Source organism: Desulfatiglans sp. (assembly GCA_012513605.1).
In the GTDB taxonomy this organism is placed as follows: domain Bacteria; phylum Desulfobacterota; class DSM-4660; order Desulfatiglandales; family HGW-15; genus JAAZBV01.
In genome coordinates this window covers 1-57,671 of sequence record JAAZBV010000153.1, presented here as the reverse complement: position 1 = coordinate 57,671, position 57,671 = coordinate 1, and the positions used below count along the sequence as shown (strand labels likewise).

Below are 57,671 nucleotides of genomic sequence, written 5' to 3'. Positions count from 1 at the left end.
GGGGTTAAGGATATAATGACTATTGCGGGTTTCGGCCAGATGGGAGGCGGCGGGGGTAACAGCGGGATGGCCTTTTTACTGTTTGACCACTGGGATCAGCGCAAGACCCCTGAACTCCAGGTTGATGCCATTTTGGCACACATCAGCAGGATTGCAGCAACTATCCCGGGGGCGCAGATAAGGGCTTTTAATCAGCCACCAATAAGGGGGCTCGGTTCCTCAAGCGGGATGGACTTCATCCTGCAGGCGGCAATGGGACAATCCCCGGATGAACTCGCAAATGCCCTGACACTCCTGGTTGATGCTGCAAACAAGGACCCCCGCATCAGCAGGGCCTTCAGTACCTATCGCCCCAGTACTCCCCAGCTCTATCTCAATGTTGATCGTGAAAAGGCAGAAATGGTGGATGTACCCATCGGGAGGGTTTTTTCCACGCTCCAGGCAATCCTGGGTTCAAGCTATATTAATGATTTTAACCTCTTCAGCAAGATTTATCAGGTGAAGCTCCAGGCGGATTACCCTTATCGAAGCAAGCTGGAAGATATATTGAATGTATATGTCCAGAATAGAAAAGGGGAGATGGTGCCGTTAACCACCCTTGTAGACATAACTACCATTCTCTCGCCTCAATCTATATCACGCTACAATATGTATCCATCTGTCCAGGTTAATGCCGATGTTGCACCCGGGTTCAGCTCTACTGAAGGGATGGATGCCATGGGCGAGGTCATGGAAAGGGCAGCGCCTGCCGGTTTCCAGTACGAATGGACCGGGATGAGTTACCAGGAAAGGGAAAACGAGGGGCAGGTGATTATCCTCGTAATTATGGCCCTGATCTTCGGCTTCCTCTTTCTGGTCGGTCAGTATGAAAGCTGGACTATCCCCATTCCTGTTATGCTTTCCATAGCAGTAGCGGCCCTGGGCGCAATGATTGCACTCATTATCACTGATATATCACTAAGCATATATGCACAGCTTGGGCTGATCCTTCTGGTTGGCCTGGCAAGCAAGAATGCCATCCTGATTGTGGAGTTTGCCAAGACAGAGAGAGAGTTCGGACACTCAATTGAAGAGTCCGCCGGTGTGGCCTCAAGGATAAGGTACAGGGCGGTTCTGATGACAGCCCTCTCATTTATCCTGGGAGTACTGCCAATGGTCCTTGCCACAGGTGCTGGCGCTGTGGGGAGACGCCACATAGGGACAACGGTATTTGGCGGCATGGTTGCTGCCGCTATCTTCGGGGTGGTGCTTACCCCTTCATTATGGGCCGTTTTCCAGACTGCCCGTGAGAGAATAAAGAAATTTATGCACATACAGACAAAAACAGAAAATAAAAAGGAAGGTTCAGTTTTACCGGAAGATAATGAACAGTAATAATAAAAAAAACAGTAAGATAATGATTATTGCCCTGCTCCTTTGCGCCATGATGAGCGCATGCCAGGTGGGCCCGAACTACAGACCTGTCAGTATGGATGTGCCTGCAAAATGGCCTGGTGTTGAAAGGGAAGGGGAAAAAGCCTTACAGTCCGCTGAAGCAGAGAGGCTCGCAAATTGGTGGACAACCCTTAATGATCCGGCCCTGAGTGATCTGGTAAAAAGGGCGCTGGAAGGCAACAGGGATATTAAAATCGCCCTGACACGCATCAGGCAGGCAAGGGCAGTGCTGGGTGAAGCGGGCAAACAACTCCACCCATCTGTCCAAGGGTCGGCAACATATCGCAGGACACAGTCAGGGACACCAACCTCTGATGACCCCGATCCTTCAGCCTTCTCCACCGGGAGCGACTACTATAACGCAGGTTTTGATGCATCCTGGGAGATAGATCTTTTTGGAAAAAGGCACCGGAATATAGAGGCGGCAGCAGCAGAACTTGAGGCATCAGGGGAGGGATACCGCAGCGCTCTTGTCAGCATGGTTTCTGAGACCGTGAGCAGCTACGTGAGGCTCAGGACACTTCAGAAACAGCTTGAAATTGTCAGCCGTAATCTTGAAATTCAGGAAAAGGCGCTCTCTGTCCTTGAAGACAAGGCAGCCGCAGGGTTGATTGGCTCCCTTCAGGTTCAACAATCAAGGTATAATGTTGAAAATACCCGCGCACGCATACCCGGTTACAGGGGCAGCATTGAAGAAACTCTGAACTCGCTGGCCATCCTGCTTGGAGAGATGCCCGGAGAGCTCCATGATGAATTCTCTTCCCCCTCGCCCATACCTGTGCCGGAGGTTGAAATTGTAATAGGTATTCCTGCTGATATCCTGCGCCGCAGGCCTGATATCCGGAGGGCAGAAAGGGCGCTCGCTGCCCAGACCGCAAGGGTTGGTGCGGCCACGGCTGATCTTTACCCATCTTTAAGACTGACCGGGGCGCTGGGGCTTACTGCATCTTCCCTTGATAATTTTTTCTCCGATGAAAACGCTGCAGTGAACATTTCGCCATTTATAAGCATTCCTGTGTTTAACCGGAACAGGATCAGGGATCAGATCGAGATCCAGAACGCTATTCAGGAGCGCACTTTTATTGAATATGAAACCACTGTGCTCAATGCGATCAAAGAGGTGAGGGATGCTATCATGGCCTATGGCGAGGAGCAGAAAAGATACCGAATGCTTACAAAGGGCGCCACTGCCGCACAAATGGCCCTGGAGATAGCTGATGAACGGTTCAGTTCAGGGCTGGTTGATTTTCTGGATGTCCTTGATGCCCAGCGCGCCCTGCTCTCATTTGAAGAGTCCCGGGCCAGCAGCAGTGGGACAATAACACTCGGTCTCATAAGGCTCTATAAGGCCCTTGGAGGCGGCTGGGATCAGGAACATTAAAATGGCCACTGTTTTTGAAGGGTTTTATATCCATAAAAATTGCAGGGGTTAAAGATTAAATGCCCTTAAACAGGTAATTACCTGGTCATGCTGCCTTTACCCCTGGTGGTTTTTATTTATCTGCCCCCTGGTATTGCCTTTTCCATCTTTTCGTCAAAGATCAATGCACGGTCAAGGTCTTTCCAGTAAATTATAGAGAGCTCCCTTACCTTTTTAAAATATTCAGGCGTTGTCCCTCCATATCTGGAAACAAGTCTTCCTATATCATTTTTTATCTTTGCCCAGACCTCTTTTTTAAGGGTAAGGGTGAGTTTTAAATCCTTGAATAAAAACACCGCTGAAGGGGTATTTCCGGCATTGACCCTGATTGCCCCCCTCCCGAGACTTGCGCCGGTAGAGACCTGGAGCCCGTCATTCATGCAGCTTAAAGGCGGGTTATTTCCTGCATTTGAAATTACCTCCAGTGAGTCAAAGGGTGCCTCAAGTATCTCCCTCGCCCTCACACCCATCTTGGCGCCTGCTATGGAGTATATCCCCAGGTGCCTGTGAAATTCATTGGTAAGCAGGCATGCCTTCCACTCCTCAACACCATACATATTAATAAGCTGATTTACAGCAGGGCGGACATCCTCCTGGAACATGGAGGGGTCTCGCGGGATCCCTGTTAACACGACAGAATCTCTCGGATTCAGGTGAAAATCACCCGGAAGTCCAAGGGCCTTCAGGTATGCCGACTCAAGGCCCTTTCTGTTGATATCCTTTAAGACCATCGCATCCTTATTGTCAGGAGAGGGTGAAAAGGTAAACAGGGAAGGATCATTAAAATAGATCACCGTCATCTCATCCCATACATAAAAATGGCCCTCATCAAGCATCTTCTTAATGGTCTCGGTTTCATGTACCATTTCTATCAGGTTAGATGCCCTTGTCCCCTGTGTAATTGCCTTTTTATAGAGCCCATTATTAAATGGCAGCAGCTTTTTTTCAGGAAGAATGAGAGAGCAAATCTTTACCCCTGATGAAAATACCCTGCGCGCAGCCTCAGGGTCACGGAGGGTATTCCAGCCAGGCTCTTCAGAGTCAGGGTCACAGCCGTAATAGATTACAGTGGATATCTGCCTCACTATTGCCGGATCAATCGCCAGCGCTGCTGCAAGGTTTGTGAGGGGGCCAAGGCACAGATAGATTACAGGCTCATCCGCAGCCTTGAGCAGGCTGACTATCGCATCAGGGGCAGGACTTTCTGCAGCCAGGCCTGAGATTTTTTCACTGCCTGGCACATTTATGCTCTTTATGTACTGTCTTACCGGAGGGACTGTCAGGTCAAGCTCCTTTCCTTTTACAACCCTGATCTCGCCCCTTTCAAAATAGTTGAGCAGCGCCTTTAGATTTTTCATACCCTCTTCAGGAGCCCTTACGCCGTCTGAGACAATATAAAGGGGCACCTGGGCAACCTCACTGTTTAGAAGCATGGTGATTGCCCTGATATCATCAAGCGCCATATCCGTATCAACAATTACAGGCAGGGCAACATCATGCGCATAGACCTGCACCTGGAGAAAAAGAATTAACAATAATGTCCTGAGACTGAATCTGCACATAACCACCTCATATAGTTAATTGAATTCTGCGATAAAACCTATCATAAAACCTAAGTCCGGCATAGGATAACCTTTTTTCTGTTCATAGTCCGTATCTGTTATGTTTTCTGCTGCCAAAAACACCTGCCAGTCAGCATCACAGCCGGTTAACCTGAAATCATAGCTGATTTTTCCGTTTACAAGAAAATATGAATCCACCTCATCCGTATTAACAGTGTTCCTCATGCGCGCCCTTGAGGTGACATACTGGTCATCAACATATTGAGTATCCATGCTGATCTGGAAATTGTCAACAGGGCTGTAATTGAACCCTGCGCTGAATGTCCACTCCGGGGCATAGGGCAGGTCATCGGGCGCAGAGTCAAGATATGTAAAACCTCCAAAGAGTGACAGGCCTGATATTGGTATAGCCGTGATACTCCCTTCAATACCCCTGTTTTTATACTCCCCTATATTGGTAAGGATGGGGGGGAAGGGTGGAGGGGGAGATGTTACAATCCTGTCCTCTCCCCTGTCATAAAACCATGTTAAATCAACTATAAGTTTACTGCTGAACCTGTGCTCAACCCCTGCCTCAAAGTGATCAAGGTTTTCTGCTTCAAGCTCAGACCACCTGTTGTCTCCGGGCATCCACAGGTTATCCTGGACCTTTGCATAGATGCCCGGATAATTAATACCTTTGCCATATGAGGCATGAAGCCTTGTTTCCTTTATCCCCAGTATAATCCCTGCCTGCGGGGCTGTTTCACTATCAAATTCAGTGTGATTAAGGTGCCTTACCCCAATGGAGGGTATAAAATAAATATTATCCAAGCTTCCAAATGTATGACTCAGGGAGGCATATGGAGAAAAGATGCGGAATGTCTCTTCAGGGAATGCGCTGTTGCCATCTACAGGGTGAAGGAAACGGGCCTTTCCCCTTATGTAGTCAAGGTCAATACCCATCATTAACTCCCCTTTCTGCCACGGTGTTATGGTCTCACGCGCCCTTATTCCATAGTTCTTATAATCTGTCAGGGTATCATAGCCAGGTGTTCCCTCCTGGTTTACCCAGTCTATATCCCCCTTGTCGCTGTAGAATTTTACATAACCCTTTGCCCTCTCGTAGTTATTGGATATTGTGGCAACCATGAAAAAATCATCATTGTTGAATCGGCCATCTGAAGGATAAGAGAGGTCGATAGGGCCAGGGTCATCGGCCCAGTTATCTGTATATATCAGGGTCAGGTCCATGCCCCACTTTGCGGTAAAATCATACCCCATATGAAGGAAAAGGTCCTGGAGTTCCCCATCTGCATTGACCCTGTGACCATCTGAACTGCGGTATCCGCCTAGCAGGTAGTAATCAAATCTCTCTGTTTTGCCCCCGTGTTCCACTGAAGCCATATGTGTCTTGTTTGAGCCATAGCCTGACTTTATACCTGTATAAAAGCCGGTATCTTTCATACGTTTTGTCTGAACATCCACTGCCCCAAAGGCCATGTTTCCAAAAAGCACCGGCTGTGCCCCTTTATAGATATCTATTGTGTCAACGATATCCACATTGAGTGCATCCATTATGGGGTGTGTCCATACACTCACAAACTTCGGGATACCGTCTATAAGTGTCTGTATCTCCGCGCCCGGGCGAGAGCTGCCCTTTCCCCTGATAAATATGGCGCCTCCCTCTCCACCTCCAAAACTCCCCACCTGGTTATGTCTGGATATGACAACACCCGGTACCCTGCGCAGGGCTGAGGTGAGGTCCATTGCATTGAGGTCTTGAATCTGTTCCATTGTAACATGGGTGACCTGGCTTCCGAGCCTGTTCACCTCATTTCCGCTTATAATAGCAGGAGCAGTAACAACTATATCATCAAGTACATACACCTTTTTTTCTTCCCCTTTTTCTTCTCTCTTATCATCAGCAGGTGTGTAAGGGGTTGTGAAAAACAGGGTGATTAATGAAATGCCTAAAACCAACCCCTTCTTTATGTTCATCTCTTCCTCCTAAAAATAAAAAAGCCTGGAAGGTTAGTCCGGTATTCGTACCGGTCGGCCTTCTAGGCTTAAATGGTTATTAAGTTTTAAGATACACTGACAGGATGTTTTTTATTCACCCTGTCATATTTTTCTGGATCATTTATTAAAATGAATCCAGTTTGTCAAGGAATAATTATCTATTCGGTGCTAAGCCCCCACTGCTTGAACATATCCTTGTAGAACTGCGGCTGTTCAAAGTCAGGTTTCATATCCATATGCTGCTCCCTGTGGGAATACATCTTGCCTCCCGGCTTAAGGCTTGCCATAAAAGGCTGCATCTTTGCCTGCGGGACAGAGAGTATCATCTCATCCTCTGTTGCCAGCCCCCTCTGGTATTCACCCGGATCAGGCAGCACCACTATATATTTACCGGTTTTCATGGGGTCTACAACCGCATGACCGCATGAGGGGAGGAAAAGTTCTGTCTTTACCTGATCTGCCCCGCTGAAATTCATGGGGAGCAGGGCACCCCTGAGCTGTGCAGGATTCATGTAAATCATAACCACATCAGGCATGAATGTCGCGCTCTTAAGCGGTGCGGTGACAATCCCAATATATTTCCCTGTATCAAAACTCATGTATGCCTCACCAAAAAACCCTCCTTTTGCCTTTGGGACCATTCCGTAGGCCATAAGGGCTGTAGGGCACCAGTGGTCTTCCTTGAGCATGGCAACAGTCATTCCCTGACGCCGTGACATACCGAATGCCTGGCACTGGGCAATATGGATTCCACCGTCTCTCTTTGGCCGGTATGCCCCTTTGGGGATATCCTCCTCCTTTTCGATCATCTTCACTGCAATGGGGGATGTCCTTAAGACCAGGCCGTTTTCAAGCTCCTCACCATATTTATTGAATTCGCTTAAACCCGCTGCTGCACCTGTTCCGGCTTTTGAGGCGGGTGCCTCCTGAGCAGCGGCTTTTGTTGATATTGCTGACCCTGCCAGTGCAACTGCGGCAACCCCTATCCCTGCACTGATTATTTCTCTTCTGGTAAATTCTTTGTCCAAGGGTAATCCTCCTTACCTGATAAAATTTTATTTATTATAATCATCAGTTTATAAAAAGCCTGTAAAAAAGTGGTACTCAAAAACAAATTAATGTGATTCCGGTACACCAGGTGCATTTTCAGGTACAGCCAACGGCTGATCTGTAAGGTTAACACTTAATGTATGAATCCATTTGTACTTGCCCCTTACAAGCCTGAATGTATGCGAATCAGGCATGCCGTTTTTATATGCGCCGAACCTGCAGAAGACATTTACAGTTCCCATATCTTCATCAACCACAAATGTCCTGCCCACTATCGGCAATTCACCAAGGGGCCCCGGTATCCAGCAGGTATCCTTTTCTTCACCCCTGGGGTTTGTGTATGCCCCGCCCTCAAGCCTTGCGCACGGGACGTGTCCAAAGGGGGGTCTGATACCCTTATCCATAAATACATAATCAAAATACTGGTTCCCTGCATCTATCAGGTCCTGCCTGCTTATGCGATCATCAGGGGGAAGAATATCCCAGTCTTCTGAGCTTGAATATTTTAGGTAATCATCTGCATTAAAGAGCCAGTCCTTTTTACTGGTGACCAGGCTATCAATCTCTTTTACCCTTCCCTTATCAACTGCAAGGCGCGTCCCGATGACATATTTTTCATTCCCCTCGGTCACTATTACCTCTGTAAAGGTCTTACAGCGGACAGTGTCATAAATGCTCCTGTGGAATGCTATTTTCAGGGGGGTATTCCACATGCCCTTTTCCTTGGTAGTCTCTGCCATGTTTTCAAGGTATTTCACCTTGTCTGCAAGGGCCATTTTGGAGAGGTCACCTGCCTCCTGGGCAAGTATATAGCTGGCTGCCATCGCCTTGAGCATGTTACGGTCACATTCTGGATCCGGCTCAGGTTTGTATTCCGGGACCTCTACCGGTTTTTCATTCCTGTTAACGCTCAGGGTATGAATAAAGCGGTATTTACCATTTTCAAGCCTGAATGTATGTGAGTCGGGCATGCCTGCCCCATTGTCCTCAAAGAGGCAGTAGATATTTACTGCGCCCAGTTCTTCATCAACAAGGAACGTGCGGTTTGAAACAAACATCTCCCCAAGTGGGCCTGGTATCTGGCATGTGTCTTTGTCTTCATTATCGGGATTGGTGTATGCACCCCCTTCGAGCCTTGCACATGGAGAACCCCAGGGCGGCCTTATCCCCTTATCAAGGAAAATAAAATCAAAATAGTTGTTTGCTGCATTTATAAGTTCCTGCCGACTCACACGGTTATCAATGGGGAGAGTTGACCAGTCTTCTGCCTTGGAATACTTGAGATAATCATCTGCATTAAAAAGCCAGTCAGACTTATCTGTAACAAGACTGTCCACCTCGGTGATCTTGCCTTTATCAACAGTAAGCCGTGTCCCGATAACATATTTTTCAGCACCTCCTGTAACTATCACCTCTGTGAATGTTTTGCAGCGTGCCGTATCATACATGCTTCGGTGAAAGGCAACAGGCAAGGATGTATTTATAAGCACCTTGTCTTTTGCTATAGGATTCATATCCTGAAAAAATTTGGCATCCTTTGCCAGCGACATCTTCGAAGGGTTACCTGCCTTCTGGGCGGCAATATAACTCTCGGTTGCCTTGATAAGCATGGCCCTTGTACACTCTCGGGAAGGCGGTGTATAGGCAAACGGGTTGGGTTGCTCCTTGGCCTGCCCGGCTGGGAGCGCCTCTTGGGCTGAACAAACCGGATAGCCGGAAAGAACTGCAATCATTAGAAAACAGCAGGATAAAAGAAAAAATTTCCTCATTGCTCTGGTCATAAATCCTCCATAATTTATATTTTATATGAACTCCCTTTACCGGGGATGTTGAAATTAAAGAGATGCCTCACTAAAACCGTTGCATAGTATTTTGGCTATTGCGCTTTGTCAAGGTTTCTGAAGGGATCGCATGATCCAAGGAATTGACTTTTTCAGAAATCTGACTACTTTTAGGAAAAATTACATTTGGAGAATAACATGAAAAGGAAAATGCTGGTATTAGTTGTATTTTTGTTTGCTGGCACTCTTTATGCGTCAGGGTATGATGCGATCAAGGGCTCATTCAGTATGTATAATCCGACTGTTGAAAATGTTATCCTTGACAAGATACAGTCGCAGACAGATCCTGAGACAGGGCTGGTAAAGATAGGTGCCCTCGCATTAAAATTTGACTTCCTTGCCAATGCCCTTGAAGAGGTTGACGGGCTTGCAGTGGCTGCTGTTCACTTTTCAGATAATGAAGATCGGTATATCCTTGATTATCATGTGGATGAAAATAGTGTAGCAAAAATAGTGCTGGTAACAAAAAATAAAAAGATCATTAATAAAGTGCTGTACCCTGAATATGATGGTAGCGATAAGGAAAATAAGGGCAGCAAGTGATAAAATATGCCCTGTTATCTGCTCTTGTGTGGCTTGCAGTCACCCTTCTGAGCCATGGTTTTTTGGGGACAGGGGGTTTTTTTTATGACCTCCCGAACAGGGAAATGCCCTTCGGAAGGTTTTTTGTTCTGTACTCATCTGCATTTATAATTTACCTTGCAGTAATTCTTAAGGTTTCCAGAATACCATCAAACAATAAAAATATTTTTATCTTAATTTTCAGTGCCATTATGTTTCGCATGATTCTTTTACCCGGTGTGCCTGTGCATGAAAATGATATCTATCGTTATATCTGGGATGGGAAGGCTGCCATCACCGGGATCAACCCCTATCAATACCCCCCGATTCAGGCCAGCATAAAACCTACCTCTCAGTCTTTACAAGTTGATTTTGAAAGGCTGAAATCCTTGAGGGATGAAGACCCTGAATCATACAGGAGGATTAGCTTTAAGGATATCTCCACAATTTACCCACCCCTGGCGCAGGCAGCGTTCGCTTTTGCTGCCCTTATGGCTCCCGGCTCCATACTCTTTTTGAAAACCATGTTTGTGCTTTTTGATACAGGGGTGATATTGCTCCTGTTCCTTATGCTGAAAAGTATGAAACAGAATCCACTCTATACTGTCATCTATGCCTGGAATCCCCTTGTCTTAAAGGAGTTTGCAAATTCAGGCCACTATGATTCTCTTGCCCTTTTATGCGTTATTTGGGGGGCATATATGATGATAAGGGAGAAATGGACTTTTTCAGGGGCAGCGCTTGGGCTCGGGGTAATTGCCAAGTTTTACCCCCTGATTTTTATTCCCTTTTTTCTGATAAAAAGAGAGTACAGGGCCTTTTTTTTCTCTATTATTATAGTCTGCGCAGGGTACCTGCCTTTTTTTCTATGGGGGCAGGCTGATTATACATCTATCTTTTCCGGGCTTAAGACCTATGCGCAGGAGTGGGTTAATAACGGCTTTATTTACAGCCTCATTATTATGCCTGCCTCATTATTCAGCTTAAACCCTGCAATAATCGCTAAAATCATATGCCTCCTCTTATATGCTGCCATATGGATATTGATCTTCTTTGATACAATGCCTGTTCTCAAAAAGATGTTCTGCGCAGTGACCATGCTTTTTTTATTATCCCCAGTGGGTTTCCCCTGGTACTTCTGCTGGGTTATCCCTTTTCTGTGTATATACCGGAACAGGGGGCTTATCCTTCTTTCTTATCTGCTGATACTCTATTACTTTATTTTTACGAGGGATATTGGAGGCTTTACACTGTGGGGAGCTACAATGGGTTGGCTGATGCTGATGCAATACCTGCCATTTTATTTGTTTTTACTCTTTGAGCTGCTTAATAAATACAGGTTATCAAAGGCAACAAAAAGATTAATCCAGTAGCAGATTCAATATTGGTGCAACAGACCCGATTGCTCCCTTGGATTTAATGTTTACGGTTGTCGTACTTGCTGATGCCCCAACCGTTATCTGTCCATTTTCAGGGGAAAGGAGCGTGAGCTCTTTTGAACCCCAATACACATGGATAACTACTGTCGTGCCTGGCGCAACCCCGCCGGTCTGATCTATCGCATCATATATAGGGATATCAATGATATAAAAACCGGCTGCAGAGAGGCCATCAACATCCTCTGCCGCAGGTACAAGCGCTGTCCCGTTAAGTTTTGTGACCTTTATAACAAGCCTGTTATCTGATGATTGGTTCAGTAGCCTGTTATTTATGGTTACTGTACCGCCTATCCTTGCAGGCTGAGGAGGGACAGCATGGGATAAAGATGGTATTAATATTAGAAACATTAATAATAAAAATGATTGAGTTTTCTTATTCATTTTGCACCCCCATTTAAATTAGAAGTCTATTCCCGGGGGCATTGGCGGTGGCTCAAGCCCGTTAAAATAATTAGGATCAGGCGCTTCCGGTAAAGGAGGCATGGTGTTTTCATCAGGTTCACCCGGTGGTACCCCCGGTGTGTCGGCATTTGCCTCTTCACCTGTTACAGCCCCGGGATCATCAGTTGGACCCGGCGCAGCATCTTCGGCCCCATTAACCCTCCTCATTTGCCTGTTTATAACCGGAAAACCGGGGGCAGGCAAGTCGTTATCGTTTTCTGCATCTCTTCTTCTAATCATTTCCCTTGCCACCAGTGCCCGCCTTACCTCGATTTCCATCTCTTCATCAGCCATTACGCTATCCGTGTTATGGACTATTGGAGGCGCTTCATTGTTTCTCTCTATTTCTGGTTCCCTTAAAGGAGGAGGCGTGTCCGGGGTAAATCTTCTGCTTATTGCTTTGCTATCCTTTTCAAAGGTGTAAAGACCAATAGAGGCAAGTGTGCCTTTGCTATAATTCCATACCACCGCACAGTTTTCACCCCTCATGAGATCGTTTATTATCCTGTCAAGTGTCCGGTTGGTATAGGATCTGCCCTGGATAGTCTTATTGATATCACTTTTCAGTATTATTGTTACCCCGCTTTTTTGGGATATCTCTTTTAACGCCTCAGATATTGTACAGTTATCAAAACGGAAGGTGTATGTTTCAGCGGCCCTGCCGGCTGAGGCATATAATTGAAATGAAAAGGCACAGAAAATTAAAACTGTATATAGAGTAACAAAGGATATATATCGCTTGATTTTCATTGATTTCTAATTTAACCATTTACCCAGATAAATATTAATAAAACATTTTCCCGCGCAAACACTATCAATAAGGGATATAAATTATATGCCTGCTAAAAATATGTTTTATTATACCTTATAATAGTAATAGTTTGTCAATTTAGTAAATGCTTGCTAATAAAAAAATATGCATAATATACAAAATTTTGTCTTCAGTAAGGAGCCATTTTTCAGGTTTCTTATAAATCATTATTAATTTTCACTCCTCCTGCCTGCTGTATTAAATCTATTGCGCCCATATGCATGACTCTTTCATGTTTATCCAGTATCCTTCCCCTGGTTTTATCTCAGTGAGGGTGCTTGTACCTGTGTTTAACGGATCATAATACTTCCAGGCACCGTTCATAAATGACCATACAGAGTGATATTTGCCGGTAATTGTTGAAAAGGCCGCCCCCGGTGTACTGATTTTATCTGAATTATATCCAACCAGATTCCAGCCAGGTGAAAGGTCTATTGTGGCTGGCGGGGAATTTCCAGTTACATTCAGGTATGCAGAGCTGCTCATGTCAATCCAGTAACCCTTTCCGGGGAGCATCTCGTGAAGATCACTCAGCTCGGGTTTTAAGGGGTCAAAGTGCTGCCATGTGCCGTTAAATCCCCATACGCTTTTTATCTTACCTGATATGGCTGCTAAAACATATGTGATAGATGTATCCAGGGGGGTTTTATTCAGAGAGATAAGGTTACTGCCCTGTGAAAGAACAAGATCTCCCTCTGAAAAATCCTGAAATCCAATACCCAGGTCTGTTGCCAAATCAGAGACTGTATAGTCAAGGCTGCTTAATCTAACATTGATAATATAGCTGTTTTTGTCATCATGTTTATATGAGGAATAATTATATCTCAAAGAAGCATTTATCCGGTATATATTCGGGGTAAAACTATAGGTAAAGGTCTGTTCATAAGGTCCTGCCACAACTGTGACCCCGTTTTCACTCTCAACCCATGTAAAAAATGCCTGGTTTGCATATCCCCTTGTGCCTGAAATGGTGGTGGCCCCGGAGAGATAAATATAAAATTCATCCGTTTCATAGTTGCTGGCCCACTCCCCTGCAAGCTCTGTTTCTGCGCCCAGGTAGATCATGTTATTAAGGCTTAAGGTGTTGAATGTTTTTGTAGCGGTTCCGCCTGCGGATTGTGCCTGTACCTTTACCTCACAGAAGCTCTCTGTCTCAATTGGGGTGAGGGTCAGGAGGTTTGAATCGAGCACTGCCTCAATATCATCACAGCTTGATAAGACTGAAAGGGTTACATCATTGCCATTGGGGTCATAGGCCTCTATATAAATGGTCGTGCCATTGGCATCAATAATGGTGTCAGGGAGCGGGCTGTTTATTACCGGCGGCGCGCCTGTTGAAGTGGGTGTGTATGGTGAGCATTCACTTCCTGAACAGGGGCGCAGATTATAATAGATCATATGGTTCGGTTCAAAAGAGTATCCTCCTATAACATTTGTCTGGTCAAGAAAGTAATAATTATCATATGAACCGTCCCAGCCCAGGTTCAGATGTATTTTTTTCCCTGAACTATCAGATGCATATCCATCAGTAACAACCAGATGGCCGGGCATGCTTAACAAAACCGGTCTCATATTATCTATCTCATTTTTAATTGTGCTGAAAAAGGCAGCATTGCTGATTGACATTGTGGATATCGGGGCGTATCCGAATGCCCTGGCAAATTCCGTTGTCCTGAAACCTGTGCTGGTGCTTTCTAAACCGAAATTGGCCCGGTTTAATATCCCGATGTCGCGCATGAGGGCCGCGACCTCGTCCCTCTGATATCTGGGGACACTGCCGTTTGCTATGTCAGGCATGATATCCCAGTTAAAGGGGCGGTTTATGACTGTACTTAAGGTCTGACTGTTCCATGTGTAGGTAAACACCCCGCTCCCTTTCTGAGGGTGCTTATGGTACCTCATAAGCTGAGCGATGGCTGTCTGGACGCAACCTGTAAGGGTGTAATCCCCGTTTATCTGCGGATTCATGCTGTTGTAAGGATAAGCCTGTCCCCAGCTGGTAGTAAGCAGAAATGTATCAGGGGTATATGCCTGTATGGCTGCGTTTTTATCAGGATGGGCCTCTAGAAAGGCCCAGAAACTGCTGTTTGCAGTTTCTGCACCGGAGGAAGAATCGTTAATGGTTAATAAAGATGGGAGTTCAAGCTCCTGAAGCAGTATCTCCCTGTATCCTTTGGGGAGGTCAAGAAACCCTGATGAAAGTGAATACCCCTTGACAGGCACCCTTATGTCATCATAGGCAACAAGGATATAACCTGTGGGGTCAAGGTTTATTAACCAGGCGACCGGTCTATTGTTGTAGGTTATCTCCTTGATAGAATAAATGGTAAAGGGTGCATTGATGTGGTTCAAAAAACCCTTTGCAACTGTCTCTGCCCTATTAACTGATACCGGGGCGCTTAGGGCCGCCACAGGCAGCAAAACAAAAAGCAATGCCGCCATAAATAAATAATTGGTTAATCTCCTGATATGCATGACCATTTCCTTATGCCTCTCTTTAATAATGCCTTTTCCATTAGCCATCATATTTATATCGGTAAAAAACATGAGCTGCTGAAATGAAAGGATTTTTTTATTAATATTTTAAGCCCTATGGTGAGGAAATGGTGTGCTGAGAATAGTTATACGCTTTGCATTTGTTTAACCCGTAATGTATCTCTTTTGAATTAATCCCCCTGTATCTCCTGATTCAAAAGGTAATGTCCCAGTATCCATTCTATCTACAGGTTGTGTAAAGGAGCACATCTAAATACAAAATAATATACAATCAAAACAATTGTTATATTTTTGTTGCGTTATTGTAAATAAAAGTATACGCTATCTTAAAAAAAAAGATATTACCATCCGTAATTGTTATAAAGGGTATGATTTATTTAATCTATAACAGGTAAATGAGGGTATCAACATGGATGCAAAGACTTCTCATGGACTTCCTATCTCCTATTTCAGGGAAATATCAGCATGGATGCAATCCTCCATCCTTAAGCAGGACGAACTGCTTGAGCTTATCATTAACAGTGCCACCAGGATGATGGCGGCAAAGGCAAGCTCCCTGCTCCTGCTGGATGAAAAGAGTAAAAAACTCTTTTTCAAGGTGGCTACAGGTGAAAAGGGAAGCGAGGTCAGGCAGTTCCAGATCAGCCTCGGGGAGGGCATTGTAGGATATGTTGCGCAGACAGGCGAGCCACTGCTTATACCTGATGTAAACCTTGATACCAGGTGGGATAAAAGGATCAGCGAGCATACCGGTTTTAAGACAAGGTCTATTGCCTGCGTACCCATGAAGGTGGATGACAGGGTTATAGGTGTGGTTGAGCTGATCGACAAGGAAGATGGCACCTCCTTTACCCAGGATGATATCAAGATGCTCCTCTCTATTGCTGACCTTGCATCAAGGGCAATACACAATGCAAGGGAGATAGACCATTTTAAGAAGGAAAACAGGGACCTCAAGGAGGAGTTATCCAGCAAGTACAAGATCGTGGGTGATTCAAAGAGTATCAAGACCGTTATCTTTGATGCACTCAAGGTAGCCAATTCAAAGACCACTACCCTGATATTGGGCGAAAGCGGCACAGGAAAGGAGCTGCTGGCAAGGCTTATACACCAGTCCGGTCACAGAAAGACCATGCCGCTTATTGTCTTAAACTGTGCGGCCCTTCCTGAGACGCTGCTGGAGGACGAGCTTTTCGGACATGAAAAGGGGTCATTCACAGGCGCTGTCGGTAAAAAGGTGGGAAAATTTGAGCTTGCAGATGATGGCACCATTTTTCTTGATGAAATAGCAGAAATGTCTCCGGGCATGCAGGCCAAATTGCTGAGGGTACTGCAGGAAGGGGTCTTCTACAGGATCGGCGGCACAGAGCCTATTACCGTGGATGTCAGGATTATTGCTGCTACAAACCGCGACCTTCCAAAGGAGATTGCAAAGGAGAGATTCAGGGAGGACCTATTCTACAGGCTGAATGTTGTTCAGCTTCAGATGCCTCCCCTGCGTGACCGCAGGGATGACATACCTCTTCTTGCCAAATATTTCCTGGATATGTTCAGGGTAGAGACAGGGCTCCCTAACCTTGGCATATCAAAAGAGGCAATGGATAAATTAGTGAAATACAACTGGCCCGGCAATGTAAGGGAACTGAGAAACGCCATTGAAAGGGCAGTGGTCATGGGAAACAGGCATGAGATAATGCCTGAAGACCTGCCCATAGGCAGCCATGATATGGAGCAGCCCGGCCTTGAATTTGGTTTAACCCTCAAAGATGCCCTTGATAAATTCAAAAAGGAGTTTGTAAAGATAAATCTGGACCATACAGGTGGCAACAGAAGCAAGGCAGCCAAGGTCATGGATATACAGCGAACATATTTGTCAAGGCTGATATCTCAATATAATCTTTAGCCTGGAAACCAGAAATGAAAGATACCTTTATCTGCCCTGAATGCGGAAAGAGCCTGTTCAGGTATAAAAACCCCTTCCCCACTGTGGACATCATCATAAGGGTAAATGGGGGCATAGTCCTGATTGAAAGAAAAAATCCGCCCTATGGCTGGGCCATCCCTGGCGGTTTTGTCGATTATGGAGAGAGCCTTGAAACAGCAGCTGTGCGTGAGGCAAGGGAGGAGACCTCCCTTGATGTAAAGCTTATATCCCAGCTAGGCGCCTATTCTGACCCTGAAAGAGACCCGAGGCACCACACCATATCAGTGGTTTTTATTGCAGAGGCAGAGGGTATGCCGGTAGCAGCTGATGATGCGCTCTCTGCAAGGGTTTTTACAGCTGAGACCCTGCCTGAAACAATGGCCTTTGACCATAGAAGGATATGCATGGATTATTTCGCCTTCATGGGTCATCCTGAAAAACCCTGCATTACAAAGCAATCACAATGACCCCGGGCAGAAATATCCGTAAATATATTATTCTTTTCGGGCTGTTTCTGCTGGTACTCTTTTCCGGCCTTGTTTTTTTAAATCATCTTCTCAAGAGAGCTGATGTCCAGCACTACATTATAAAGGATGTCTGCAACAGGCTGGGCATGGATATTGAGGCAGAAAAGATGGGGTTTGATATCCTTGGCGTTACCGGTGTGAATTTACAGGATGTGAAGATGCAATTCAGGGGCACAGGCCGCAGCATAGAGGCAATGAGCCTGAATTTCCGGTTCAGTAAATTGCGGCTTCTGACAGGTGATTTTATGCCGGTCAGCGTTGATATAAGGCATCCTGTAATCAGGCTTGATGAAACATATCTGATGACTTTTATGAGGAAAAAGGGAAAAGGGAAATTTGATATGGCCGTCATTTTCAAGGGCGGGTTCAAGATACTGGAAATTCATGAGGGTGAACTGAATGTAGAAGGTCCGTCCGGGATAAACGTAAAGAACCTCTCTGTAAGGGTTGAGCAGGCATCAGGGACTTTAAATCACTTCAAAATATCAGGTAAAGGAGAGGCAGGTTACAGGGGTAAAAAGAGCGGCTTCAATTGGGATGGCGCTCTTGTGATTAATACTGACGATATCCGTGAAAGCACCCTGAAAGTAACCCTTAAAACAGAGTCCACACCCCTTGAATGGATACCCTGGCCAAAAAAATATGTAAAAATGAAAAAAGGGATCATGGACAGCACCCTTGATATTTCAGGCGGTATGGCAAAGGGCATCACCATAGAGGGTAGAACAGACACAAGGTCTGTTCTATTCACCCTTGTCAATAAAGAGAGGTCAAAAAATTTTGAGATCACCTCCCTAAACTGCACTGTAAATGCATCAATTAAGGATAAAACTATTGAGGTCAATTCCCTTAAAATAAAAAATAAAGAGCTCAATTTTGATCTTGGTTCGACCATAGACCTGGGAAATATGGAGAATCCCTTTTTCAGGCTCAGGGCAAAAGGCCCCTTTATGCCCATAGAGCTCTTCAGTCGCTACTTCCCATTCCAGATAACTTCGCCCTGGCTAAAGGATAAACTTTTTCCCCTGTTTGAACAGGGGCAGGTGAGAATGGATGAACTTTTGTTAAAGGGTACAGCCGACCAGTTCAGACATATTTCAGATGAAAAAAACAGCTCTGTTATCGGGTTGACACTCACATGTGAATCATTCACCCTGGCCAACATGGGCATACAGATGCCTGTTTCAGGGGTCTCTGCCACTGTTGATATAAGGGATGGAAATCTTGCTGTAAGGGGGCTTTCAGGAGTATTCGGCACCTCAAAGGTAAATAATGCCTCAGTTGAGGTGAAGGGCCTTACTGCCCCCATATTTGTTTTAACAATACCTGTTGAAGGTGATTTTGATATACAGGAGCTCTTAACCCACCGCTATCTTGAGGTTATACCTCAAACCGCCCGAGATAAGATTGATGAATACAGGGATGTTACCGGGAGGCTTTCTGCTAAAACTGTAATTGGTTACAGTGAAGATTGGAAAGGCCCCAGGATAATTACAGGGGATTTTACCTTCACAGAGACCCTTTACATGAAAAGGCCTTTAGACCTCCCGCTAAAATTCAGCCGGATCTCATTTCATTTCCCTTTGGAAAAGGAAGGCACTTTTGAGGGGAGCGGGCTTTTTGGGGATATGCCTTTTGATATTACCGGCTCAACCCTGATAGCGGGGGGCGATCTTCAGTTTACCCGTGCTGAAATAAACGGGCAGGCAGACATGAACAGGTTTGCAAAATCTGGGCTTACACCAGAGAATTTTCCATTTGTTTTCAGAAGAACCTTCCCTGTAAATATCACGGTTACAGAGGATAAAGGGGCATACAGGTACACTGGCGAGGTTGACACCAGAAACCTTGTCATGGAAACAGACATGGTACTTATCAATGCAGTTGGCAGGGGTAACCGCATAGCATTTAACCTTATCCAGCCTGATAAAGGAAGCCTTTTACTTGACATTATAGAGATGAGGATCGGGAAATCTTTTATTAGCCTGTCAGGAGAGTACAGTCTTAACAACAGAAAGTTTAATAGCCTCAGTATCAAGGGGGATGATTTGTCTCTTCAGGATATTGAGATAAGGATAGAAGGCAAGAAAAAAGACTTATCAGGCCTATTGGGCTGCGACCTTGGTCTCTCTTTTCCTGAAAAGGGGGTAAAGGGGATGCAGATTACCGGAAACATCATAGGAGAGGGCCTCTCCTTTGAAAAAGGGCTTTTTCCCCTTTCAATTGACGACCTCTCTTTCCACATGGATCTTGCCGGTGAAAAGGGGTTTATCAACTGGTGGGATATGAAGCTGGGCGGGAACCCGCTGAGCATGAAGGGCGTACTGCACGGGTGGGACAGGATAAGGAGCGAACTCCTGGTCACCTCTGAGTATCTGGATCTTACCGAAATAATTATGGGCAGCGGGGAGGTCGATTATTGGCAGGGCAGGTTTGACACTCCTGATATCCATCTTAAGATGAATGCGTCAGGAGGTGTCTGGCGCAAACTCACATTCAGGGATCTCAGTGCGGAAATCGACTTCTCCGATCATGATATCTCTGTTAAGCAGCTTTCTGCTGACCTTGATAATGGAAAGCTCTCTCTCAATGGTGTAATTGACAGGGCCGAGTCTGGCAATATTGATATAACCGGCAAAGTCATCCTTCTTAACCAGCCCATTGATAAACTCATTTCTGATGCTGGGTTTGATGATATGGGCATTAAAGGGACGCTGGTAATTGATACAACCTTAACTTTAAATGGCCCCAAAAAAAATCCTGTTGCAGGTAACCTATCCGGCAGGATTGATGACCTCACCATCACACAGGGGCTTTTAAAACACTCAATGATCTTTCCAAAGATCCTTGAATCCCTGAATTTTCCTGACAAGTTTATGGAGCGACCTATTGGCATGAAGGATGAAAAGGGTTTTTATTTCCACAGTCTACTGGGGACAGGCCTGATAGATAAAGGGGTACTTAAAACAGAGGAATTTGTCATGAAGAGCCCAGCCTTTAACGCAGTGGGTTCAGGTGAGGAGAACCTTAAACTAAAGACTCACAATATAAGGCTCCTTGTGCAGCCGCTGGGGAACCTGGATTTTATCCTGAGCCATATACCTATTGTAGGCCGGATACTGGTAGATGATAATGAGACATTATTCACAGTGGGCTATGATGTTACCGGCCCCTGGAGCAAGCCTAAGATGGATATTGTCCCGACAGAAAACTTGAAAGGTCTCCTGGGGGTATTCAAAAGGGCGATTCTTACCCCCATAAGGATTCTTGAAAACCTCGGTAATGCGGTAAAAAAGGGGGGGGGGGCAGCCCCGGAAAATATAGAAGATGGGGTGACAAAAGATGCTCCATTTCCTTAACGTGCTGATAAATATGAAGATATAGCCAGTTAATATAGACTTGATCCTGTTTGAAAAGCATGTTAAACCCTCTTTTTCATTCTGACTGTTTTTCAGACAGGGGATGTGGTATAAAGAACAGACTGTTCAGGCAGTGACCTTGTCACTGTTCTCATATTTAAAGTTTGAAAGGATATCTATATGGCAAAGATGGATCTTGTAGATATTTTTAAAAAGCGTACCAGGCATCCGATGCGTCCGAGGAGTTCGGAGTTTATTGAGAGGCTATTTCCAGGCTTTAAAAAGGTAGATACTGGCAATGGCTCTCTTGTTGCCGGCACCTGCTCCTTTATGGATAAGGATCTCTATGTAATAGGGCAGCAGAAACCAAAGATTATTGACCTCAAGAGTCAGGCTGACCTTAACAGGCTCAATTACGGTATGCTCACATCAGGGGATCACTCCATAATCTTGAATATACTTAAAAAGGTAAGGGACTCAGATCTTGAAAAGACATATATCTTCTGCATGGTAGACACCTATGGTGCAGATATTTCCATGGAATCGGCAAGGCATTTTCAGGCCTTTTTTATAGCGCATCTTATCAGGGAATTCATCACCATACCAGTAAGAACCATATCCCTTGTGATTGGTGAAGGGGGGAGCGGCGGCGCCCTTGCAATACAGTATACAGATATAAGGGGCCAGATGGATGATGCCCTTTATGCTACTGCCCCGCCTGAAAGCACGGCCTCCATACTTTTCAGGGATGCTGAAAGGATAAATGATGCGCTTACAATCCTCAAACCCGCTGCAAAGGAGCTAAAAAAGCTTGGAGTAATTGACCGTATTGTCCCTTCGGCACAGGATGTCACAAACGGGCAGGAGATGGCAGGCTATGTAAATGAGTTTCTTACAAAGGCCATTAAAGACCTTTCAAGACAGAAGATAAAAAAGCTCCTGAAAAAAAGGGGAGAGAGGGCAAGGGAATTCGGGCTTCTAAAGGGGAGCGGAACACTGCATGATATAAAGAGGTACATAGAGACCCCCATTAAGCATTTTTTCAGAAAGGTGCCTCCCAATATCAAGATCGTCAACTATTTCAGCAATGTGGAGGTGGGCGATGATTACGGCAGGACTCAGGATATAAACAAAGATCAGGAATTCATAGAGTGCGGAGGGGTCCCTGGCAAGGAAAACCGTACAGAAGGGTGCGGAGAGCTTATTGCCCTCAATGATTTCCAGAAGAATTTCTATGTATGCCCTAAATGCGGATACTCCTATACCCTGGGCGCAGAGGACTGGATAAGGTGCCTTAGTGATGAGGGTACCTTTCATGAGCTCTACCGGAATCTTACAGTGGAGGATCTTCTTGAGAGCGATTCGCTCACAGAGTATTACAGGGATTTTTTAAAGAGGCAGGAGGGGAAGTCAAGATTCAAGGAGTCGCTTGTTACAGGTAACACAAGGATAAACCACTTCCAGGCTGTCATGGCAATAAGTGAATTCTATTACTGCGGCGGTTCAATGGGTGTTGTTTTTGGAGAGAAATTCAGGAGGGCGGTGGATTATGCCATACAGGAGAACCTGCCCTTTATCAGTGTATGCTGTTCAGGAGGGGCAAGACTTTATGAGGGGATATCAGCCCTTATGCAGATGGTAAAAACCATAGAGGCAGTGGAGAGGCTCAAGAAGGCAGCTCTTCCATATATCTCCATACTTGCAGACCCTGCTACTGGGGGGGCAATAGCGAGCTATGCAGCGCTGGGTGATATAACAATCGCTGAACCAGGGGCGCTGGTAATATTTACCGGCCCAAGGGTAATGGAATCAAGGGGTTTTCCTGTGGATGAAAACCTTGTAAGGTCGCAGGCCCTGCACAGGATATCCGGTGATATCTACCATAATCTTAAATTTTATCATGAGATCAGGGGTATTCAGGAGATATGCGAAAGGAAAAAGATGAAGCTGGCCCTTACCAGGTATCTTGAACTCTATAAAAGGACAAACAAACAGAAGTGTAAAAAGTGTATTTAGTCCTGCTGGTGAGCCGACTGGCTAACCTGCTGGCTTTCACCAAAATTGTCTATCAGCTCCCGGATGGCCGGGAGCACATATATCTGGCTCAGGTCAAAGGGGATAAGCGCCCTTACCATGATCTCTACCTTATCATCCAGGGATGCCTTGGAATTTATTATTATAAGGTCTTTATCCTTTACCCTGCAAAATCCTCCCGGGAAAAAAGCACTCTCCCTCAGTATCTTTTCATACCTGACGGTTATGCCAAGGTTTTTTGCAAGCTCCTCCATCTGGCTTAATATCTCTTCATTTTGTGTGTTTTGCTTTTTCTTCATCTATAACCCTGTTTTTTATTCGCCTTTATAATGATTTCCCGCAAAAAGGACAATAGATAAAATCCTTTTTAATGGTCCTGCCACAGTTTTTACAGAGAGGCTGGTTATACCCATAAATATCCCCTGTTTTCTCCCCGTGGGCCTGCAACCCGCATCTTTCACAGAAAAGGAAAGTATCCCCTCTTTTTATCGGAATAATAGGTATAAAAAACAGGGATATATACTGGTCAACCCTTTTATACCTGGCCCTTAAAAGACCGCATGAGGGACAGAGAACAGGAGGGTTATCAACAAAGGTTATTTTGGGCTGAATGCCACCTATAAAAAAAAACATGAAAATATACCTTTTTTATTAAGGTTTTGTGCCGGTTATGATATCAGAACCTATTGCCTATAATCAAGTTAGTGTTTTGCATATGCTTAATTCAGGAGTATACCCCATTGTATGCTCTATTTTAACTCATGGGGGCAGTACCCTATCCAATAATCTTTGATATGGAGGCTTGAAATGAGAAAGACCGGGATAGTTCGTGATAACAGGTATCTGGAACATAACATGGGAGAGGGCCATCCTGAGTGCCCGGAACGCCTTGAGGCGATATACCGGATGCTTGACAGCGAGATGAAGGATATGTTTACCAATGTGCCGGTAAGGGAGGCAACGAGGGATGAGCTCCTGAATGTGCATACGCCCGAATACATTGACAAGATAGCAGCAACCGATGGGCTCTCCACAGTATATCTTGATCCGGACACCCAGACTTCAAAAGGTTCATACAGGGCGGCCCTGCTCGCAGCCGGGGGGCTTTGCGAGGCGGTAAGGATGGTGGACGACGGTGAAACAGACAATGCATTTGCATTTGTCAGGCCGCCAGGGCACCATGCAGAGCGTTCTGCTGCAATGGGATTCTGTCTATTTAATAATATAGCTGTTGCTGCCATGTATGCGAGAAAGGCCCTTAAACTCAACCGGGTGCTTATTGTGGACTGGGATGTGCATCACGGCAACGGCACACAACATTCCTTTGAAAGAGATGACACGATCCTTTATTTTTCTACCCATCAGTATCCATACTATCCGGGCACCGGTTCCTATGGTGAAATAGGCACAGGGAAAGGGGTTGGTTACACGGTGAATGTGCCGCTATCCGCAGGGTTTGGCGACGGTGACTTTGTATCCATCTACAACAGGGTGCTTAAGCCCATAGCCCTGGATTTCAGGCCTGAGCTGATCCTTGTCTCTGCCGGGTTCGATATCCATGTGCATGACCCACTAAGTAATATGAGTGTTACGCCACAGGGGTTTGCCGGCCTTACAAGGGGTCTGATGGATATTGCAGATACCTGCTGTAATGGAAAGATCGTTATTACCCTTGAGGGCGGATATGATATCAGGGGACAGAGGAATTCTGTAAAGTCAGTGCTTGAGGAGCTTGCTGACATCAGTAAGGCCGATACTGAGGCCCTGTTAAAGAGGGCTAATGCTGCAACAGTTGATTCTGCCATTAAGCCTGTCATTGAAGTCCACAGGGATTTCTGGAAGGGGTTACAGTAAGGGGTAGCAGGAGAAAGGGATGGTCAGGGAAGAGGTAAAAAAGATTATTGCAGGGATGCCTCCGGGTGTAACGCTTGTGGGCGCTGCCAAGACAAGAACACCTTACGAGATCATGGAGGCCATTGATGCAGGACTCACCATTGTGGGCGAAAACTATGTTCAGGAGGCAGAGCAGGCTTTTAACATTATAGGCAATAGAGTGAATTGGCACATGATCGGTCACCTCCAGAAGAACAAGGTGAAAAAAGCGGTAACAATTTTTGACATGATAGAGACCATAGACTCCATGAAGCTCTGTGCCCTTGTAGACAGGGCATGTAAAGAGATAGGCAAGATCATGCCGATACTCATAGAGGTAAACAGCGGAGAGGAGGATCAGAAGACAGGCGTAATGCCCGAGGGTGCAATACCTCTGATAAAGGAGATCGCGACCCTCTCAAATATCCGTGTTATGGGGCTGATGACAATGGGGCCGTTCACTGTAGAACCCGAATTACTGAGGCCCTGCTATAAAAAGACAAGAGAGATATTTGAACACATAAAAAATGAAGATATAAAAGGGGTTGAAATGAGATATCTCTCCATGGGCATGTCAGACTCTTATAAAATAGCAATAGAGGAGGGGGCTAACCTTATAAGGATAGGCACCAGGCTTTTCGGGACGCGGGACTACGAATGAGCGGGTATGCCCATAATGAGATTAAGAGGCTCATGGGTAAAGCCATCCATAAATACAATATGACCGAAGAGGGTGATCATATCCTTGTTTCCGTGTCAGGTGGAAAGGACAGCATGTCCCTTCTGTGGCTGATACAGGAAAGGCTTGCAAGGCTCCCAATAAAATATTCCATAACAGCGGTTCATATTGACCCTGGCTTTGGCGGGGATAATGCCAGTAACATACAGGCACATTTTGAGAGACATGGCTTTAACTACAGGGTAATCACAGGGGATTTCGGACCAAGGGCGCACAGCCCTGAGAACCTGGAAAACCCATGCTTTTTCTGCGCAAGGAATAGGCGAAAACACCTGTTTGAGCTCGCTGCAGAACTCGAATGCAACAAGATCGCACTCGGGCACCACAAGGATGACATTATAGAGACCCTCTTTATAAACATGTTCTATGGTGGATCTCTCTCCACCATGCTTCCAATGCAGGAATTATTTAGTGGAAAGATAAAGATTATTAGGCCCCTTTTCATGGTTGATGAGAAGGTAATAAAAAGATATGCAAAGGATATTGAGCTGCCTGTTCTTGAAAACTGCTGCCCCACATCAGGCAGATCAAAACGTGAAGAGATAAAGAATATGCTCAACACCATTTACAAGACCAATAGAAAGATTAAGGGCAACATATTTCATGCCCTTCAGAATGTTAAGAAGGAATACCTGCTTTAAATATTTAAGGTGCAGAAAAATTATCTTATTAATTAACAAAAGATTGCTTCATATTCAGGTGGAGCTGGCTGAACCCTCTACTTTTTCATGTCAGGCCCATTAGTCTCCTTGACAAAGGAAATAACCCCAAATAGTATTGCCGGAAATCAAAAAATGGCTGCATGTCCATATTTCGGAGGTTTTTATGAATACTTTTCAGACAATGCTTTTACTGCCACTTGTTACAATATGTTCCCTTTCCACCCTTGCTGATGATGGGTATAAAAACTTTGATGTATCTGTATATGCAAGGGTCTTTGAGGTGATCAAGATGAAGGACCCTGTGTGGCTTAAAGCCACATTTGAACAGATGGATCAGCACCTGAACATAGACAAGATATACCTTGAAACCCACAGGGATATGACAGTTATTGATGAAGCGGCGCTTGAGCCAATAATCAAATTCTTTAAATCAAAGGGTATCAAAACCGCGGGAGGCATCACCATAACCGTAAGCGAGCCCAATAATTTTGAGACTTACTGCTACACCAATGAAGAGCACCGCAAAAAGCTGAAACAGATTGTTGAAATGAGTGCCCGGCACTTTGATGAGCTTATCCTGGATGACTTTTTTTATACAAGCTGCAAGTGTAAAAAATGCATAGCCGCCAAAGGAGACAAGAGCTGGTCACAGTTCAGGATGGATCTCCTTTCCGAGGCGGCAAAGACATTGGTAGTGGGCCCTGCAAAGGCAGTTAACCCGAAGATAAAGGTGGTTATCAAGTATCCCAACTGGTATGAGCACTTTCAGGGGCTGGGCTTTGACCTTGAGCGGGGGCCAAAGATATTTGACGGGATATATACAGGGACAGAGACCCGTGACAGCGTGATGACAGATCAGCACCTCCAGGAGTACCAGGGTTACCAGATCATAAGGTATTTTGAAAATATCGCCCCTGGTAAAAACGGCGGTGGATGGGTGGATACATACGCTTCCAACACGGCAGACAGGTATGCAGAGCAGTTGTGGCTCACGCTCCTTGCAAAGGCCCCTGAGATGACCATGTTTGATTATATGCAGATGGGGCTTCCAATCACTAAACAGCTTCGCGGCCCATGGCAGGGTACTGGAACCAGTTTCGATTTTGATACAATGATAAAGCCATACCTTGATGGGGATAAATATAAAAAAGATGCAAATATGGCCCTTGTCGCCGTAACAGCCCTGGAGCAGATAGATAATATACTCGGGTATCTTGGAAGGCCGATCGGCCTTAAAAGCTATAAGCCCTATCATTCCACTGGCGAGGATTTTCTCCATAATTTTTTAGGCATGGCAGGCATCCCCATTGATCTTTATCCGGAGTTTCCTTCGGGTGAAAATATAATTCTACTCACAGAATCGGCAAAGTTTGATCCTGATATCGTTAACAAGATTAAAGGTCAGCTAGTTAATGGAAATGATGTTGTGATCACATCAGGTCTGTTACGCGCACTTATGGGTAAGGGCATTGAGGAGATCGTTGAGCTCAGGTATACAGAGAGGAAGGCCATTGTTAAGGATTTCAAGGCAGGGTGGGGTGGCCTGATAAAGGGCGAAAAGGAGATGATCATACCTCAGATACAGTACATGACCAATGATTCATGGGAAGAGGTCTCTGCCCTTGATAACGGCCTTGGATGGCCCATACTTCACAGGGCAGATTATGCGGACGGGAATCTTTACGTGCTCACCATACCTGATAATTTTGCAGATATATATGACATGCCTGATGAGGTGCTTAACAAAATAAGGGATACATTAACAAAAAATCAGTTTGTGCGGTTGCACGGCCCTGCAAGGGTATCCATATTCCTATATGACAACAATACCGCTGTGGCGCATTCATTCAGGGATGCGCCCGTGGACATCAGGCTTGTTGCCCCAAAGGGTAAAAATATTAAGGACATTGAGACTGGAGAGGCTTTGAGGGGAAAGGATATCCAGGGTTTCTGGGGCAGGCCATCAACTGAAAAGACCTTTGAACTGACAGTAAAGCCCCATTCATACAGGGTTTTTAGCGTGGAATAGGATATAAATCCTAAGAGAATTACAGGTAAGGATTATATGGATAAAAGAGACTTATTTGCCGGCATTGATGTGGGGTCAATGACCACCAAATGCGTTATAATAGACAGCGATGGCATCCTTGCCAGCACGGTGATCTATACGGATGCTGACCCCAAAAAGGCGGGCGTTGATGCCCTTGGCTCTGTGCTGGGCATGATAGAGGCTAAAAGAGAAGATGTCTCATACTCAGTAGGGACAGGATATGGAAGGATATCCCTTGATTTTTTTGATCACACGGCAACAGAGATCACCTGTCATGCCACAGGTGTCAGGCATATAAACAGTGAGATTGAGGGTATAATAGATATAGGCGGACAGGACAGCAAGGCAATAAAGCTGAAACCGGATGGCACAATCATGGATTTTATCCTTAATGACAGGTGCGCTGCCGGGACAGGACGTTTTTTAGAGGTAATGGCAAGGGCCCTCAAGCTTGAGATGACGGAGTTCAGCTCCCTCTATGAAAAGTCATTAAACCCCTGCGCTATAAACAGCACATGTATTGTGTTTGCCGAATCAGAGGTGATATCACTGGTTGCACAGGGGAATACAAAGAGAGACATTGCTGCTGGGCTTCATCAGAGCATAGCCAGAAGGGTAGGAAACATGGCGAAAAGGCTTGGCATTGATAAGAATATTGTCTTTGTGGGGGGTGTTGCAAAAAATGAAAGTATGAGAAAGGCCCTTGAGGATTACCTTGGGATCGGGTTTATCTCCCTTTCAACAGACCCCCAGATAACAGGGGCGCTTGGTGCGGCAGTCATAGCAAGAAACAGGTTTAATAAAGAAAGAGGCTCGAATTAAAAAGGCACACACTCTTTATTCCAGAAAGATAACCGACCTGTTTCTGCCCTCCGCCTTTGCCTGGTAAAGGGCACTGTCAGCATGCTCAACAAAAATGCTGCCGGATTTGTCTTCTCCCCTCTGATACTGCGCAATCCCTATGCTCACAGTTGTCTTCAGGTGTGACGATTCATGCTTAAAGTCATATGAAGCCACCCTTTCCCTGAACCTTTCGGTCATGATGCTCGCCTCCTCTATGTTGGTATGGGGGAGCAGAATGATAAATTCCTCTCCGCCATAACGGCAGGCAATATCATTGTCCCGGATACTCTCCTTAAGTAAAATGCCGAGCTTTTTCAGGACAGTGTCTCCTGCTGCATGTCCATAGGTGTCATTTATATTTTTAAAATGGTCGATATCCAGCAGACACAGCACCAGGTCGGTTTTATACCGTTGTGACCTTGATATTTCACGATCCAGCACCTCCATAAAATATCGCCTGTTATAGAGGCCTGTCAGGGCATCACGGACAGACATGTCCACCATCCTGTTATAGGTCTCCTTTACCTGTTTTTTAAGTTTTGATTTTTCAAGGGTATTCATTATAGCCCTTGAGAGTGAATTGCTGTTAAGGCTGTCCTTCGGCAGATAATCATATGCCCCGGCCTGTATGATCTTTGATGCTATCACCTCATTACCCTGACCTGTTATTATTACAACAGGGATTTCAAGCTGTTCATTTTTCATTCTCTCAAGAAGGTCAAAGGCATTCCCATCTGTAAGATAGTAATCAAGCAGTAACAGGTCCGGGCTTTTTTGTTTTATATGTTTGATTGTTTCTTCAATGCTAGTTTTTCTATCAATATGGATTTTTGTATTTTCCTTCAAGATATGGCGAATAGCCTCAAAATCATGGTCTGAATCTTCAATGATGAGGATATTTATCTTCTGATCAATATCAATGATGGATGTGCTGGGTGAATATTGCACCACTTCATCATATCGGATGGTCTGTATCTTCTGAATGATGCCTGATATCCTTGCGGAGGCCTCCTCAAGTTTCAGGGCATACTGCAAGATCCTAGCAGGGTTTTTTTCCCTTTTTATGAGGTCTATATAGCCCTGGAGCCCCATGAGAGGCTGGTTGAGTTCATGCGCAGTGGCACCTGAGAGCTGGAGCAGCACCTTTAATCTTTCTTCCTCTATGACAGACCTCTGCTGATCAAGTATCTTCCTGTTTGCCTCTCTCAGACCGCTGTTTATCCCTTCGAGCCTTTTTTTCTGGTTATAGAGGTCTATGAATATCTTTACCTTCCCCTTTAAAATCTGGGGCTTGAAAGGTTTGAACAGATAATCTACAGCCCCTGCCTCATATCCCCTGAATATGTGTTCCTGATCTTTATTTATTGCAGTGACAAAGATAATGGGTATTTGTCGGGTCTTGGCGCTCCCACGCATCAATTCTGCTGTTTCAAAGCCATCCATTTCAGGCATCTGCACATCAAGAAGAACAAGGGCAAAATCATCCTCTATCATACGGGAGAGCGCCTCGCTTCCTGACCGGGCCTTTACTATATTAATATCAAGCTCCTTCAGAAGGGCTTCCAGTACAGTCAGATTGGTCGGGAGATCATCCACAATCAGTATGTTTGGTTTTTCATGTCCTGTCATTATCGTGTCCTAAATATTATAGAGCCATGCACTCAAAATTGAGAAAAGCCGCTCCTTTTCAAAGGGCTTTGAAAGATAATCACTTGCGCCTGCCTCTATGCATCTGGCGCGATCACCCTTCATTGCCCTTGCAGTGAGCGCTATTACAGGCAGTTCAGCAAAATCGGGCTTCTCCCTGATCTCTTTAACCGCCATAAAGCCATCCTTTTCAGGCATCATCATGTCCATAATTATAAGATCAATTCCGGGGTTCTCTTTGAGTGAATTGAGGGTCTCTATGCCATTTTTTGCAGTGATGACACTCACACCTTTACTCTCCAGTATATTGGTGAGCACAAAAAGATTCCTCATGTCATCATCTGCAATAAGAACCTTTTTACCCTTAAGGATCGCATCCTTGTCATGTATCATCCTGAGCATCTTTTTTCTCTCTTCGGGAAGCTCCGATTCTGCAATGTGGAGAAAGAGGGTTGCCTCATCCAGAAGCCTTGCAGGGGAGTTTACCCCCTTTACAACTATGCTTTCTGTATATTCATCAAGGATAACCCTTTCATGTGCGGAGAGCCTTTTTCCTGTATATACAATGATCGGGGATGAAAAGGGCGATTCATTGTTTTTTATCTCTGAAAGAATCTCAAAGCCGGATATGTCAGGGAGTGTAAGATCAAGGATGACACAGTCAAATTGTTCAAAGGTAATTTTTTGTAATGCCTCTTTTCCTGTTGATACATAGGTAATCCCTATCCCTGTGCCTTCAAACAGCTTTTCTATCAGGTTTCTTGTTACCTCATTATCCTCTATTACAAGAAGCCTTCTTTCTGACTTAACAGCTGTTTTTTCTATGTCTGAAAAGAGTCCTTCAAAGGCTGCAGCATTGGCAGGTTTTGATATATAGCCTGTTGCGCCCATCCTTATGGCTTCACGCCGACTGTCAGAACCAGATACAAAATAGACAGGGATATGCCTTGTCTTAAGGTCATCCTTGAGCCTTGACATCACAGCCAATCCATTTATCCCGGGAAGGGTGATGTCAAGAATAATAGCCCTGATATTATATCTGGCTATGATATCCAGTCCGGTCTCACCATCCTGTGCAATAATGGTTTTAAAACCCTTTGTGATGGCGAAATCCCTGAATGTCTCAGCAAAAGGCAGGTCATCTTCTATCAGTAAAATGGGGATACCACCTTTGGTTATCTCTTTAAAATCATCATGGGCAGGACTGTATTTCATCAAAGGGGTTTCAAGGTGATCTTTATTATCACCAGCAGGTTTGATATCCTCATTTGCACGCGACTTAAATTTTAAAGATTCAGGAAGAAACAGTGAGAAGGTTGAACCTGCGCCCTCAACGCTTTTAACCTGGATTTCCCCTTTTAGAAGCCTGGCCAGCTCCCTTGATATGGAAAGACCAAGACCTGTTCCTCCAAACCTTCGGCCTGTGTCGCCATCACCCTGTTGAAAGGGCTCAAAGATAAGATTAATCTTGTCCTTTGGCACACCTATCCCTGTATCAGATACAGAAAATGAGATGCATTTTTCATGCGTTAGACCGCTCGCAGACAGTTCAATATCCTTCTCCGGTCTGCCGATTTTTAGGATTATCTCACCCTGGGGGGTAAATTTAAATGCATTGGAGAGCAGGTTATTTAATATCTGTTCTATCCTTTGCCTGTCTGACGCCACTATCCCCGGAAGGGTTGCATTCTTTTTCACATTGAACCGCAGGTTTTTTTCTTCAGAGACAGGCCTGAATTTTCTATGGATAGAGGCTATCATCTCATCCAGCGGGATATCCTCGATGTTAAGCTCCATCTTGCCTGATTCTATCTTTGAGAGGTCAAGTATTTGATTGATCAGGTTAAGAAGGTCATGTCCTGAACTGTGTACGCAGCGTGCATATTCTACCTGTTTGCCTGTAAGGTTATTCTCCCTGTTTTCAGAAAGGAGCTGAGACAGAAGTATTATACTGTTTAAAGGGGTGCGCAGCTCATGGGACATGTTTGCAAGAAATTGTGATTTGTAACTGCTTGCAACCTCTATCTTCCTAGCCCTTGCCTCGACTTCCCTGCTGTGCTCATCAGCTTTTTTTAGTCTTAACAGCATGTCATAATAGGTGAAAACCAGTAAGGCCGCTATAAAGGTAGTGATTACAAGTAATATGGATATATAGCCCTTGAATAGATAGTCACCCAGAATCAGGCCGATAGCGACTATGACAACAAACCAGAAGACAGGGGCACTGAATAGCCTCCTGTTCAATAATGTATTGAATTTAAGGGTAATATTTTTTTCCGATAATTGGTTTGCTGCCATGTTGCCTATTTATCCCTCTGCTTTTTCCATATAGCACCCATCAGATTAATCAGGCGAATAATTAAAATATAGCAAGATTCCTGCCATAGGGATGCCAAAGGGGGTTTGATTAATTAAATCAGCATGTTATCGTTATAGTTATAAGGGGGGTTTGGAAAAACACAAAAAAATAGGGTAACCCAGCGAAAACATGTCAAAATCTTGACCGGGATAGTGCCTTGCTATTCTGTAAAAAAAGAATAAATTCAAGGCCAACACTCTTGTATGCTTAACAATATTATAGAAAAGGCCAGTCGTGGAGGAGTTCATTTTGGTTTGACATCCTTTATTAGAAATTTTATAGTGCATTGCCTGAAAAACAGGAACAGGAAGCCTTCACAGGCCCTTTAAAAGGCTGATTATTATCAGGGTTCAATCATCTTGTTTTCCCTGCTAAATTATCAACCGCATGTTAGATATTTTATGATTTTTTAATTTTTTAATCTTATAGAAAACGGAGAAATTACAATGATTATTATTGGCGAAAAAATAAATGGATCAATACCTTCTGTTGCCAAAGCCATAGAAGCGAGGGACGGGGAGTTCATTAAGAATCTGGCAAAGGTTCAATCAGCAGCAGGTGCTAATTTTATTGATGTGTGCGCCTCAGTTGCCCCGGCTATTGAATTTGAAACCCTGAAATGGATGGTAGAGCAGGTTCAGGAGGCCACAGATACCCCTATAGCAGTTGACAGCCCTAATGCGAAACTTTGTGCTGAGATATCAAAATTTTGTAAAAAACCGGGCCTGATCAATTCAGTCTCTATGGAAGGTACCAAGGTAGAAGATGTTTTTCCTGTTATTGCTGACAGTAAATGGGAGGTTGCTGCCCTCCTGTGTGACGATGCCAATGGAATTCCAAAGACCGCTGCAATACGCATTAAGATACTTGAAGACCTTATGGCAAAGGCAAAGAAATATAATATTGATCCCTCCCGCCTGCATATTGACCCTTTAGTGGAAATGCTTTGCGCATCAGAAAATGGCATAAATATGCTGATTGAAGTAATTAAAGAGATAAAGAAACGTTATCCCACTATTCATGTAACAGGGGCTGCAAGCAATGTTTCATTTAATCTTCCTGCCCGTAAGGTGATGAATCAGGCATTTGTTGTTGTTGCCATGACCGCCGGTATGGACAGCGTAATTCTTGATCCATTGAACAAGGATATGAGGGGCCTGATCTTTGCCACAGACGCCCTGCTTGGCAACGATATGTTCTGTATAGATTACATAAATGCCTACAGAGAGGGAATATTCGGTGTCCCGCCAGTAAAAAAATAAGGCCAGTTAAAAATAAAAGGTGTCAGAGGTAAATCCCTGGCACCTTTTATTTTAGATCCTTGAAAGTATTTAAAAAACCCTTTCTGAAATATCAGAAAGGGTTTTTAGCTTGAGTTGGCGTTTAGACTGTTCTATTAAAAAGTATAAGTACAGGTAAAACCCCCAACAAAGTGATCAGAGTTACCCTTGTAATCTCTTAATTCATCTCTGGAATCTGGTGTAACCCCAAAAATGTATGAAAGAGAGGGTGTCATACTTAAATGGTCATTAATAGGAAGGACCATTGATGCGGTAATATTTCCATCATGTACTTCATTGTAGGAACCATCATCAAGATCGTAGTATCCAATTGATGCAGAGAGATCCAGGTTGTACAGGGGTGTAATAGCATAGGAATGTGATACACCAAAATTGACATACCAGCCTTTGGCTGCATCAATATCCTTGTAGAATTTAAAGCTTGGATTCAGGTAACCTTCAAATGTTGCTGTGAAAAAAACCTCCCGAGTATCTTCAGCACCCTCTTGTTCAATATCATAATAAATATAGCCCACTCCCAATTTGATTATTTCATATGTCCAGTTGTATGATAATGTAAAATCGGTTTCATTGTAATCAGTTCCTGTATCGTAGTAATCCGTATCAAAGTTTCCCCAAACATTTAAGTTGAAACCACGATATCCAAAAGTTACTGATGGCTGGATAACTATACTCTCATCACTTAAGGCATAACCACGCCATACATACTGAGAAAAAACACCTACATCAGCTGATATTGAGAGTGAGTCATCCTCTGCAAATGCATGCAAAGATCCAAAGGTGAAAGCAATAAGACTAACCATAACCAAAGTTTTCAACAATTTTTTGTACATTTTTCCCTCCTAGTTATACTTGTTTTATTTTGCCGAGTGGTCAAGTCTTCGGTTGAATTGGATGAAGTATATGGAGTTCGGCCCTTTATGTCAATTGAAAATAACTCAACCATGTTTTAGAGCTATTGAAATGTATGTCGGGTCAGGATAAACATGCCTGCATAATAAATCTGCTTTGCCGGGTGAATAAAAACCTAATTATATCTTCTTGTGATGGCATCGATTACACTGGCGGTGATCTTGTTTGCCTGTGGTGTAATCTTGAAGCATATCTCCCTGTTGCTGCCGGGGTGTATATCCCCAAGCTTCTGCCCCTCTTTTACATTGGCTGGGGTGCGTATAAGGCCCCATACCACCCCCGGGATAGGAGACTGAAGTTTTTTGTCTCCCACATACCCTATTGTATCCCCTTTGCTTACAGGGTCTCCGATATTTTTTTCGGCATAAAGCACGCCTGTTCCAGGACTTAATAAAAGCCTTTCGAGGGATTTACCCTGCACCTCTGTGGGTATGCCTGTGTGTTCTTCAGCGCATCCTGATTCTATGATGGTGCCAAGGCCGGGGATATTAGGGTTTGTTTCAATAACATAATGGACGTCTCTCCCCGCACAAAATCCCGGGCCAAGGGCTATTACTAGTGGCGCCTGCTCTATGAATGTGCCGGTGTTTCTCTTTGCCATTATGCCATCAACAATAATATCGGGGCGTATATCCTGTAGCAGCATATAATCAGGGGATACAAGGAGAGGGATCGCCCCATTTGATAAAATTGAATTTATGGAATCCATGGAGTGTCTGGATCTCTCAACCCTGATACCCTCTATCTCTTTTCCCTGCTCAAACGCCGCTTCTGAAAAACAGACACCCCTTCTTTCTGCCAGGGGATTTTCTATATCTGTCATGATAATCCGTCTAAAACCCTGGGAGAAGAGCCCCCATGCCACTGCACTTGCCTTTTCTCCGGCACCTTTTATTAAGATTGTTTTGTTTTTATCCATTGCTTTTAATTGATCTCTATTTTAACCCTTATCTGTTTGCTGGGATAAACAGTGCTGTCTGTTTTAAGTGATATAAAATCTCCGAACTTTCCTTTTTCCTTTTTTAAACTTTTAACCTTAACCACATATTTATTCAGATTAGAGTCCTTTGCCTCGGTGAGCCGGACAGATATATAACCCTTTTTTGATTCGGCTGAGACCACCCTTACGGGGTGCCTGCTGTCATGTGTGATCAATACCTCTGCTTCCAGCTCTCCTCCCTCCCTGCCAGAAAGGATTACCACATCAGGCCTGATAATCAATATAGGGTCTACGTGCCCTGTAATTGCAAGGTCTATCACTCCATTATCCGGGTCATCAGTTTCAACTCGTATCTTATGTTCCACATCCTGTCCACCTGATCCCCTGCTGTCAAAAACCACGGAGATAGTGCCTTTACTTCCCGGCGCTATCTCTTCAGTGAAGGATGCCACTGCACAGGCACAATTGGATTTTACTTTTAACACCCTCAGGGTCAAATCACCACGGTTTTCAATTATAAAATCATGGGGCACATCCACACCCTCAAGGATTGTCCCGAAATTAAAGACCTTTTCGTCAACAAAGTCGGCAGTGGACGAGTAGGTGGTGCGCGGTAAGCCTGCTATCAGTAAAATACTGAATATGATCAAGGCATATAAGAAATAACGAATATTGAGAACCATGTAACCTTTTTTCATCTTTAATTTCCTTTTTCACAGTATGAAAATCTTGTTCAAACATAGCATCTAGTAATATGTTTATCTATTTTTTTATAAGGGGATACCTTTTTTTGAAAAACAATAGGAGAAAATATTAACTCCGTCAAGGGGTTATCGTTAAAACCTTTTTCCATAGATGGTACCATTATGATGATCGTATATACAAGATATAGTTTTTTTTAATAAGCTAGGGGTTAAAAAAATTTTTCGGACTACAGGTAAAAGTGTTTCCTGTATATCTTAAAACATTGACATTATTGATGTAATGGACTAAATAATTTCAAGCAAATGTATCTGACGATACATGTAACCAGCGGATTGAGCAGTATCTCATTCTGTCTGTCAGCAGGAAAATATTTTAACCAGGCATTTCTTATGCTGGCAATGAAAACATGAATGAAGAGCGCATTCTGGACCCTGTCAGAAGGGATATGCCGGGTCTTCTTTACGCTACAGAGATACTGTTTAAGAAGGATGATTTCTGTCTGGAATTAATCAATGCGTACAGTGCAGAATTGTTCAGTTTAAAAAACTATAAAAGGAAAGGGAGGCATTAAATGTCTAAATTAGCAGAAGTAAAAGAACTCACTGAAAAGGGAAAACAGAAACTTATAGCTGAGGCTGTAAAGGGTGCTCTTGAAGAAGGCAATGAAGCGACTTTGATTCTTGATACCATGATCGCAGCAATGGCTATTGTTGGTGACAAATTCAAAAGATCTGAGATATTTGTTCCTGAAATGCTCATGGCAGCCCACACAATGAAGAAGGGTGTTGAGGTATTACAGCCACTGCTTGCAAGCCAGGCATCTGTATCTCTTGGGACATGCATCATCGGTACAGTAGCCGGTGACCTTCATGATATAGGTAAGAACCTCGTAACACTGATGATTGAATCAGCAGGTTTCAAGGTGATAGACCTTGGCGTTGATGTATCAACAGACAAATTTATCGAAGCCATCAATTCAACCCCTGAGTGCAAGATTGTTGCCCTGTCATGTCTTCTTACAACAACCATGCCGGCCCTGTTAGATACAGTAAAGGGCCTTATTGATGCAGGCCTCAAGGAAAAGGTAAAGATAATTGTTGGCGGTGCACCCATTACACAGGCGTATGCTGATGAAATAGGCGCTCACGGTTATGCAGAGGATGCAGCATCTGCCGCTGACCTGGCAAAAAGTATTATTGCCTAAGCAGTAACTTTTTTATTTAAATCTGTCCCGTTTATATCAGGCGGGACAGATTTTTTATTGTTTTATCCTTCCTTTTTTGACTTGATCTGATACTGATCACATTGAGGAGACTTCCTATGGTTAAAATCCCCTTTTCACAAGATGAACTGAAGATTGTAGGCGAAATCCCAGGGTTTTTCCCCGGGTCACCAGGTGTCCCTGTTTTTAACTATCCTGTAACATCAAGAGAGGCATATTGTTCATTTTATAAAAGAGAACCTATATGGCAGATACTGCCATCTGATACCCTGATGTTTAATCCAAAGATCATCCCGGATAACATAGCAAGGGCATTTGTTATAGAGAGCTTTGTGCTTGATCGTAAAGATTACGGCGGAAAGGATATGTTCGGTGTTGAATGGGAATATGTTGAGGTGGCGACAGGTTCAATGGTTAAGCCAGGTTCGCCCCTTTTAAAGGATGCAAATGAATGGGAAGATAAACTTATTTTCCCTGATATAGATAAATGGGACTGGAAAGGTTCTGCTGAAGCAAACAGGGAGCACGTTAAAAAATGGAACCGCTTTGTTCAGCCATTTTTTCTTACAGGTTTTTATGAAAGGCTAATCTCTTTTATGGACTTTGACAATGCCGTTGTTGCACTGATTGATGAAGACCAGAAAGAGGCGGTAAAGGCGCTGTTTGAAAGACTCACAGACCTTTATATCGGAATTATCGACCGGATGATAGATTATTATGGCATACACGGCATCACCATACATGATGACTGGGGTGCGCAGAGGGCGCCGTTCTTTTCACCTGCTACCGCCCATGAGATGATAGTGCCTGCCATGAGAAGGCTTAACGACCATCTCCATGACAGGGGTATTTTTACTGATCTACACTCCTGCGGCCATATCGAGATAATGGTCCCGCAGATTATTGAGGCAGGGTGGGATTCATGGGGCCCGCAGCTCATGAATGACTCACAGATGCTCTATGAAAAATATGGAGATAAACTGATTATAGGCATTAATCCGCCGCCTCTTCCACCCGATGCAACTGAGGATCAACAGCGTGCAGCCGCAGCAGACTTTGTTGAAAAGTACTGCAATAAGGATAAACTGGCAATGCTCAATTTCTATGCCATGCCACTGCTCACCCCTGCATTCAGGGAGGAGCTTTACAGGCTGTCCAGGAAAAAGTTTGGGGGATAGTAATTATACAGGAGAGATTGTTATGAACAGAATACCCTTTTCAGATGATGAGTTGAAGGTAATTGGCGAATATCCCGTGCCCTTTCCGGGGATGCCGCCGCTACTAAAGTATAACACCCCAATCACACCAGCCCAGAATTATGAGATGGTAATAAGGGGTGAAAGGCCGTTCTGGCTACCCACCATGAGTGATATCAACATGTCTATGGGCGGGTTTCTGCCTGATAATGAGGCACGGTTAAAGGGTGGTAAGGATTTTTTCGGGCTGGAGTGGGTCTTTGTACCTGTTGCTGGGGGGGCAACACGCAAACCAGGTGCGCCCTATATTACAGACATGAACACATGGAGAGAGAAGATCGCCTTCCCGGACCTCAATCAATACGACTGGAAATCCTTGAAAGATAATTTCAAGCCCGATGATGACAGGATATCCTTTGTCACAATACTGAACGGCATATTTGAACGCCTTATCTCATTCATGGATTTTGCAGGCGCTGCCATGGCCATTATTGATGAGGACCAGGAGGCTGCAATAAAAGAGTTCTTTGATGTGCAGGCCGATTTTTACATAAAGCTTGTTGATAAATATATGGAATATGGTAACCCCAGGATAATATCATTTCATGATGACTGGGGTTCACAGATGGCGCCATTCTTTTCAGCGGACACAATAAGAAGGATGATACTTCCGTCCCTTAAAAGGGTGTTATTTCATATCCAGAAAAGGGGTGCATTTGTTGATATGCACTCCTGCGGAAAGACAGAGTCCCTTGCTCCTTTGTACATAGAAGCTGGCGTACAGACATGGACACCACAGCCCATGAACAACCAAAAAAAGCTCTATGAAAATTATGGTGACAAACTCTTTTTAGGTGTCTCGCCGCCGTATGTTGACCCTGAGGTATCAGAAGAAGAACTCTATGCTGCACTGAAAGATTTTATAGATTTTTACTGCCGGCCCGGCAAACCGCCTGTGGCGGTGTATGCAATGTCCATGCATAAAAAAACACACCCGAAGCTGGGTGAGGCCATATACAAACTGAGCAGGATAGCGCTGAATAAGTTAGCTTGATTAAATTCTTTTGTATTTCAAATCTGTTGAGATGCAAGCGGGTATGCGGTTTAAGGTTAAAGGTTTAGGGGGTATGGGAACGGTCACGACCGTTCCCTAGACATATAATTATTTTCATATTCGTCATTCCCGTGAAAACGGGAATCCATTTTTGCTGATTTCCCTGAGCAACTGCGGATGTCAGGTAGAATACCCGTTCCGTAAGGCAAACGATTTCATTGAGTGCTTTTTGGTGTTCCTTCTTTAAAAGATTTCCCGCCCCACGGTGGGAGGGTCAATGGGATATGCAAGGAAGGTGGTTCAGGTAAATAATTCGACATCCTTTAAATTGATGACAGCGTCATATTGTCAGGTTGCTTTACTTTACATTATCTCCAAGCTAAATTTATGAAGAAAAAATAGTTAAAATAGTTCTCCTCGACTTTAATTATCTCCTATATTTTAACAAATATGGGGTGGGGTCTTTTTTAAAGGAAGTGTATTACAAAGGAGGAAAGAATTTATCTTCAAGTAACATATCCGAATCAAAGCACAGAAAATGCTTTGTTGAAGAATATTTTCGTGAAACAATAAGAAATATAAATCGGGAGCATGTTACCGTTTTACTGACTACTAATTGGAACTTCATGGATGCTAAAATGTTAAAAATAAAAAGAAAAAAGCTCGGCAGGTCGGACTATTAAACCGACAGTCTTTTATCAATGTTTAAAAATGAAAAACAATGAAATACCTCGTAGCAGAGCTGCGGGGAATTAGACCCAAAGAGATTAAATAAAACCTTTAATGACGCATTTTATTAAATCTTGGTTGGAATGATATCGGGTTACTTCGTTTAACCAGACTTACATACTATATATACTTTATATACAAATGAATAGCACATCAGTTTCAATGAAATACGTTGGATTTTGCGACATACTAGGTTTCTCTTCAGCGGTCTTGAAAGATTTTGATATTACAATTAGCGTTTATAAAGAACTTAAATATGAACTCAGTAATATGTAGTTTCCTTCTCCAGTAAAGGTATCGGTATACTCTGATTCTATTCTTGTCGTTGGATCTGAATTGCCACCCGTCCTTCATACTATTGTTGAATTGTATATGATTGCATTTACCCATGACTGGCTAATTACAGGCGGCATCACCTAATGACATTACTGGGAAGAAGTGGAAAATGGCAATTTCTTTGTTGTAAGTGGTGCGCTTGTGCGTGCGGTGGAGATTGAAAAAAATATAAAGGTACCTGCAGTTGTATTATCTGAAGAAATTTCTCTTGATATTAATGCGTGGGTACCTCGATTTGCATTTGGAATCTTTCAAACTCCTATTCTTTATTATAAAGGATTAACCATTGTGAATCCTTTCAATCTATTTTGGTTCAGAACAGCTTGCAATATTGGGTGCTGATTTACTCATTTTCACAAAATTATTTTGTACTCCGAGAGAATAAAATCTGCTCAATGAACATACCCGTTATGAATTTATTGTAAAAGCTGCCAGCTTTGCCGCTGGTGCGGTCTCCTTGTCATCACTTGATTCGTTTAGTGCAAACCCATCTCCTATTTCAAAATTACCAAAGCGTGTTTTAGGAAAAACGGGTGTAGATGTGCCCATATTCGGCCTTGGTGCAGATGGCATGGTTACTGACACAACCGATGCTGATAAACTGCTTAGTTATCTTGAGGAAGTTTTGAATTCAGGGATAACATTTTTTTATACTGCTTATATCTAAGAAGGTAATGCAAGTCTTATTTGATCTCAACCGGCAGGATAGCTCTGACCCAATCAGGCATTGGATCGGCTTTAATATCATATCTTCCGGGTTTCATCACAGCTATTTGTTTAAATCGATTTTGTTCTGAAGAGTTATCCAAAATCCATGCCTCATCCACCAGTGTTAACGCTGTTTTGATGTTCTCCATTGTCCTTGGGATACGGGAATATATCTTTTCTGAAGGCACGCTATGACCGCCTTCTGTCATCCGCTGATACACCCTGGCTTCATTCAGGCTCGAATCCACCATCCGCACTCTCAGCTATTTGATCTTCCAACTTTCAGCTTTGGACTTTGAGCTTTGCGCTTACTCCTTTGCCTCATCAAACCCCGTATTCTCAACAAATTTCTGCATAAACCCCGATTGTTCCGCAAGGTTCATATACTGGGTTTTACTCTTTATCTCTTCAGCCTCAAAGCGGGTATTTTTATCCAGCAGGGCCAATACCGCACCCTCCCCTGCAAGGTTATCAGTAGAAACAACCTTTCCCAGTGTATCAAGGTCAGGTAGCATGCCAATAGTAACAGCGCTTCTCCAGTTAAATGCGTTTCCGAATGCCCCGGTCAGTATGGTACGGTCAATCTTTTTTATGCCCACCTTATTCATAAGCTCCCTTATGCCTGTTATAACCGCTGCCTTGGCAAGCTGCACCTGCCTGATATCATGCTGGGACACAAATATCTCCACCTTGGCCGGGTTGTTATCTTCCGGTATAAAGACCACCCTGGCCATACCCCCATCCCTATCAGAGATGGTATACCCTGGGGCATTTTTATTAAAATTACCCCCTGATTTCACAATGCCGCTTTTGATCATTGCGGCAATAAGGTCAAGTATGCCTGAACCGCAGAAACCCAGAGGGGGCTCAATATCTTCGCCGATAGTTTTGTAGCTGAATTTGTATGTAGCAGGGTCAATGTCACATGCGCTTATGGCGCCCAGAGTTGCCCTCATTCCGCATGAAAGCTGTGCCCCCTCAAGGGCAGGGCCTGTTGCACAGCTTGTTGTCCACATACCCTCTTTATTCCCAAGGACTATTTCGCCATTAGTGCCAAGGTCGACAATCAAGGTCATCTCATCACGTCTGTATGGCTTGTTTGCAAGCACACAGGCAAGGGTGTCGCCGCCCACAAACGCTGCTATTATCGGGAGTATAGTAAAACTTGTGCCCGGCCTGAACCTGAGCCCCAGTTCCTCTGTTTTGAATTTTATCTCAGAAAAGGTAGCAGGTGTAAAAGGCGTCCTTCCAAGCCTGCTCACATCAAGCCCGGCAAGTATATGTTCCATGGTGGTGTTGCCCGCAACTATAAGACCATATATATCATCACGATCGCCATTTACCTCCTTCAGACAGGTATCAGCAAGGTATGATATCGCATCAAGTGCAAGGCCCTGGAGTCTTTTCAGGTTTGCAGGGCTCTTGCCGGCAAAGTTGATCCTGCTTATCACGTCATCCCCGTACCTCCGCTGCGGATTTATGGTTGCCCTTGAGGCAAGTATATGACCTGTTTTAAGGTCACAGAGATACCCGGCAACAGTGGTGGTTCCAAGGTCTACTGCAAGTCCCAGATATCGTTTGTCTGCTTTAAGTTCCAGGTATGGGTTTACAGGGTAAGGCCCAGGAAATACCTTTTTTGCCTCAACATGCCCTTTATCCTGGCCTGATTCAGGCAGGCGCACCATCATGGGCCTGTCAACCACTACCTGGCAAGCCAGCCTGTAACCGGATGTAATAAGTCCTGATGAAAGATGTTCCTGCTCAACATCGTTAAGGTCAGGCAGCCCCTTTGTAATTACAATAATCCTGCATTTGCCGCAGACCCCATTGCCACCGCAGTCTGCCCTGAGATCAACATGTTCAGCGAGCGCATCCATAAGGGTTTTCCCGGCCTCAGCCATTATCTTTTTACCTTCAGGTAGCACAGTAATCTCGTGATATTCAGCCATTTTCCAACTCCAAAAAGTTATTTTAGGGGTCTACAATAGCTTTCTCCTATAAACAGTGTCAATGGGAAATGCTTTATTACCTGTGTATAGAATGGTGGTTTATTTAAGGGCTTTAATATTTTTTCTTTTAATTAATCCTTCTGCCTTTCCATTCAACCGGTTTATTTGAGCTGAATACAGAAAAGGCCTCATAGGGTTTTTTAATCCTGTGATAAGGAAATATGGAAATTACACCTGAGCCCTCATGATTGGCTATAATCCTTTCAAGTCCATCCGGCTCCAAAAAGGTATCGGCATCAAGGAAAATAAAGATATCACCCTTTGCCTGCTGTGCCCCCTGATAACATACCCAGGGTTTTCCAAGCCATCCATCTGGAAGAGGGGTTGAATATATAACATGTGCACCATTTTCCTCCGCTATCCGGGCTGTTCCATCAGTTGAATTGTCATTCACAACAATAATTTCAAAGGGAAGGAGGGTCTGATTCTTTAATGATGTAAGGAGCACAGGAAGGTTGTTTTCTTTATTTCTTGCAGGAATAATGATGCTGATTTTGGGGATAAGGATAGGGCTCTTTTTTTTAGTCACCAGTGTGGGAAATCCATAAAACAGGAAAAGACCTGCAAGCAGCGATATAACCAGATATACCCCTAACCATAACATAGCTATACAGCTCTATCGGAAAATTCTTCATCTATCATCTCTGCAACATTCTGGCCGCAGAGGACCACCATCGGCATACCGCCGCCCGGGTTAACAGAGCCTCCGGTAAAATAAAGGTTTGTGTATTTTGTACTTTTTTTTGGGCATTTCATGGCAAAATTCTTTTTTATATCTGAGACCACGCCATATATGGAACCGCCATTTGAGTAATAGCGTCTTTGTATATCCTCGGGCGTCCACATATCCTCAGTGATAATACTCTCCCTCAACCCCGGAAGGGCGGTTCGTTCCATCTTTTCAAGTATCCTGTTCCTAAGCGCGACATAATTCTCTCTGGAAGGGTTCCCCTCTTTTTTCAGATGCGGAATATGGGGAAGTATCTTTATGTTGTCGCACCCCTCAGGGCAAACTGAAGCATCTGTTCGTGAAGGGGCAACCACATAGAGGGTAGGGTCTTCGGGTATTTTCCCTTCATCAAAAACAGTGCGGAAATGTTTCTCCTGATCCTTTGCAAAAAAGAAGTTGTGGTGAGCAAGCTGAGGGAATGGCCTGTTTGTGCCTATGTGAAGCACAAGACCTGAACATGCAGGTTCAAATGGTTTCAGCTTGTCCAGGAACCCATCATCTTCCTTGAGGAGCTTCTCATAGGCCGGTATCACCTCCATGTTGGAAACAATTATATCGGCATCATGAACTGTACCATCTGTAAGCCTGATACCTGTAACACGGCCTTTATCCTTTGTTACCTCTACAACCTCTGAGTTAAGGTTTATTGTGACACCGAGATCTTTTGCAAGGCGCTCCATGCCAAGGGCCAGGTTATACATGCCTCCTTTCACATACCAGAGATCATATCTGAACTGAATGGTAGGCATGAGGTTCATGAATGCAGGGGAATTAAGAGCGGATGAGCCCACATATTTTATAAAGTAATCCATGATGTCAATGAGGTAGGGGTTTTTTAAACGCCTTTTGTTGCGCTTATGCATGGTTGTCCAGTAGTCTATCACAAGCAGATTTTTAAGGCTGTAAAAGGATACAAAATCCTGTTTTGTATCAAGCCCCCTTTCAAAATATCCCTTTTCTATAAGGTCATACTGTTTTGCTGAGTAGTCCAGATATTCAAAAAATCCTTTATCAAGCTCAGGCCCGCCAAGTTTTGCAAGCTCCCTTTTCATCTCAACAGGGTCCATATGAAGGTCAATAATTGTGCCATCCTCAAAGAAATTTCTCCAGTGCGGTGTCACTGTTTCAATGGTCACATCCTCCTCCATGCGCCTTCCCGCCCTTGTCCAGAGGCGTCTGAAGTAATGGGGAAGGGTAAGTATGGATGGCCCAAGGTCAAATGAAAAGCCATCCTTTTTAAGGACATTGAGTTTTCCTCCCACTTTGTCGTTTTTTTCAAACAGATGAACCGAATACCCCTTCTCTGCAAGAGAGATTGCAGCCGAGAGACCACCAAGGCCAGCACCTATTACAATAACCTTTTTACTGATGTTTGAAGCCATAATATTGAACCTTTCATTTATTTGAATTTGATGATTCCAATATTTTCATACCCCTTAAGGCCAGAGGATCAACCGGATTTACATCTAGGGCCTTTTTATAATAGTCATGCGCCCTGTTATGTTTTTTCTGGTGAAAGAATATATCACCTATAAATGCTAAACATGTGCTCCTGCCCCATATTGGAAGAAGCTTGTCCTTTGAGTTCTGCGCTTCAATCTTAAATAATCTTTCTGCTTCAAGCAGGTGTTCAAGAGCCTTGTCACGGCCACCCAGTATCTCTGGGGCATTCCACAGGCTGGTGCCTGTGAGATAGTGTACCCTGGGATTTAGTCTATCAAGAGCAAGCGCTCTGTCGCGATCCTTGCCCACTTTTGGCCCCTGTGAAAAAACTGAAGAGGGTTTCATCTTAATAAGAATACCTCTTAAAACCCCGCGCAGCGCATAGCTTTCGCTGAAATCAGGTGATAGCTCAATGGCCTTTGAAAGGATCTCGATGCCCCTTTTTGCATTCTCAATCCCTAGTTTTTTGTCAGTAGGCTTTTTCTCGGTAAAAAGATCTTGCTGGGCAAGAAAAAAATAAACAGTGCCTGCCCAGTATTCTGCAAGGCCGTCCTCTTTTCCGGACTTAATGGCCTCGTTAAAAATCGCAAGGCTTGATTGGAATTTATTTTTATCCCACTCATTATAGCCATTATTAAAGGTCTTGATCCCCTGCATCAGGAGCCTTTCATGATCACCGGCAAATGCATTTTGCACAGGTAAAAAGAGCGCTGCAATAAAAACAGGGATAAACAGTACTGGCATTTTACGGGACATTTTTTCCATTTGCGCATTATGTCATAATAGCATAATTATAAATAGCAATTTTCTTGAGGTAAACACTCATGTTTGAATCATTATACAGATTTTACAGTTCAGGAAAGACTCTGCCTGTAGATTTCCGCCGGTCATGCCTGGAATCATTAAGCCATGAAGTTTTAAAAAGAGAAGATGAGATTCTTCATGCCCTTTATATGGATCTTGGTAAACCTGCTTCAGAGGCATATGTATCAGAGGTGGGTTTTGTACTGAGCGAGATCAGCTATGCCTTGAAAAACCTTCACAAATGGATGAAGCCTGTCAATGTAAAAACCCCAATCATGTTTTTTCCCGCCAGAAGCCGGATTGTGCCTTCTCCAAAGGGTGTAGTCCTTATTCTCGGCCCCTGGAACTACCCCTTTCAGCTCCTTTTTACACCCCTTATCGGCGCCATTGCATCAGGTAACTGCGCAGTGCTCAAGGCATCGCGCCATACACCATATATTTCAAAGGTAATGAATACAATAATAGAGGAGACTTTTGATCCTGACCACTGCCGCTTTGTGGCTGGAAATGATGAATCGGCAAGGGAGTTAATTGATTTGAAATGGGACCATATCTTTTTTACAGGCAGCACTGAGGTGGGGCGGATGATAATGCAAAAGGCCGGTAAAAATCTAACGCCTGTTACCCTGGAGCTTGGTGGTAAAAATCCCTGCATTGTCTTTGATGATGCGGATTTGAAGGTTTCTGCAGAGCGTATCGCATGGGGGAAATTTATGAATGCAGGCCAGACATGCATTGCCCCGGACACAGTCTACTGCCATGAAGATGTCAGGGAAGAATTTTTAGATATACTAAAGGGTGTTATTCGCCGGTTTTACGGGGCAGACCCCAAAAAAAGCCCTGATTTCGGAAGGATTATAAATGCTCATCATATAGAGAGGCTTGCCTCTTATCTTAATTGCGGTTGCAGTGTTGTTGCAGGGGGGAGGTATGATGCGGATGAGCGCTATTTTGAACCCACTATTGTCACGGATGTTCCTGAAGATGCCCCGGTTATGAAGCAGGAGATATTCGGCCCTATCCTGCCTGTAATCGGGTTTAGGGATACAGAGGATATTATTTACAGGCACAGGAGTAAACCTCACCCGCTTGCCCTTTATATATTTACGAAAAAAAGGGATTACCAGGATATGCTAATACAGGCAATTCCATCCGGGTCAGTGGGTATAAATGAGACAGTAAAGCAGGGTGCAACACACTATCTGCCCTTTGGAGGTTTTGGAGAAAGCGGCATGGGGCGGTACCATGGAAAGGCATCCTTTGAAGCTTTTTCACATTTTAAGACGGTACTCTGTTCGGGCTATCGTGGGACAGGCTTTCATTACCCGCCCTATGGAAACAGTATAAAATTCATAAAAAAGATATACAGGCTTTTTGGCTGATAAATATGATCACATATAGGGTCGCAACATTGTTCCTTTCCCTTTTCATCATCACAGGCATGGTTTATCTGATGGCATGCCTCTTTTATCTTTTATTGCACAGATACTTTGTTATATTCCCATCCCGAAGACTTTTAAAAAGCCCTTCGGATTATGCGCTTCAATATGAGGAGGTCTCTTTTTATATAAAAGACAATGCCCTTATTTATGGTTGGTACATCAAGGGTGAATCCATTGATAACTGGAAGGATTATACCATACTTTTTTTCCCGGGCAACAAGGGCAACATGTCCGATTTTCTATTGCAGGTAAAACACCTGGCAGAGACAGGTTTCAATGTTTTATTATTTGGCTGCAGGGGCTTTTCTTCAATAGCAGATGTAGCCGCAAGGGCTGTAAAGTGGCTACTCCTTAGAATCCTTACCAGGGAGCGGTTTGATACAAAAAGGTATCTTGCAGGGGTTCATTGCCCGGTCATGATTATACACAGCCGTGAAGACAAAGCGATCCCCCCTTGTGATGCTGAAAATCTTCTAGCAGCAGTTAAGGGCAAAAAGAAAAGGGTGGTTATTTCCGGCCCCCATGCAAAGGGGCTTGAGTATGATTCAGCGGAATATATGAAGGAGTTGAAGGGGTTTTTACAAGCAATATCGTAAAAATTTATTTTATATCTAATGCAGGCTAATTAATTTTCATCCTTAAAAACCAGCTACCGAATGTTTTCAAAATAGGAGTCTGTAAACCCGTCAAGGAGCTGGAAAGAGTCTATCTTAATGGAAAAGACACATGATGATTTTTCATTGAGAAAGACCGCAAGTTCAGGGTGCTGCGCTATAAGCCCCTTTTTGACAAGAGAAAGGGTTTCTTCATTCTCTATATGTGAAAAACGGCCTGTTACTGTCAGTGCCTTTGTTGATTCACCTTTTCTGCTGGCCCTGGTATCTATTAAAAGACTTACCGAGCCGTTTGCCTGAAGATTTCTATATTTATCCGAATCCTTGCTGGTAACCATGTACAGATATTTACACTCTTCATCAACTGTATATGCCATTAGAGAACAATGAGGTTTATTATTCATGACCGTGGCAAGCACACAGTATTTTTCATCCCTTACCATCTGTTTCATTTTTTCTATCATTTTTTTTAGGGACCTCTTATTTTCCATTTTTACTATTGACCAATATTAGGATAATATCGACCATTATTCAACCGGTACGCTTACGATATATGCATTTTATTTAGCCTTGATTATTGAAAACGAAAGTGTCAGATATTAGTATAATCTTGTTATTATGAGAGGATTCTGTTAATTTTAATGCCTATTCTGATAAGGAGAATACCTATGATTTCACATTCATCAGACAGCAAATTGTCATCTAATAAAAAGGTCATTATAGTGGGAGCAGGCCCCGGAGGACTTTCTGCAGGGATGCTTCTCGCCTCAAAAGGGTATTCTGTAGATATCTATGAAAAAGAGGACAAAACAGGGGGAAGGAACTCCTTTTTCAAACTTGGTGATTATACATTTGATATTGGCCCTACCTTTTTAATGATGAAGGATGTGCTTGAGGATATTTTTATAAAGTCCGGTAAAAGGCTTGAGGATTTTGTTGAGGTCACACAACTTGACCCCATGTACAGACTGAGGTTCGCTGACGGAAGAGAACTCTATCCCTCTCCTGATAAAGAAAAGATGAAAAGGACCATGGAACAGTTCTCTCCAGGAAGTTTCAATGGATACCTGAAATACCTGAAAAAGGAAGAGGTAAAATACAATAAACTTATACCATGTCTCTCCATACCCTATGGCCGGATAGGTGATTTTTTTAAGAAAAACCTCCTTTACGCCCTGCCATATCTTGATGCACATACAAACCTTTACAATGTCCTGTGCAGGTATTTTAAAGACCCGGATACCAGAATAGCCTTCACCTTTCAGGCCAAATATATCGGCATGTCGCCATGGTCAGCACCCGGGCTCTTCAGTATCATATCCTACATAGAGCATGGAGATGGAATATTTCATGTTAAAGGAGGCCTTAACAGGTTATCTCATGGTATGGCTGAGGCGGTCAGGCAATCTGGTGGCCGAATACATCTGAACACACCCGTAAAAAAGGTTATTGTAGAAAACAGAAAGGCAACCGGTGTTGAGCTGGAAAATGGCAGAACAGAAAAAGCCGATTATGTGGTTATAAATGCAGACTTTGCGCATGCCATGACCCATATTGTGGATCAAAAAGAGAGGCGAAAATGGACCGATGAAAAGATTATGAGCAAGGATTACTCATGCTCTACCTTTATGCTCTACCTGGGGGTAAAAAAGGAGTTCAGGGATATTCCTCACCACAGCATCATTTTTGCAAAAGACTATAAACGTAATATTAATGAGATCACGGAGGAAAAAATTCTATCAGAGGATTTTTCATTCTATGTGCAGAACGCCTCTGTAACTGATAAGACCCTTGCGCCGGAAGGTAAAAGCGCTATCTATGTCCTTGTTCCAGTCCCAAACAAAAAGGGCATAATAGACTGGGAAAAGGAGAGGATTCCATTTAGAAACAGGGTCGTTGAGGCCCTTATCACAAAGGGTGGATATAAAGGGCTTATTGAAAACATAGAAGAGGAAAAGATAGTAACCCCTGATGACTGGGAAAATGAGCACTCTGTTTATCTCGGCGCAACCTTCAATCTTGCCCACAGCATAAAACAGATGCTCTATTTCAGGCCACATAATAAGTTTGAAGAGTTTAAAAACTGCTATCTTGTGGGCGGCGGCACACATCCCGGAAGCGGTCTACCTACAATTTATGAGTCGGGCAAGATCTCTGCCGGGCTTATAATGAGGGATGGAAAATGAAGAGAGATGGATGGCAAAATGAGCCGGTAAAGGTGGGGATAAGCGCCTGCCTGATGGGAGATGCAGTCAGATATGATGGCGGCCATAAGCATGACAGGTTTCTGACCGACACCCTCGGTCAGTATGTGGAATATGTCAAGGTATGCCCTGAGGTGGAGTGCGGTCTGCCCGTGCCCAGGGAGAGCATGCACCTTACTGGAGATGCTAAATCACCCCGTCTTGTGACTGTTCGAACAAATATTGACCACACCGAAAGGATGGTCTCATGGGCAAAAAGGCGGGTAAAAGAGCTTGAAAATGAAGGGCTGTGCGGATTCATCTTCAAGAGCGGCTCCCCCAGCAGCGGCATGGAAAGGGTAAAGGTCTATAATGAAAAGGGCATTCCAGGCAATAATGGGGTAGGAATGTTTGCCGGAATCTTTATGGAACATTTTCCATTAATACCTGTGGAGGAAGAAGGGCGGTTACATGACCCTGTTTTAAGGGAAAATTTTATTGTCAGAATCTTTACCCTTAAGCACTGGCGTGAGGTTATCAAGGAATCAAGGAGCCTGGGTAATATAGTGAGCTACCATACAAAGAATAAACTTCTTATCCTGTCACACAGTGAGGTGCACTACCGCAAGATGGGCAGTCTTGTGGCCAAAGGAAAGGGAGTGCCCATCAAAGAATTATATAATGAATATGAAACGCTGCTGATGGATGCCCTTAAATTGAAAACCACCCGAAGCAAAAATTGTAATGTTCTTCAGCATATTTTAGGATATTTTAAAAAGGAGCTGACCTCTGATGAAAAGCAGGAGCTCCTTGATATCATACTGGATTATCAAAATGGTTTTATACCCCTGATTGTTCCGATAACGCTCATCAATCACTATGTTCGCAAGTATGGGCAGCCTTATCTTAAAGAGCAAACATACCTTAACCCTCATCCCATGAATCTCAAGCTGAGAAATCATGTCTGATAAAAGCGCGGGAGTTAAAAAGCAGATAAAATGAAGAATGATTTTTTGCCCAAAGGAGTTACTCTTTCCAGTTATAAATCCCGAATAAAACTCAATGAAAAATACATGCCCGAATCGGCAAACTCATTAACCCCGGATGAAAAGAATGCAATTATAGACTCCCTTCTGAATACCCTGGTAGCAGAAGAAAGGCTTTATGATAAACAAACGATCCCTGAAAAGCCTGAGGATAAAAGAATGCTTATCAGGTCCTTACTCAATATTCGTCCTCCTGGTGCGATGCGGCAATCATTTATCAACAAACTGGACATGCTGCTTCAGCATGAGCTTAAAGAGAAGAGCCTTACAGACAGCAGCGCCCTCTTGCCTGTATCAAAAAGATTCCCCGGCAACCGGCTTAAAAATCCTGACCTTATCTTTTTATGGAAGGGGGATATTACATCTCTCAGAGTGGACGCTATAGTAAATGCCGCAAATGACCGAATGCTAGGCTGCTTTCAGCCCATGCATAACTGCATTGATAATGTGATTCACAGTGCGGCCGGGCCGCTTCTCCGTGAAGATTGTAAAATTATCATGGATATGCAGGGGAGACGGGAAGATACCGGGGATGCCAAGATAACAAGGGGCTACAACTTACCAGCAAGGTTTGTGATCCATACGGTTGGTCCAATAATCAGAGGAGACGAGGTAGCTCAATATCAGAAAGAGGAGCTCGCATCCTGCTATATCAGTTCCCTAACTCTGGCAGCGCAGATCAGGGATATAAAATCCATAGCATTCCCATGCATATCAACCGGGGTCTTCAACTTTCCACAGGGGCTCGCGGCAGAAACGGCTGTTAAAACTGCGGATGAGTGGCTTTATAACAACCCCAATACCTTTACGCAGATAATTTTCAATGTCTTTCTTGAGGAGGATTTTAATTTATATGAACGAATATTCAGGGGATAGGGTAATAGAGATCATTGCGGGATCTATCAGGTCAAGCGAGCGCATACTTATTGGTGGCGGGGCAGGGCTCTCTGCATCTGCGGGGATAGACTATACAGACACTAAGACCTTTTTAAAACTATTCCCCAAATGGGTGCAAAAAGGCTATCGCATGCAGTATGAGTTTATAGGCTTTGAGGATTGGACAGAGGGGGAGAGATGGGCATACTGGGCAACCCACATGAACCATGTATTTTATCAATTCCCAATAAGCCCTGTATATGAGAAACTCCACGAGATAGTAAAGGGGAAGGATTTTTATGTAATCACCTCCAATGCGGACGGTATGTTTATAAGGTGCGGGTTTGAGCCTGAACGGGTCTTTCAGGCACAGGGTAACTACGACAGGCTAATGTGTATGGAACGCTGCACTCATGAGACATGGCATGCAAAACCATATATCGACAAGGCGTTGGCGGCCATTGATCATGAGGCATTCAGCGTGGCTGATGAGGCAATACCCCGCTGCCCCAGGTGCAATGGCAAGATGACCGTGGCATTCAGGCAGAGGGAGGATTATGAAGAGTGGGTGAATGAGTATGAAGATTGGATAAATGGCATTATGGATAAAAGGCTTACTGTTATGGAGTTTGGTGTGGGGTTCAATACCCCCGGTGTTATAAGGAGGCCATTTGAATATCTGGTCTATTCACATGACAATGTGCTTTTTGTAAGGGTTAACAGGTCGTACGTTAATTACTCCAATACCGGCCATCCCCAGATACCCCATGAGATCAAAAATAAGTCAATATCTGTTAACGGTGATGCTGCGGAATTTATTGAGAGGTTGCATAATTTTATAAAACAAAGTAAATAATCATTGTTTTCAGGTAGTTAAATTTAGTAAAATGGGAAAAACACAGGGCCGGATATCTATGGAAAACAATAGCGAAAAAAGAAAAGAAGAGAGGACATCCATTACGATGTCAAGTGTGGAATTCTCAGCAAATACACTTGAACTTGTCTATCAGTTTAAGATAATTGAAACATCTGCTTCAGGTATGAGTTTTATTATCAAAGAGGGGTCTGCCGTGCTTGGACATATGAAGGAAGGCATGGTAATTGACATGAAGTTTTACCCAGATGGTGTAAGAGAGGCCCCGATGTTTCTTAAGACCAAGATAATGCATATTACAAAATCCGAAACAAGCCGATACCGTGGCCATTATCAGGTGGGTATAATGCTGGTGGATAGTAATTAAAGGGCCTTATTTGATAGCATCCTCGTAGCTATTGCCTGTCCAGCGGCAAATGATGCTCCCTATGATAATATCTGCATGATTCAATGTCTGAGTGTTAAGAATGCCAATTAAGTTAGGATGGCCGGGCCTGTCAATCGGGATATAGGGGACAATGGTTGGAGCGATATTTTCTAATTTATCCTCTGTTGCCTTATATATCTTTAAGGCGCAATTCCCTTTTTCAGTGCAATATTCAGAATGGCCCAGATAGGAAAATATCTCGTCACTATTGTCACCATCAATATCCTTCAGTGCAATGAATATCTTTAGTTTTTTACCAATAGCATTTTCTGCTTCATTTATCTCTTTCTCATTGGCTTTTATTATCATATCTCTTTGCTCCTGATATCTTGTATCGGAAAAGAGAAGCCAATTAATATCTTTTAGCTCTTTTTTAGCGGCAGCCCCATTCTTTGTAAATTCTGCTTTGTTATCAGCAAGGCAGGGTGCAGTTAGAACTGTGATAATAATTAATTCAATGATAATTATTTTTAATTTATATATTTTTTGCATATTAAACTCCCCATACTTCTATATAACAGGAAACCGATAAATATCATACCCTTATTAATAAAAAGTAAAATAAGATTTTAGCATCCTGTTAAACAAGGTTTTTATATGACTCAAAAATTTAATTAATTAAAAAACAAAAATAAAAAAATCATTTTAAGCGCTAACTGTTGGCCTTTCACCACAAGATGTAATACTATCCTTTTATCCATGAATTAAACCGATAACCCATTTTTAAGGAGGCACACATGCTAAAACATACCATCAAGATATTCACTATGCTCATAATAATATTAACCCTCGTCATCACCATGTTTCCCGGGTGCAAGGGCTCTGACACACGTGACAAGGTGGATGATACGGTAGAAGAGCTTGCAGGTAAAAAACAGGTGGACAGAATGAAAGAGATGGAAAGGGATATAGGCAATATCACAGAAAAGGAATCAGAGAGGATGGATGGCCTGGATGATGATACTGTTTCGGAGGAAGAATAGTATCTTGCCTTGAAATGAACATGACATATTTTATTAAAGATTATCAAGGGTTTATACGATGTATATAAAAGAGATGTAATATTTTATCATTTTTTTACACGGTAAGCTGTTATGAATTACAGGGTCCGCATAAAATCAAAAAGCAGGAACGATGCCATTACCGAAGGTGCGGAAATGCTGGGCGTTGACCCTTCAAATGTGTTTGCACTTGAGGAGTCCCCTGAAAATTGGGTTGTAATCATTAATGATTCCCCTGGCGAGTATGAACTGGAAATCCGTGATGACAAAATGGCGGCCATACTGAGGAGTGTTACTCCCCCTGCGGGAAACGGGCGCCCTGTAACAAATGAAGATATAGAAAAGGCCCTCTCAGACATGGGGGTAACACATGGCATAGAGAGTAATACAATAAAGAAGGCACTGGATGAGGTCAATGCTACAGGTAAATTACAGGGAAGTGTAATTATTGCAAAAGGGGACCCGCCTCAGAAAGGTGAAAAGGCCCGGATCGATTTATTGATCGGTCGTGATGCCTCTAATAAAGAGCCAAGGGCATCCGTTATGGTAAAGCCGGGCCAGGTGGTTGCAATAAAAACCCCGGCACATTCAGGCGCCCCCGGTAAAAACATATTCGGTGAGGATGTCCCCTCACTCCCTGGCGATGATATATCCCTTTTGCCAGGGGAGAATATTGCACTAAAAAACAGGGAGACAGAGTATGTTTCCCTTGTCTATGGCGCAGCAAGGTCAACATGGCAGGGGGTTTCTGTTACTGATCTCGTAAGTGTCAGCAAAGATAAAATGTATGTGGAGATGCCTCTTTTTCCTGTTCTTTCGGATAACAGCAGGCTGACTCTGGATGACATCACCAGTATCCTTAAAGGCAAAGGGATAAAACACGGCATAGACTTGTCTGCAATACAAGCAGCTTTTGAAAAAGGGGAGCCTGTTGATAACTTCAGGGTGGCCGAGGCAACCCCTGCAAAAAACGGCATTGATTCAAAGGTGGAATTTCTTTTCAGGGTCAATGGGCTAGATCCGAAGGAAGCTGATCAGAAAAAGAGCGGTGGATTTATTCCTGAGGTTGAAACAAGGGATATTGTATTAGGAGGGGAGATACTTGCCCGCATAATTCCCTCTGTAAAGCAGGAAGACGGGAAGAATGTAACAGGCGAGGTAATAAAGGCAGTCAAACCTGAAGAGCTCAAGATCAGGACAGGCGCCAATGTTGAAACAAGAGAGAACGGTTTTGTATTTGTAGTTTCCGAAGGCATCAAAGCCGGGTATCCTGAATATTCAGGCGATACTATATCTGTGATAAACCCCCTTGAGATATCCGAAGAGAGATTATCTGCAAGCGTAATGCTCTATACCTCATCTTCAAATAAAAGGGCTATGACAAGCGAGCTTGTAAGGGATATCATAGAAAGGGCAGATATCAAATTTGGCATTACTCTAGATGAGTTAGAGGGCTTTCTATCATCTGATGGTAAAAAGAAATTTCCTCCAAAAAAAATAACTGTTGCAAAGGGTATTGCCCCTGTTCACGGTGAGGATGCCGTAATCAACATCAAGTTCCGCAAGGGTAAAGAGGCAGGCAACCTTGACAGTAATACCGGGCGCATGGATTTTAGGGAGCAGTCATCTATACATAATGTAAAAAAAGATGAACTACTTGCGGAAAAGGTACCCCTCACAGCAGGCACTGATGGAAAGGATATATTCGGAGAGATAATCCATGCGGCCCCAGGTAAAGATTGTAAACTCAATTTCGGGACAAATGTTATTCTGTCTCCAGACGGTCTCAGTCTGGTCTCCGGTATGGACGGTATGGTGGCTATCCAGGATGGTAACAGGATATCTGTCACCCAGAGCCATGAGGTACAGGGTGATATAGACATGAATACAGGTAATCTTACAATGGATGGGTCGCTTGTTATCAAAGGATGGGTTTCTTCAGGTTTTTCTGTGAAGGCAAGCGGTGAGATACATATAGGTAAGGGGGTGGAGCAGTCTGTAATAGATGCTGGAGCCGGGCTATTTATACATGGGGGGATTGTGGGAG

48 protein-coding genes (1 of these 48 running past the window's edge) are annotated in these 57,671 nt (G+C 43.8%); 27 read left to right on the top strand and 21 right to left on the bottom strand.

The window, feature by feature from the left end:
• On the top strand, positions 1–1,374 hold the end of the coding sequence (locus GX654_20290; GenBank protein NLD39203.1) for an efflux RND transporter permease subunit. The gene continues 1,794 nt to the left of window position 1, outside the view; only the last 1,374 of its 3,168 coding nucleotides appear in the window; its start codon lies beyond the left edge, outside the window; the stop codon is at positions 1,372–1,374.
• Positions 1,364–2,815: an efflux transporter outer membrane subunit gene (locus tag GX654_20285; protein ID NLD39202.1), complete on the top strand. Its 1,452-nt coding sequence runs from the start codon at positions 1,364–1,366 to the stop codon at positions 2,813–2,815. The genes GX654_20290 and GX654_20285 overlap by 11 nt, the downstream gene beginning before the upstream one ends.
• A gap of 116 nt (positions 2,816–2,931) precedes the next feature.
• Here the strand turns inward: GX654_20285 and GX654_20280 are convergent, their stop codons facing one another.
• The 4 genes from GX654_20280 to GX654_20265 all read right to left on the bottom strand — a co-directional run bounded on the left by GX654_20280 (position 2,932) and on the right by GX654_20265 (position 9,248).
• Positions 2,932–4,416, bottom strand: a complete 1,485-nt coding sequence (locus GX654_20280) for a hypothetical protein (GenBank protein ID NLD39201.1) — start codon at positions 4,414–4,416, stop codon at positions 2,932–2,934.
• Positions 4,417–4,431: 15 nt separating this feature from the next.
• Positions 4,432–6,396 (bottom strand): TonB-dependent receptor plug domain-containing protein, encoded by a 1,965-nt coding sequence (locus tag GX654_20275; protein ID NLD39200.1) that lies wholly within the window; start codon positions 6,394–6,396, stop codon positions 4,432–4,434.
• 179 nt (positions 6,397–6,575) lie between these two features.
• Positions 6,576–7,445 (bottom strand): DUF169 domain-containing protein, encoded by an 870-nt coding sequence (locus GX654_20270; GenBank protein ID NLD39199.1) that lies wholly within the window; start codon positions 7,443–7,445, stop codon positions 6,576–6,578.
• 87 nt (positions 7,446–7,532) lie between these two features.
• On the bottom strand, positions 7,533–9,248 hold the full coding sequence (locus GX654_20265) for a hypothetical protein (protein NLD39198.1): 1,716 nt from the start codon (positions 9,246–9,248) through the stop codon (positions 7,533–7,535).
• Positions 9,249–9,446: 198 nt separating this feature from the next.
• Between GX654_20265 and GX654_20260 the strand changes: the two genes are divergently transcribed.
• Both GX654_20260 and GX654_20255 read left to right on the top strand, forming a co-directional pair.
• Positions 9,447–9,851: a hypothetical protein gene (locus GX654_20260; protein ID NLD39197.1), complete on the top strand. Its 405-nt coding sequence runs from the start codon at positions 9,447–9,449 to the stop codon at positions 9,849–9,851.
• A complete protein-coding gene (locus GX654_20255; protein ID NLD39196.1) occupies positions 9,848–11,242 on the top strand; it encodes a DUF2029 domain-containing protein in 1,395 nt (464 codons plus the stop codon). Before GX654_20260 ends, GX654_20255 begins: the two co-directional genes overlap by 4 nt.
• Here GX654_20255 and GX654_20250 read toward each other — a convergent pair.
• The 3 genes from GX654_20250 to GX654_20240 all read right to left on the bottom strand — a co-directional run bounded on the left by GX654_20250 (position 11,231) and on the right by GX654_20240 (position 15,107).
• Positions 11,231–11,689: a hypothetical protein gene (locus GX654_20250; GenBank protein ID NLD39195.1), complete on the bottom strand. Its 459-nt coding sequence runs from the start codon at positions 11,687–11,689 to the stop codon at positions 11,231–11,233. The genes GX654_20255 and GX654_20250 overlap by 12 nt on opposite strands.
• Before the next feature lie 18 nt (positions 11,690–11,707).
• Complete coding sequence (locus GX654_20245) at positions 11,708–12,499, bottom strand: DUF4974 domain-containing protein (protein ID NLD39194.1); 792 nt, start codon at positions 12,497–12,499, stop codon at positions 11,708–11,710.
• A gap of 265 nt (positions 12,500–12,764) precedes the next feature.
• Positions 12,765–15,107, bottom strand: coding sequence for a hypothetical protein (locus tag GX654_20240; GenBank protein ID NLD39193.1), 2,343 nt, complete (start codon positions 15,105–15,107; stop codon positions 12,765–12,767).
• A gap of 358 nt (positions 15,108–15,465) precedes the next feature.
• On the opposite strand from GX654_20240, the gene GX654_20235 reads away from it, so the two are divergent.
• The 4 genes from GX654_20235 to GX654_20220 all read left to right on the top strand — a co-directional run bounded on the left by GX654_20235 (position 15,466) and on the right by GX654_20220 (position 22,882).
• Positions 15,466–16,959 (top strand): sigma 54-interacting transcriptional regulator, encoded by a 1,494-nt coding sequence (locus GX654_20235; protein NLD39192.1) that lies wholly within the window; start codon positions 15,466–15,468, stop codon positions 16,957–16,959.
• A gap of 14 nt (positions 16,960–16,973) precedes the next feature.
• Positions 16,974–17,447, top strand: a complete 474-nt coding sequence (locus GX654_20230) for an NUDIX hydrolase (protein ID NLD39191.1) — start codon at positions 16,974–16,976, stop codon at positions 17,445–17,447.
• Entirely contained in the window at positions 17,444–20,866 is a 3,423-nt protein-coding gene (locus GX654_20225) for a hypothetical protein (protein ID NLD39190.1), read from the top strand. The genes GX654_20230 and GX654_20225 overlap by 4 nt, the downstream gene beginning before the upstream one ends.
• Before the next feature lie 180 nt (positions 20,867–21,046).
• Positions 21,047–22,882 carry an acetyl-CoA carboxylase carboxyl transferase subunit alpha/beta gene (locus GX654_20220; GenBank protein ID NLD39189.1) on the top strand — a complete coding sequence of 612 codons (1,836 nt, stop codon included), beginning with the start codon at positions 21,047–21,049 and terminating at the stop codon, positions 22,880–22,882.
• On the opposite strand, the gene GX654_20215 is transcribed toward GX654_20220, so the two are convergent.
• A complete protein-coding gene (locus tag GX654_20215; GenBank protein ID NLD39188.1) occupies positions 22,879–23,199 on the bottom strand; it encodes a hypothetical protein in 321 nt (106 codons plus the stop codon). The genes GX654_20220 and GX654_20215 overlap by 4 nt on opposite strands.
• A 25-nt stretch (positions 23,200–23,224) precedes the next feature.
• On the bottom strand, positions 23,225–23,533 hold the full coding sequence (locus GX654_20210; GenBank protein ID NLD39187.1) for a zinc ribbon domain-containing protein: 309 nt from the start codon (positions 23,531–23,533) through the stop codon (positions 23,225–23,227).
• A 174-nt stretch (positions 23,534–23,707) separates the two neighbouring features.
• Here GX654_20210 and GX654_20205 point away from each other — a divergent pair, with 174 nt between their 5' ends.
• From GX654_20205 to GX654_20185, 5 genes are all read left to right on the top strand, one after another.
• Positions 23,708–24,754 carry a histone deacetylase gene (locus GX654_20205; protein NLD39186.1) on the top strand — a complete coding sequence of 349 codons (1,047 nt, stop codon included), beginning with the start codon at positions 23,708–23,710 and terminating at the stop codon, positions 24,752–24,754.
• Between the two features lie 19 nt (positions 24,755–24,773).
• Positions 24,774–25,433, top strand: coding sequence for a YggS family pyridoxal phosphate-dependent enzyme (locus GX654_20200; protein ID NLD39185.1), 660 nt, complete (start codon positions 24,774–24,776; stop codon positions 25,431–25,433).
• Positions 25,430–26,152: a tRNA 2-thiocytidine(32) synthetase TtcA gene (locus tag GX654_20195; protein NLD39184.1), complete on the top strand. Its 723-nt coding sequence runs from the start codon at positions 25,430–25,432 to the stop codon at positions 26,150–26,152. The genes GX654_20200 and GX654_20195 overlap by 4 nt, the downstream gene beginning before the upstream one ends.
• 202 nt (positions 26,153–26,354) lie before the next feature.
• Positions 26,355–28,202 carry a hypothetical protein gene (locus GX654_20190; protein NLD39183.1) on the top strand — a complete coding sequence of 616 codons (1,848 nt, stop codon included), beginning with the start codon at positions 26,355–26,357 and terminating at the stop codon, positions 28,200–28,202.
• Positions 28,203–28,238: 36 nt separating this feature from the next.
• Positions 28,239–29,045: a 2-hydroxyglutaryl-CoA dehydratase gene (locus tag GX654_20185; GenBank protein NLD39182.1), complete on the top strand. Its 807-nt coding sequence runs from the start codon at positions 28,239–28,241 to the stop codon at positions 29,043–29,045.
• 15 nt (positions 29,046–29,060) lie between these two features.
• Here the strand turns inward: GX654_20185 and GX654_20180 are convergent, their stop codons facing one another.
• Positions 29,061–30,695 carry a diguanylate cyclase gene (locus tag GX654_20180; GenBank protein NLD39181.1) on the bottom strand — a complete coding sequence of 545 codons (1,635 nt, stop codon included), beginning with the start codon at positions 30,693–30,695 and terminating at the stop codon, positions 29,061–29,063.
• 9 nt (positions 30,696–30,704) lie between these two features.
• Positions 30,705–33,011: a response regulator gene (locus GX654_20175; protein ID NLD39180.1), complete on the bottom strand. Its 2,307-nt coding sequence runs from the start codon at positions 33,009–33,011 to the stop codon at positions 30,705–30,707.
• A 507-nt stretch (positions 33,012–33,518) separates the two neighbouring features.
• Here GX654_20175 and GX654_20170 point away from each other — a divergent pair.
• Positions 33,519–34,334, top strand: coding sequence for a methyltetrahydrofolate cobalamin methyltransferase (locus GX654_20170; protein NLD39179.1), 816 nt, complete (start codon positions 33,519–33,521; stop codon positions 34,332–34,334).
• Between the two features lie 134 nt (positions 34,335–34,468).
• Here the strand turns inward: GX654_20170 and GX654_20165 are convergent, their stop codons facing one another.
• The 3 genes from GX654_20165 to GX654_20155 form a co-directional block, all read right to left on the bottom strand.
• A complete protein-coding gene (locus tag GX654_20165) occupies positions 34,469–35,206 on the bottom strand; it encodes a hypothetical protein (GenBank protein NLD39178.1) in 738 nt (245 codons plus the stop codon).
• 194 nt (positions 35,207–35,400) lie between these two features.
• Positions 35,401–36,204, bottom strand: a complete 804-nt coding sequence (locus tag GX654_20160) for an EF2563 family selenium-dependent molybdenum hydroxylase system protein (protein NLD39177.1) — start codon at positions 36,202–36,204, stop codon at positions 35,401–35,403.
• Between the two features lie 5 nt (positions 36,205–36,209).
• The gene (locus GX654_20155; protein ID NLD39176.1) at positions 36,210–36,923 is read right to left on the bottom strand and encodes a DUF1573 domain-containing protein; all 714 of its coding nucleotides are present in this window, start codon (positions 36,921–36,923) and stop codon (positions 36,210–36,212) included.
• Positions 36,924–37,501: 578 nt separating this feature from the next.
• Here GX654_20155 and GX654_20150 point away from each other — a divergent pair.
• The 4 genes from GX654_20150 to GX654_20135 all read left to right on the top strand — a co-directional run bounded on the left by GX654_20150 (position 37,502) and on the right by GX654_20135 (position 42,134).
• Positions 37,502–38,134 carry a cobalamin-binding protein gene (locus GX654_20150; GenBank protein ID NLD39175.1) on the top strand — a complete coding sequence of 211 codons (633 nt, stop codon included), beginning with the start codon at positions 37,502–37,504 and terminating at the stop codon, positions 38,132–38,134.
• Between the two features lie 116 nt (positions 38,135–38,250).
• Positions 38,251–39,330, top strand: a complete 1,080-nt coding sequence (locus GX654_20145; protein NLD39174.1) for a methyltransferase — start codon at positions 38,251–38,253, stop codon at positions 39,328–39,330.
• Between the two features lie 22 nt (positions 39,331–39,352).
• Complete coding sequence (locus GX654_20140; protein NLD39173.1) at positions 39,353–40,402, top strand: methyltransferase; 1,050 nt, start codon at positions 39,353–39,355, stop codon at positions 40,400–40,402.
• Positions 40,403–41,924: 1,522 nt separating this feature from the next.
• Positions 41,925–42,134 carry a hypothetical protein gene (locus GX654_20135; GenBank protein NLD39172.1) on the top strand — a complete coding sequence of 70 codons (210 nt, stop codon included), beginning with the start codon at positions 41,925–41,927 and terminating at the stop codon, positions 42,132–42,134.
• A 16-nt stretch (positions 42,135–42,150) separates the two neighbouring features.
• Here the strand turns inward: GX654_20135 and GX654_20130 are convergent, their stop codons facing one another.
• From GX654_20130 to GX654_20110, 5 genes are all read right to left on the bottom strand, one after another.
• Positions 42,151–42,426: a hypothetical protein gene (locus GX654_20130; protein NLD39171.1), complete on the bottom strand. Its 276-nt coding sequence runs from the start codon at positions 42,424–42,426 to the stop codon at positions 42,151–42,153.
• Between the two features lie 57 nt (positions 42,427–42,483).
• Positions 42,484–44,124 carry a DUF4445 domain-containing protein gene (locus GX654_20125; protein ID NLD39170.1) on the bottom strand — a complete coding sequence of 547 codons (1,641 nt, stop codon included), beginning with the start codon at positions 44,122–44,124 and terminating at the stop codon, positions 42,484–42,486.
• A 127-nt stretch (positions 44,125–44,251) separates the two neighbouring features.
• Complete coding sequence (locus GX654_20120) at positions 44,252–44,788, bottom strand: glycosyltransferase family 2 protein (GenBank protein ID NLD39169.1); 537 nt, start codon at positions 44,786–44,788, stop codon at positions 44,252–44,254.
• 2 nt (positions 44,789–44,790) lie between these two features.
• Entirely contained in the window at positions 44,791–46,296 is a 1,506-nt protein-coding gene (gene crtI / locus GX654_20115) for a phytoene desaturase (GenBank protein ID NLD39168.1), read from the bottom strand.
• Between the two features lie 13 nt (positions 46,297–46,309).
• On the bottom strand, positions 46,310–47,101 hold the full coding sequence (locus tag GX654_20110; protein NLD39167.1) for a hypothetical protein: 792 nt from the start codon (positions 47,099–47,101) through the stop codon (positions 46,310–46,312).
• Between the two features lie 80 nt (positions 47,102–47,181).
• On the opposite strand from GX654_20110, the gene GX654_20105 reads away from it, so the two are divergent.
• Together GX654_20105 and GX654_20100 are read left to right on the top strand one after the other, a co-directional pair.
• Positions 47,182–48,543 carry an aldehyde dehydrogenase family protein gene (locus GX654_20105; GenBank protein ID NLD39166.1) on the top strand — a complete coding sequence of 454 codons (1,362 nt, stop codon included), beginning with the start codon at positions 47,182–47,184 and terminating at the stop codon, positions 48,541–48,543.
• 5 nt (positions 48,544–48,548) lie between these two features.
• Positions 48,549–49,199, top strand: coding sequence for an alpha/beta hydrolase (locus GX654_20100; protein ID NLD39165.1), 651 nt, complete (start codon positions 48,549–48,551; stop codon positions 49,197–49,199).
• A gap of 53 nt (positions 49,200–49,252) precedes the next feature.
• Here GX654_20100 and GX654_20095 read toward each other — a convergent pair whose 3' ends face one another.
• A complete protein-coding gene (locus GX654_20095; protein ID NLD39164.1) occupies positions 49,253–49,681 on the bottom strand; it encodes a pyridoxamine 5'-phosphate oxidase family protein in 429 nt (142 codons plus the stop codon).
• Positions 49,682–49,885: 204 nt separating this feature from the next.
• On the opposite strand from GX654_20095, the gene crtI (GX654_20090) reads away from it, so the two are divergent.
• From crtI (GX654_20090) to GX654_20070, 5 genes are read left to right on the top strand one after another with little or no spacing between them, the layout of a single operon-like run.
• Complete coding sequence (crtI, locus tag GX654_20090) at positions 49,886–51,403, top strand: phytoene desaturase (GenBank protein ID NLD39163.1); 1,518 nt, start codon at positions 49,886–49,888, stop codon at positions 51,401–51,403.
• On the top strand, positions 51,400–52,368 hold the full coding sequence (locus GX654_20085; protein ID NLD39162.1) for a DUF523 and DUF1722 domain-containing protein: 969 nt from the start codon (positions 51,400–51,402) through the stop codon (positions 52,366–52,368). The genes crtI (GX654_20090) and GX654_20085 overlap by 4 nt, the downstream gene beginning before the upstream one ends.
• A 30-nt stretch (positions 52,369–52,398) precedes the next feature.
• The gene (locus GX654_20080; GenBank protein NLD39161.1) at positions 52,399–53,322 is read left to right on the top strand and encodes a protein-ADP-ribose hydrolase; all 924 of its coding nucleotides are present in this window, start codon (positions 52,399–52,401) and stop codon (positions 53,320–53,322) included.
• Entirely contained in the window at positions 53,300–54,178 is an 879-nt protein-coding gene (locus tag GX654_20075; protein NLD39160.1) for a hypothetical protein, read from the top strand. The genes GX654_20080 and GX654_20075 overlap by 23 nt, the downstream gene beginning before the upstream one ends.
• A gap of 31 nt (positions 54,179–54,209) precedes the next feature.
• Positions 54,210–54,563: a hypothetical protein gene (locus GX654_20070; protein NLD39159.1), complete on the top strand. Its 354-nt coding sequence runs from the start codon at positions 54,210–54,212 to the stop codon at positions 54,561–54,563.
• Between the two features lie 6 nt (positions 54,564–54,569).
• Here GX654_20070 and GX654_20065 read toward each other — a convergent pair whose 3' ends face one another.
• Entirely contained in the window at positions 54,570–55,115 is a 546-nt protein-coding gene (locus GX654_20065; protein NLD39158.1) for a hypothetical protein, read from the bottom strand.
• A gap of 245 nt (positions 55,116–55,360) precedes the next feature.
• On the opposite strand from GX654_20065, the gene GX654_20060 reads away from it, so the two are divergent.
• Positions 55,361–55,606, top strand: coding sequence for a hypothetical protein (locus GX654_20060; protein ID NLD39157.1), 246 nt, complete (start codon positions 55,361–55,363; stop codon positions 55,604–55,606).
• Positions 55,607–55,717: 111 nt separating this feature from the next.
• On the top strand, positions 55,718–57,671 hold a 1,954-nt coding region (locus tag GX654_20055), incomplete at its 3' end, for a DUF342 domain-containing protein (protein NLD39156.1).

Excerpts from the sequence above, each read along its gene's own strand:
- GX654_20185 (NLD39182.1), top strand. The coding sequence starts at position 28,239 with ATGGATAAAAGAGACTTATTTGCCGGCATTGATGTGGGGTCAATGACC.
- GX654_20285 (NLD39202.1), top strand. The coding sequence starts at position 1,364 with ATGAACAGTAATAATAAAAAAAACAGTAAGATAATGATTATTGCCCTG.
- GX654_20120 (NLD39169.1), bottom strand. The coding sequence starts at position 44,788 with ATGTTATGGTTAGGGGTATATCTGGTTATATCGCTGCTTGCAGGTCTT.
- GX654_20085 (NLD39162.1), top strand. The coding sequence starts at position 51,400 with ATGAAGAGAGATGGATGGCAAAATGAGCCGGTAAAGGTGGGGATAAGC.
- GX654_20140 (NLD39173.1), top strand. The coding sequence starts at position 39,353 with ATGAACAGAATACCCTTTTCAGATGATGAGTTGAAGGTAATTGGCGAA.
- GX654_20150 (NLD39175.1), top strand. The coding sequence starts at position 37,502 with ATGTCTAAATTAGCAGAAGTAAAAGAACTCACTGAAAAGGGAAAACAG.
- GX654_20105 (NLD39166.1), top strand. The coding sequence starts at position 47,182 with ATGTTTGAATCATTATACAGATTTTACAGTTCAGGAAAGACTCTGCCT.
- GX654_20190 (NLD39183.1), top strand. The coding sequence starts at position 26,355 with ATGCTTTTACTGCCACTTGTTACAATATGTTCCCTTTCCACCCTTGCT.
- crtI (NLD39168.1), bottom strand. The coding sequence starts at position 46,296 with ATGGCTTCAAACATCAGTAAAAAGGTTATTGTAATAGGTGCTGGCCTT.
- GX654_20070 (NLD39159.1), top strand. The coding sequence starts at position 54,210 with ATGGGAAAAACACAGGGCCGGATATCTATGGAAAACAATAGCGAAAAA.
- GX654_20200 (NLD39185.1), top strand. The coding sequence starts at position 24,774 with ATGGTCAGGGAAGAGGTAAAAAAGATTATTGCAGGGATGCCTCCGGGT.
- GX654_20180 (NLD39181.1), bottom strand. The coding sequence starts at position 30,695 with ATGACAGGACATGAAAAACCAAACATACTGATTGTGGATGATCTCCCG.
- GX654_20080 (NLD39161.1), top strand. The coding sequence starts at position 52,399 with ATGAAGAATGATTTTTTGCCCAAAGGAGTTACTCTTTCCAGTTATAAA.
- GX654_20175 (NLD39180.1), bottom strand. The coding sequence starts at position 33,011 with ATGGCAGCAAACCAATTATCGGAAAAAAATATTACCCTTAAATTCAAT.
- GX654_20110 (NLD39167.1), bottom strand. The coding sequence starts at position 47,101 with ATGCCAGTACTGTTTATCCCTGTTTTTATTGCAGCGCTCTTTTTACCT.
- GX654_20280 (NLD39201.1), bottom strand. The coding sequence starts at position 4,416 with ATGTGCAGATTCAGTCTCAGGACATTATTGTTAATTCTTTTTCTCCAG.
- GX654_20225 (NLD39190.1), top strand. The coding sequence starts at position 17,444 with ATGACCCCGGGCAGAAATATCCGTAAATATATTATTCTTTTCGGGCTG.
- GX654_20265 (NLD39198.1), bottom strand. The coding sequence starts at position 9,248 with ATGACCAGAGCAATGAGGAAATTTTTTCTTTTATCCTGCTGTTTTCTA.
- GX654_20245 (NLD39194.1), bottom strand. The coding sequence starts at position 12,499 with ATGAAAATCAAGCGATATATATCCTTTGTTACTCTATATACAGTTTTA.
- GX654_20235 (NLD39192.1), top strand. The coding sequence starts at position 15,466 with ATGGATGCAAAGACTTCTCATGGACTTCCTATCTCCTATTTCAGGGAA.
- GX654_20260 (NLD39197.1), top strand. The coding sequence starts at position 9,447 with ATGAAAAGGAAAATGCTGGTATTAGTTGTATTTTTGTTTGCTGGCACT.
- GX654_20075 (NLD39160.1), top strand. The coding sequence starts at position 53,300 with ATGAACGAATATTCAGGGGATAGGGTAATAGAGATCATTGCGGGATCT.
- crtI (NLD39163.1), top strand. The coding sequence starts at position 49,886 with ATGATTTCACATTCATCAGACAGCAAATTGTCATCTAATAAAAAGGTC.
- GX654_20060 (NLD39157.1), top strand. The coding sequence starts at position 55,361 with ATGCTAAAACATACCATCAAGATATTCACTATGCTCATAATAATATTA.
- GX654_20160 (NLD39177.1), bottom strand. The coding sequence starts at position 36,204 with ATGGATAAAAACAAAACAATCTTAATAAAAGGTGCCGGAGAAAAGGCA.
- GX654_20210 (NLD39187.1), bottom strand. The coding sequence starts at position 23,533 with ATGTTTTTTTTTATAGGTGGCATTCAGCCCAAAATAACCTTTGTTGAT.
- GX654_20250 (NLD39195.1), bottom strand. The coding sequence starts at position 11,689 with ATGAATAAGAAAACTCAATCATTTTTATTATTAATGTTTCTAATATTA.
- GX654_20220 (NLD39189.1), top strand. The coding sequence starts at position 21,047 with ATGGCAAAGATGGATCTTGTAGATATTTTTAAAAAGCGTACCAGGCAT.
- GX654_20205 (NLD39186.1), top strand. The coding sequence starts at position 23,708 with ATGAGAAAGACCGGGATAGTTCGTGATAACAGGTATCTGGAACATAAC.
- GX654_20095 (NLD39164.1), bottom strand. The coding sequence starts at position 49,681 with ATGATAGAAAAAATGAAACAGATGGTAAGGGATGAAAAATACTGTGTG.
- GX654_20165 (NLD39178.1), bottom strand. The coding sequence starts at position 35,206 with ATGTACAAAAAATTGTTGAAAACTTTGGTTATGGTTAGTCTTATTGCT.
- GX654_20240 (NLD39193.1), bottom strand. The coding sequence starts at position 15,107 with ATGTTTTTTACCGATATAAATATGATGGCTAATGGAAAAGGCATTATT.
- GX654_20125 (NLD39170.1), bottom strand. The coding sequence starts at position 44,124 with ATGGCTGAATATCACGAGATTACTGTGCTACCTGAAGGTAAAAAGATA.
- GX654_20065 (NLD39158.1), bottom strand. The coding sequence starts at position 55,115 with ATGCAAAAAATATATAAATTAAAAATAATTATCATTGAATTAATTATT.
- GX654_20195 (NLD39184.1), top strand. The coding sequence starts at position 25,430 with ATGAGCGGGTATGCCCATAATGAGATTAAGAGGCTCATGGGTAAAGCC.
- GX654_20275 (NLD39200.1), bottom strand. The coding sequence starts at position 6,396 with ATGAACATAAAGAAGGGGTTGGTTTTAGGCATTTCATTAATCACCCTG.
- GX654_20155 (NLD39176.1), bottom strand. The coding sequence starts at position 36,923 with ATGAAAAAAGGTTACATGGTTCTCAATATTCGTTATTTCTTATATGCC.
- GX654_20145 (NLD39174.1), top strand. The coding sequence starts at position 38,251 with ATGGTTAAAATCCCCTTTTCACAAGATGAACTGAAGATTGTAGGCGAA.
- GX654_20215 (NLD39188.1), bottom strand. The coding sequence starts at position 23,199 with ATGAAGAAAAAGCAAAACACACAAAATGAAGAGATATTAAGCCAGATG.
- GX654_20170 (NLD39179.1), top strand. The coding sequence starts at position 33,519 with ATGATTATTATTGGCGAAAAAATAAATGGATCAATACCTTCTGTTGCC.
- GX654_20100 (NLD39165.1), top strand. The coding sequence starts at position 48,549 with ATGATCACATATAGGGTCGCAACATTGTTCCTTTCCCTTTTCATCATC.
- GX654_20130 (NLD39171.1), bottom strand. The coding sequence starts at position 42,426 with ATGGTGGATTCGAGCCTGAATGAAGCCAGGGTGTATCAGCGGATGACA.
- GX654_20230 (NLD39191.1), top strand. The coding sequence starts at position 16,974 with ATGAAAGATACCTTTATCTGCCCTGAATGCGGAAAGAGCCTGTTCAGG.